General features: G+C 67.6%; 55 protein-coding genes, 1 other RNA gene and 2 pseudogenes (2 of these 58 only partly in view). 20 read left to right on the top strand and 38 right to left on the bottom strand.

Translation table 11 applies throughout. The annotated features are described in order from the left end of the window. The 3 genes in view from LIG30_RS01940 to LIG30_RS01930 are tightly spaced (at most 12 nt apart) and all read right to left on the bottom strand, a layout consistent with a single transcriptional unit that may run on beyond the window. Positions 1-53, bottom strand: partial view of an NAD(P)(+) transhydrogenase (Re/Si-specific) subunit beta gene (locus LIG30_RS01940; protein WP_038709185.1) — the 5' portion only. Its footprint begins 1,402 nt before the window's first position; only the first 53 of its 1,455 coding nucleotides appear in the window; it begins with the start codon at positions 51-53; the stop codon falls past the left edge of the window. Then, the gene (locus tag LIG30_RS01935; RefSeq protein WP_038709184.1) at positions 50-367 is read right to left on the bottom strand and encodes an NAD(P) transhydrogenase subunit alpha; all 318 of its coding nucleotides are present in this window, start codon (positions 365-367) and stop codon (positions 50-52) included. Before LIG30_RS01935 ends, LIG30_RS01940 begins: the two co-directional genes overlap by 4 nt. Before the next feature lie 12 nt (positions 368-379). Further along, positions 380-1,519 carry a Re/Si-specific NAD(P)(+) transhydrogenase subunit alpha gene (locus tag LIG30_RS01930; protein WP_038709210.1) on the bottom strand — a complete coding sequence of 380 codons (1,140 nt, stop codon included), beginning with the start codon at positions 1,517-1,519 and terminating at the stop codon, positions 380-382. Between the two features lie 279 nt (positions 1,520-1,798). Here LIG30_RS01930 and LIG30_RS01925 point away from each other — a divergent pair, with 279 nt between their 5' ends. The 3 genes from LIG30_RS01925 (at position 1,799) to LIG30_RS01915 (ending at position 5,192) form a co-directional block, all read left to right on the top strand. Next, positions 1,799-2,308: an NUDIX hydrolase gene (locus LIG30_RS01925; RefSeq protein ID WP_038709182.1), complete on the top strand. Its 510-nt coding sequence runs from the start codon at positions 1,799-1,801 to the stop codon at positions 2,306-2,308. After that, positions 2,305-3,450, top strand: coding sequence for a tRNA 2-thiouridine(34) synthase MnmA (gene mnmA / locus LIG30_RS01920; protein WP_038709181.1), 1,146 nt, complete (start codon positions 2,305-2,307; stop codon positions 3,448-3,450). Before LIG30_RS01925 ends, mnmA begins: the two co-directional genes overlap by 4 nt. Positions 3,451-3,572: 122 nt before the next feature. Beyond that, positions 3,573-5,192 carry an FMN-binding glutamate synthase family protein gene (locus LIG30_RS01915; protein ID WP_038709179.1) on the top strand — a complete coding sequence of 540 codons (1,620 nt, stop codon included), beginning with the start codon at positions 3,573-3,575 and terminating at the stop codon, positions 5,190-5,192. Between the two features lie 100 nt (positions 5,193-5,292). Here the strand turns inward: LIG30_RS01915 and LIG30_RS01910 are convergent, their stop codons facing one another. Then, on the bottom strand, positions 5,293-5,904 hold the full coding sequence (locus LIG30_RS01910; protein WP_038709177.1) for a glutathione S-transferase family protein: 612 nt from the start codon (positions 5,902-5,904) through the stop codon (positions 5,293-5,295). A 179-nt stretch (positions 5,905-6,083) separates the two neighbouring features. Here LIG30_RS01910 and LIG30_RS01905 point away from each other — a divergent pair, with 179 nt between their 5' ends. From LIG30_RS01905 to LIG30_RS01865, 9 genes are all read left to right on the top strand, one after another. After that, positions 6,084-7,466, top strand: a complete 1,383-nt coding sequence (locus LIG30_RS01905; protein WP_038709175.1) for an aminopeptidase P N-terminal domain-containing protein — start codon at positions 6,084-6,086, stop codon at positions 7,464-7,466. 41 nt (positions 7,467-7,507) lie between these two features. Beyond that, on the top strand, positions 7,508-8,695 hold the full coding sequence (locus LIG30_RS01900) for a UbiH/UbiF/VisC/COQ6 family ubiquinone biosynthesis hydroxylase (protein WP_038709174.1): 1,188 nt from the start codon (positions 7,508-7,510) through the stop codon (positions 8,693-8,695). Positions 8,696-8,853: 158 nt separating this feature from the next. Continuing rightward, positions 8,854-9,918 carry a tRNA dihydrouridine synthase DusB gene (gene dusB / locus LIG30_RS01895; RefSeq protein ID WP_038709208.1) on the top strand — a complete coding sequence of 355 codons (1,065 nt, stop codon included), beginning with the start codon at positions 8,854-8,856 and terminating at the stop codon, positions 9,916-9,918. After that, positions 9,915-10,148: a Fis family transcriptional regulator gene (locus tag LIG30_RS01890; RefSeq protein ID WP_006401675.1), complete on the top strand. Its 234-nt coding sequence runs from the start codon at positions 9,915-9,917 to the stop codon at positions 10,146-10,148. Before dusB ends, LIG30_RS01890 begins: the two co-directional genes overlap by 4 nt. Before the next feature lie 44 nt (positions 10,149-10,192). Further along, a complete protein-coding gene (gene purH, locus LIG30_RS01885) occupies positions 10,193-11,758 on the top strand; it encodes a bifunctional phosphoribosylaminoimidazolecarboxamide formyltransferase/IMP cyclohydrolase (protein ID WP_038709171.1) in 1,566 nt (521 codons plus the stop codon). A 127-nt stretch (positions 11,759-11,885) separates the two neighbouring features. Beyond that, a complete protein-coding gene (ruvC, locus tag LIG30_RS01880; RefSeq protein ID WP_038709170.1) occupies positions 11,886-12,428 on the top strand; it encodes a crossover junction endodeoxyribonuclease RuvC in 543 nt (180 codons plus the stop codon). A 182-nt stretch (positions 12,429-12,610) separates the two neighbouring features. Further along, positions 12,611-13,192 (top strand): Holliday junction branch migration protein RuvA, encoded by a 582-nt coding sequence (gene ruvA / locus LIG30_RS01875; RefSeq protein WP_038709169.1) that lies wholly within the window; start codon positions 12,611-12,613, stop codon positions 13,190-13,192. A gap of 99 nt (positions 13,193-13,291) precedes the next feature. Further along, positions 13,292-14,356, top strand: a complete 1,065-nt coding sequence (ruvB, locus tag LIG30_RS01870; RefSeq protein WP_038709168.1) for a Holliday junction branch migration DNA helicase RuvB — start codon at positions 13,292-13,294, stop codon at positions 14,354-14,356. Positions 14,357-14,383: 27 nt separating this feature from the next. Next, positions 14,384-15,331, top strand: coding sequence for an oxygenase MpaB family protein (locus LIG30_RS01865; RefSeq protein WP_442856835.1), 948 nt, complete (start codon positions 14,384-14,386; stop codon positions 15,329-15,331). Between the two features lie 25 nt (positions 15,332-15,356). Here the strand turns inward: LIG30_RS01865 and LIG30_RS01860 are convergent, their stop codons facing one another. From LIG30_RS01860 to tyrS, 3 genes are read right to left on the bottom strand one after another with little or no spacing between them, the layout of a single operon-like run. Continuing rightward, the gene (locus tag LIG30_RS01860) at positions 15,357-16,019 is read right to left on the bottom strand and encodes a histidine phosphatase family protein (protein ID WP_038709166.1); all 663 of its coding nucleotides are present in this window, start codon (positions 16,017-16,019) and stop codon (positions 15,357-15,359) included. Between the two features lie 25 nt (positions 16,020-16,044). Next, entirely contained in the window at positions 16,045-16,503 is a 459-nt protein-coding gene (gene dtd / locus LIG30_RS01855; RefSeq protein WP_038709163.1) for a D-aminoacyl-tRNA deacylase, read from the bottom strand. After that, entirely contained in the window at positions 16,500-17,741 is a 1,242-nt protein-coding gene (tyrS, locus tag LIG30_RS01850) for a tyrosine--tRNA ligase (RefSeq protein ID WP_038709161.1), read from the bottom strand. The genes dtd and tyrS overlap by 4 nt, the downstream gene beginning before the upstream one ends. Positions 17,742-17,883: 142 nt before the next feature. On the opposite strand from tyrS, the gene LIG30_RS01845 reads away from it, so the two are divergent. Further along, a complete protein-coding gene (locus LIG30_RS01845) occupies positions 17,884-19,035 on the top strand; it encodes an anhydro-N-acetylmuramic acid kinase (RefSeq protein ID WP_038709159.1) in 1,152 nt (383 codons plus the stop codon). A 92-nt stretch (positions 19,036-19,127) separates the two neighbouring features. On the opposite strand, the gene erpA is transcribed toward LIG30_RS01845, so the two are convergent. The 3 genes from erpA to rplM all read right to left on the bottom strand — a co-directional run bounded on the left by erpA (position 19,128) and on the right by rplM (position 20,523). Next, positions 19,128-19,496 carry an iron-sulfur cluster insertion protein ErpA gene (gene erpA, locus LIG30_RS01840; RefSeq protein WP_038709158.1) on the bottom strand — a complete coding sequence of 123 codons (369 nt, stop codon included), beginning with the start codon at positions 19,494-19,496 and terminating at the stop codon, positions 19,128-19,130. A 194-nt stretch (positions 19,497-19,690) separates the two neighbouring features. Further along, positions 19,691-20,083 (bottom strand): 30S ribosomal protein S9, encoded by a 393-nt coding sequence (gene rpsI / locus LIG30_RS01835; RefSeq protein ID WP_038709157.1) that lies wholly within the window; start codon positions 20,081-20,083, stop codon positions 19,691-19,693. A gap of 11 nt (positions 20,084-20,094) precedes the next feature. Then, the gene (rplM, locus tag LIG30_RS01830; protein ID WP_004522094.1) at positions 20,095-20,523 is read right to left on the bottom strand and encodes a 50S ribosomal protein L13; all 429 of its coding nucleotides are present in this window, start codon (positions 20,521-20,523) and stop codon (positions 20,095-20,097) included. Positions 20,524-21,117: 594 nt separating this feature from the next. Between rplM and LIG30_RS01825 the strand changes: the two genes are divergently transcribed. After that, entirely contained in the window at positions 21,118-21,582 is a 465-nt protein-coding gene (locus LIG30_RS01825) for an OsmC family protein (RefSeq protein WP_083493849.1), read from the top strand. A gap of 59 nt (positions 21,583-21,641) precedes the next feature. On the opposite strand, the gene rnpB is transcribed toward LIG30_RS01825, so the two are convergent. The 3 genes and pseudogenes from rnpB to pyrC form a co-directional block, all read right to left on the bottom strand. After that, positions 21,642-22,056, bottom strand: an RNA gene (rnpB, locus tag LIG30_RS01950) — RNase P RNA component class A. 47 nt (positions 22,057-22,103) lie between these two features. Then, positions 22,104-22,214: pseudogene (locus tag LIG30_RS25875) on the bottom strand (DUF3025 domain-containing protein); the annotation flags it as partial. Positions 22,215-22,283: 69 nt separating this feature from the next. Next, positions 22,284-23,348, bottom strand: coding sequence for a dihydroorotase (pyrC, locus tag LIG30_RS01820; protein ID WP_038709154.1), 1,065 nt, complete (start codon positions 23,346-23,348; stop codon positions 22,284-22,286). A gap of 223 nt (positions 23,349-23,571) precedes the next feature. Here pyrC and LIG30_RS01815 point away from each other — a divergent pair, with 223 nt between their 5' ends. After that, the gene (locus LIG30_RS01815; protein ID WP_038709152.1) at positions 23,572-24,474 is read left to right on the top strand and encodes a class II glutamine amidotransferase; all 903 of its coding nucleotides are present in this window, start codon (positions 23,572-23,574) and stop codon (positions 24,472-24,474) included. Positions 24,475-24,567: 93 nt separating this feature from the next. Here LIG30_RS01815 and LIG30_RS01810 read toward each other — a convergent pair whose 3' ends face one another. The 6 genes from LIG30_RS01810 to LIG30_RS01785 all read right to left on the bottom strand — a co-directional run bounded on the left by LIG30_RS01810 (position 24,568) and on the right by LIG30_RS01785 (position 30,359). Then, positions 24,568-25,293, bottom strand: a complete 726-nt coding sequence (locus LIG30_RS01810; RefSeq protein ID WP_038709151.1) for an amino acid ABC transporter ATP-binding protein — start codon at positions 25,291-25,293, stop codon at positions 24,568-24,570. Beyond that, positions 25,290-25,967, bottom strand: coding sequence for a glutamate/aspartate ABC transporter permease GltK (gene gltK / locus LIG30_RS01805; RefSeq protein ID WP_038709150.1), 678 nt, complete (start codon positions 25,965-25,967; stop codon positions 25,290-25,292). The genes LIG30_RS01810 and gltK overlap by 4 nt, the downstream gene beginning before the upstream one ends. Then, complete coding sequence (locus tag LIG30_RS01800; RefSeq protein ID WP_038709148.1) at positions 25,967-26,707, bottom strand: amino acid ABC transporter permease; 741 nt, start codon at positions 26,705-26,707, stop codon at positions 25,967-25,969. The genes gltK and LIG30_RS01800 overlap by 1 nt, the downstream gene beginning before the upstream one ends. Positions 26,708-26,792: 85 nt before the next feature. Further along, positions 26,793-27,686: a glutamate/aspartate ABC transporter substrate-binding protein gene (locus tag LIG30_RS01795; RefSeq protein WP_038709205.1), complete on the bottom strand. Its 894-nt coding sequence runs from the start codon at positions 27,684-27,686 to the stop codon at positions 26,793-26,795. A gap of 215 nt (positions 27,687-27,901) precedes the next feature. After that, a complete protein-coding gene (locus tag LIG30_RS01790) occupies positions 27,902-29,203 on the bottom strand; it encodes a Glu/Leu/Phe/Val family dehydrogenase (RefSeq protein ID WP_038709147.1) in 1,302 nt (433 codons plus the stop codon). Between the two features lie 205 nt (positions 29,204-29,408). Next, positions 29,409-30,359, bottom strand: a complete 951-nt coding sequence (locus LIG30_RS01785) for a LysR family transcriptional regulator (RefSeq protein ID WP_038709145.1) — start codon at positions 30,357-30,359, stop codon at positions 29,409-29,411. Positions 30,360-30,624: 265 nt separating this feature from the next. Between LIG30_RS01785 and purB the strand changes: the two genes are divergently transcribed. After that, a complete protein-coding gene (purB, locus tag LIG30_RS01780) occupies positions 30,625-32,013 on the top strand; it encodes an adenylosuccinate lyase (protein ID WP_038709142.1) in 1,389 nt (462 codons plus the stop codon). Positions 32,014-32,139: 126 nt separating this feature from the next. On the opposite strand, the gene LIG30_RS01775 is transcribed toward purB, so the two are convergent. Further along, complete coding sequence (locus tag LIG30_RS01775; RefSeq protein WP_038709140.1) at positions 32,140-33,552, bottom strand: NAD(P)/FAD-dependent oxidoreductase; 1,413 nt, start codon at positions 33,550-33,552, stop codon at positions 32,140-32,142. A 286-nt stretch (positions 33,553-33,838) separates the two neighbouring features. Here LIG30_RS01775 and LIG30_RS24815 point away from each other — a divergent pair. Further along, a pseudogene (locus LIG30_RS24815) lies at positions 33,839-34,474 on the top strand (TetR/AcrR family transcriptional regulator); the annotation flags it as partial. Between the two features lie 81 nt (positions 34,475-34,555). Here the strand turns inward: LIG30_RS24815 and LIG30_RS01765 are convergent. From LIG30_RS01765 to edd, 4 genes are all read right to left on the bottom strand, one after another. After that, positions 34,556-35,059, bottom strand: a complete 504-nt coding sequence (locus tag LIG30_RS01765) for a gluconokinase (protein WP_038709136.1) — start codon at positions 35,057-35,059, stop codon at positions 34,556-34,558. Between the two features lie 13 nt (positions 35,060-35,072). Beyond that, a complete protein-coding gene (locus LIG30_RS01760; RefSeq protein WP_038709134.1) occupies positions 35,073-36,434 on the bottom strand; it encodes a GntT/GntP/DsdX family permease in 1,362 nt (453 codons plus the stop codon). 220 nt (positions 36,435-36,654) lie between these two features. After that, a complete protein-coding gene (gene eda / locus LIG30_RS01755; RefSeq protein ID WP_038709132.1) occupies positions 36,655-37,281 on the bottom strand; it encodes a bifunctional 4-hydroxy-2-oxoglutarate aldolase/2-dehydro-3-deoxy-phosphogluconate aldolase in 627 nt (208 codons plus the stop codon). 33 nt (positions 37,282-37,314) lie between these two features. After that, on the bottom strand, positions 37,315-39,168 hold the full coding sequence (gene edd, locus LIG30_RS01750; protein ID WP_038709130.1) for a phosphogluconate dehydratase: 1,854 nt from the start codon (positions 39,166-39,168) through the stop codon (positions 37,315-37,317). Positions 39,169-39,464: 296 nt separating this feature from the next. On the opposite strand from edd, the gene LIG30_RS01745 reads away from it, so the two are divergent. After that, positions 39,465-40,322 (top strand): MurR/RpiR family transcriptional regulator, encoded by an 858-nt coding sequence (locus LIG30_RS01745; protein WP_038709128.1) that lies wholly within the window; start codon positions 39,465-39,467, stop codon positions 40,320-40,322. 60 nt (positions 40,323-40,382) lie between these two features. Here LIG30_RS01745 and LIG30_RS01740 read toward each other — a convergent pair whose 3' ends face one another. The 9 genes from LIG30_RS01740 to LIG30_RS01700 form a co-directional block, all read right to left on the bottom strand. Then, the gene (locus LIG30_RS01740; protein WP_083493848.1) at positions 40,383-40,805 is read right to left on the bottom strand and encodes a CopD family protein; all 423 of its coding nucleotides are present in this window, start codon (positions 40,803-40,805) and stop codon (positions 40,383-40,385) included. A gap of 17 nt (positions 40,806-40,822) precedes the next feature. After that, the gene (locus LIG30_RS01735; RefSeq protein WP_038709204.1) at positions 40,823-42,094 is read right to left on the bottom strand and encodes a glutamate-5-semialdehyde dehydrogenase; all 1,272 of its coding nucleotides are present in this window, start codon (positions 42,092-42,094) and stop codon (positions 40,823-40,825) included. Between the two features lie 122 nt (positions 42,095-42,216). Further along, positions 42,217-43,320, bottom strand: a complete 1,104-nt coding sequence (gene holA, locus LIG30_RS01730; RefSeq protein WP_038709124.1) for a DNA polymerase III subunit delta — start codon at positions 43,318-43,320, stop codon at positions 42,217-42,219. 18 nt (positions 43,321-43,338) lie between these two features. After that, a complete protein-coding gene (locus LIG30_RS01725; protein ID WP_038709122.1) occupies positions 43,339-43,890 on the bottom strand; it encodes an LPS-assembly lipoprotein LptE in 552 nt (183 codons plus the stop codon). A gap of 31 nt (positions 43,891-43,921) precedes the next feature. Further along, positions 43,922-46,516 carry a leucine--tRNA ligase gene (leuS, locus tag LIG30_RS01720; protein WP_038709120.1) on the bottom strand — a complete coding sequence of 865 codons (2,595 nt, stop codon included), beginning with the start codon at positions 46,514-46,516 and terminating at the stop codon, positions 43,922-43,924. Between the two features lie 209 nt (positions 46,517-46,725). Next, complete coding sequence (locus tag LIG30_RS01715) at positions 46,726-47,175, bottom strand: ExbD/TolR family protein (RefSeq protein WP_038709119.1); 450 nt, start codon at positions 47,173-47,175, stop codon at positions 46,726-46,728. 24 nt (positions 47,176-47,199) lie between these two features. After that, positions 47,200-47,868, bottom strand: a complete 669-nt coding sequence (locus LIG30_RS01710) for a MotA/TolQ/ExbB proton channel family protein (protein WP_038709116.1) — start codon at positions 47,866-47,868, stop codon at positions 47,200-47,202. A gap of 20 nt (positions 47,869-47,888) precedes the next feature. Continuing rightward, the gene (gene dapB, locus LIG30_RS01705; protein ID WP_038709113.1) at positions 47,889-48,686 is read right to left on the bottom strand and encodes a 4-hydroxy-tetrahydrodipicolinate reductase; all 798 of its coding nucleotides are present in this window, start codon (positions 48,684-48,686) and stop codon (positions 47,889-47,891) included. A 66-nt stretch (positions 48,687-48,752) separates the two neighbouring features. After that, positions 48,753-49,547, bottom strand: coding sequence for an outer membrane protein assembly factor BamE (locus LIG30_RS01700; RefSeq protein WP_038709112.1), 795 nt, complete (start codon positions 49,545-49,547; stop codon positions 48,753-48,755). A gap of 142 nt (positions 49,548-49,689) precedes the next feature. On the opposite strand from LIG30_RS01700, the gene fur reads away from it, so the two are divergent. Continuing rightward, complete coding sequence (gene fur / locus LIG30_RS01695) at positions 49,690-50,118, top strand: ferric iron uptake transcriptional regulator (protein ID WP_038709109.1); 429 nt, start codon at positions 49,690-49,692, stop codon at positions 50,116-50,118. Positions 50,119-50,193: 75 nt separating this feature from the next. Here the strand turns inward: fur and LIG30_RS01690 are convergent, their stop codons facing one another. The 3 genes from LIG30_RS01690 to LIG30_RS01680 form a co-directional block, all read right to left on the bottom strand. Next, a complete protein-coding gene (locus LIG30_RS01690; RefSeq protein ID WP_038709108.1) occupies positions 50,194-50,718 on the bottom strand; it encodes an ureidoglycolate lyase in 525 nt (174 codons plus the stop codon). A 10-nt stretch (positions 50,719-50,728) separates the two neighbouring features. Next, positions 50,729-51,736, bottom strand: a complete 1,008-nt coding sequence (gene alc / locus LIG30_RS01685) for an allantoicase (RefSeq protein WP_038709107.1) — start codon at positions 51,734-51,736, stop codon at positions 50,729-50,731. Positions 51,737-51,803: 67 nt separating this feature from the next. Continuing rightward, a complete protein-coding gene (locus LIG30_RS01680) occupies positions 51,804-53,117 on the bottom strand; it encodes a C4-dicarboxylate transporter DctA (protein WP_038709202.1) in 1,314 nt (437 codons plus the stop codon). Positions 53,118-53,327: 210 nt separating this feature from the next. On the opposite strand from LIG30_RS01680, the gene LIG30_RS01675 reads away from it, so the two are divergent. After that, positions 53,328-54,050, top strand: a complete 723-nt coding sequence (locus LIG30_RS01675) for a FadR/GntR family transcriptional regulator (RefSeq protein ID WP_083493851.1) — start codon at positions 53,328-53,330, stop codon at positions 54,048-54,050. Between the two features lie 93 nt (positions 54,051-54,143). Here the strand turns inward: LIG30_RS01675 and gap are convergent, their stop codons facing one another. Beyond that, positions 54,144-55,154, bottom strand: coding sequence for a type I glyceraldehyde-3-phosphate dehydrogenase (gene gap, locus LIG30_RS01670; protein WP_038709103.1), 1,011 nt, complete (start codon positions 55,152-55,154; stop codon positions 54,144-54,146). Between the two features lie 84 nt (positions 55,155-55,238). Then, positions 55,239-55,396, bottom strand: the final stretch of a protein-coding gene (gene tkt, locus LIG30_RS01665) for a transketolase (protein WP_038709200.1). The gene runs 1,864 nt beyond the window's last position; 158 of the gene's 2,022 nt are visible here — the last part of the coding sequence; its start codon lies beyond the right edge, outside the window; it ends in the stop codon at positions 55,239-55,241.

Below are 55,396 nucleotides of genomic sequence, written 5' to 3'. Positions count from 1 at the left end.
ATGAAGCACACCGACGCGACGAGATACAGCAGCGTGACGACGTTCATGCTCATCGCGCGCCCTCCTTCGCTGCCTTCGGCTCCTTCTTGCGGAACATCTCGAGCATCCGCCTCGTGACGAGGAAGCCGCCGAACACGTTGACCGCCGCGAGCGCGACCGCGAACGTGCCGAAGAACTTGCCGACCCCGCCGACCGTGAGCGCGGCGGCGAGCATCGCGCCGACGATCACGATCGCCGAGATCGCGTTCGTCACCGCCATCAGCGGTGTGTGCAGCGCGGGCGTGACGTTCCAGACGACGTGGTAGCCGACGTACACCGCCAGCACGAAGATGATCACGTTGACGACCGTGTGATTGATGATCTCCAAGGTCTCCTCCCTTTATTTGCGCGTCACTTCGCCGTCACGGCAAAGCAGCGTCGCGGCGACGATGTCGTCGGTCAGGTCGATGTTGAGCGTGCCTTCCTTCGTGACGATCAGCTTCATGAAGTCGAGCAGGTTGCGCGCGTAGAGTGCCGATGCGTCGGCCGGCACCATCGCGGCAAGATTGGTATAGCCGGCGATCGTGACACCGTGATGCACGATCACCTGGTCGGCGACCGTCAGCGGGCAGTTGCCGCCGCACCGTCCGTCGGCCTCGGCGCCGCGTCCCGCCGCGAGGTCGACCACCACCGAGCCCGGCCGCATCGACTGCACGGTCTCGGCGGTGATCAGCGTCGGCGCGGCGCGGCCCGGGATCAGCGCGGTCGTGATCACGATGTCGGCCTGCATCGCGCGCTCGTGCACCAGCGCCGACTGCCGCGCGAGCCACGACGGCGGCATCGGCCGCGCGTAGCCGCCCACGCCTTGCGCCGCTTCGCGCTCCTCATCGGTTTCGTACGGCACGTCGAGAAATTTCGCGCCGAGCGATTCGATCTGCTCCTTCACCGCCGGCCGCACGTCGGATGCCTCGATCACCGCACCCAGGCGCCGCGCGGTCGCGATCGCCTGCAAGCCGGCGACGCCCGCGCCGAGGATCAGCACGCGGGCGGCCTTCACGGTGCCGGCGGCCGTCATCAGCATCGGGATGAAGCGCGGATAGAGCGCCGACGCGACCAGCACCGCCTTGTAGCCGGCGATGTTGGCCTGCGACGACAGCACGTCGAGGCTCTGCGCGCGCGTGGTGCGCGGCGCGGCCTCGAGCGCAAAGCCGGTGACGCCGGCGGCGGCGAGCCGCGCGGCCTGTTCGGCATTGAACGGATCGAGCATGCCGATCACCACGGTGCCGCGCTTGAGCAGCGGGATCTCCGCTTCGGCGGGCGCCTGGACCTTCAGCACGATGTCGGCATCGAACGCGGCCGACGGGTCGGTCAGTTCGGCGCCAGCCGCGGCATACGCGTCGTCGGGATAGCTGGCCGGCACGCCGGCCCCTCTCGCGACGCTCACGCGGTGGCCGGCAGCCGCGTATTTCTTGACGGTTTCCGGCGTCGCGGCCACGCGCGCCTCGTTCGCCCGCGTTTCAGCAGGCACTCCGATATGCATCGTCGTTTCCTCCACAGTTACAGTTATCTTTCTTTCGATTCTTACTGCGACGAAGAGCCGGAACGGCTGGCATACCGGCTCAAGAGCAACGGCTTTCACGCGCCACTTTAACCGAAAGCGTGTGACGCGCCAGAATTCGGTGTTCGATCAAGCAACACCCCCCCGCGTCGCGGCTTGACAGACGCGCGCGCTTCGCACAGCCAACCGGCGGGGTGCTTCCGGAGCCGCCCGTGCCGCGCCCCGGGCAGCCCCCCGGCGCAACCGGTAAAATGCCGGCCTATGAAACCCGAAATCTGGACTCCGCATGTGACCGTGGCAGCCATCGTCGAGCGCGGCGGGCGCTTTCTCCTGATCGAGGAGGAAACGTCGAGCGGCCTGCGCGTCAACCAGCCAGCCGGCCATCTCGAAGCCGGCGAGACGCTCGCCGACGCCGTGATCCGCGAAACGCTGGAGGAAACCGCGCATCCGTTCGAGCCGCAAGCGCTGGTCGGCGTGTACCTCGCGCACTACGAGCGCCCCGGCAATGCCGGCGCGACCTACCTGCGCTTCACGTTCTGCGGCACCGCGGGCGAGCCGGTCGCCGGGCACCGGCTCGACGACGGCATCGTCCGCACGCTGTGGATGACCGCCGACGAGCTGCGCGCGTGCAGCGAGCGTCACCGCTCGCCCGCGGTGATGCGCTGCGTCGACGACTATCTCGCCGGGCGGCGGATTCCGCTCGATTTCGTGCATACGCATTCGGTCGCGCCGCGGCCGGACGCATTCGAACGTCAGGCAGTGGACAAATGAGCAAGCAACGCGTGGTAGTGGGCATGTCGGGCGGCGTCGATTCGTCGGTGACCGCCTGGCTGCTGAAGGAACAGGGTTACGACGTCGTCGGCCTGTTCATGAAGAACTGGGAAGACGACGACGACGGCGAGTATTGCTCGACCCGTCAGGACTGGATCGACGTCGTGTCGGTGGCCGACCTGATCGGCATCGACGTCGAGGCGGTCAACTTCGCCGCCGAATACAAGGACCGCGTGTTCGCCGAATTCCTGCGCGAATACTCGGCCGGCCGCACGCCGAACCCGGACGTGCTGTGCAACGCCGAGATCAAGTTCAAGGCGTTTCTCGACCATGCGATGTCGCTCGGCGCGGAAACGATCGCGACCGGCCACTACGCGCGCGTGCGCGAGCGCGACGGTCGCTTCGAACTCCTGAAGGCATTCGACCACACGAAGGACCAGTCGTACTTCCTGCACCGGCTGAACCAGGCGCAGCTGTCGAAGACGATGTTCCCGATCGGCGAGATCCCGAAGACGAAGGTGCGCGAGATCGCCGAGCAGATCGGCCTGCCGAACGCGAAGAAGAAGGACTCGACCGGCATCTGCTTCATCGGCGAACGGCCGTTCCGCGACTTTCTGAACCGCTACCTGCCGACGAAGCCCGGCCCGATGAAGACGCCCGACGGCAAGACGGTCGGCGAGCACATCGGCCTCGCGTTCTACACGTTCGGCCAGCGCAAGGGCATCGGCCTCGGCGGCAGCAAGGAAGGCAGCGGCGAGCCGTGGTTCGTCGCCGCGAAGGACATCCCGTCGAACACGCTCTACGTCGTGCAGGGCCACGATCATCCGTGGCTGCTGTCGCACCAGCTCGTCGCTGGCAACGTGAGCTGGGTCGCGGGCGAAGCGCCCGCCGACGGCGTGCGCTGCGGCGCGAAGACCCGCTACCGGCAGGCCGACGCCGCGTGCGCGTTCGCGCACGCCGGCGGCGAACGCTTCTCGCTGACCTTCGACGCGGCGCAATGGGCGGTCACGCCCGGCCAGTCGGCGGTGCTGTACGACGGCGAGATCTGCGTCGGCGGCGGCATCATCGAACATGCGGCGACCGACCGGCCGGGACAGACCCCGATCGCCGGCGGCACGGGCACACTCGCCGAAGCACGCTGACCGACAATCGGTTTAGACTTGCGGCACGCCGCGCCCGGCGGGACACGATCCCGCCGCGGCGCGGACGCGCCGCCACGCGCAACGAACGCATGGCGGCTCCCCGACATGCTTACGGAGTCCCCATGTTTTCACGACGCTATCTGGCGATGTGGTGCGCCGTCCTGTTGCTGGCGGCAACGGTCGCGCTCGCGTCGCGCCACGCGCTCTCCTGGCTGTGGATCGCGCTGCCCGCCGCACTCGTCGCGCTCGGCCTGTACGACATCAACCAGGACCGCCATGCGATCCTGCGCAACTACCCGCTCTGGGGCCACCTGCGCTTCCTGTTCGAATTCATCCGGCCGGAGATCCGCCAGTATTTCGTCGAGGACGACACCGACGAGAAGCCGTTCTCGCGCGCGCAGCGCAGCCTTGTCTACCAGCGCGCGAAGAACGTCGCGGACAACCGCCCGTACGGCACCGAACTGAACGTGAAGGCCGTCGCACACCAGTGGATCAGCCATTCGCTCGTGCCGACGAAACTCGCGAACCACGATTTCCGCGTGCGCGTCGGCGCGAGCCGCGCGAAGCCGTACGACCTGTCGATCTTCAACATCTCGGCGATGAGCTTCGGCTCGCTGTCCGCGAACGCGATCCGCTCGCTGAACCTCGGCGCGAAGAAAGGCGGCTTCGCGCATGACACCGGCGAAGGCTCGCTGTCGAAATACCACCGCGAGCACGGCGGCGACATCATCTGGGAAATCGCGTCCGGCTATTTCGGCTGCCGCAACGACGACGGCACGTTCAATGCCGACAAGTTCGCGAAGCAGGCGAGCGACCCGCAGGTGAAGATGATCGAGGTGAAGCTGTCGCAGGGCGCGAAGCCGGGCCACGGCGGCGTGCTGCCGGCCGCGAAGATCACGCCGGAAATCGCCGAGACGCGCGGCGTGCCGATGGGCCAGGACTGCATCTCGCCCGCCACGCACTCGGAATTCTCGACACCGCGCGGCCTGCTCGAATTCGTCGAGCGGCTGCGCAACCTGTCCGGCGGCAAACCGACCGGCTTCAAGCTGTGCGTCGGCCATCCGTGGGAATTCTTCGGCATCGCGAAGGCGATGCTCGAGACGGGCATCGTGCCCGATTTCATCGTCGTCGACGGCGCGGAAGGCGGCACCGGCGCCGCGCCGCTCGAGTTCACCGACCACGTCGGCGTGCCGCTGCAGGAAGGGCTCATGCTCGTGCACAACACGCTCGTCGGCATCGGCGTGCGCGACCGCGTGAAAATCGGCGCGAGCGGCAAGATCATCACTGCGTTCGACGTCGCGCGCACGCTCGCGATCGGCGCGGACTGGGTGAACTCGGCACGCGGCTTCATGTTCGCGGTCGGCTGCATCCAGGCGCAGACCTGCCACACCGGCCGCTGCCCGACCGGCGTCGCGACGCAGGACCCGGTGCGCCAGCGCGCGCTCGTCGTGCCGGACAAGTCCGAACGCGTCTACAACTTCCATCGCAACACGCTGCATGCGTTGCAGGAGCTGGTGCAGGCCGCCGGCCTGTCGCATCCGTCCGAGCTGCGCGCGCATCACATCGTGCAGCGCCTGTCGGCGCACGAGGTCCGGCTGATGTCGCAACTGCTGAAATACCTGAAGCCCGGCGCGCTGCTCGACGGCGGCCATTGCGGCTATTCGCTGTACGACAAGTGGTGGCCGCTCGCGCGCAGCGATTCGTTCACGCTCGGCGACGCCGTCTACGCGTCGATCGAGTGACCGCGTGCCGCTCCGGCCGTGCCGCAAAAACGAAACGCGCCCCGAGGGGCGCGTTTTTCGTCTGCGGAATGCACGGCCGCCGGCGGCGCGCGCCAGCGCGTCACTGCGGCTCGGTGTCGATGAACGACTGGCGCTGCGCCAGCTTCGCGAAATGCTTGTCGAGGTTCGGATGGCGCTCGCGCCAATTCAGCTCGGGCATCCGGAAGTCGAGGTAACCGAGTGCGCAGCCGAGCGCAATGTCGGCGAGCGTGTAATGATTGCCGACGCACCACGGCTTGCCGGCCAGGCCCTGCGACATCGCGACGAGACCGTCGTCGATCTTGCGCTGCTGGCGCGCGATCCAGCTGCCGCTGCGATGCTCGGGCTCGCGCTGCGTGTGCTCCACGCGGATCGCGACCGACGCGTCGAGCACGCCGTCGCCGAGCGCCTCCCAGCAGCGCACCTCGACGCGCTCGCGGCCCGACGGCGGAATCAGCTTGCCGACCGGCGACAGGGTATCGGCGTATTCGCAGATCACGCGGGAATCGAACACCGCGGCGCCGTCCTCCATCACGAGACACGGGACCTTGCCGAGCGGGTTCGCGGCGTGAATGCTCGTATCCGGCGCCCAGACGTTCTCGAGCTCCAGCTTGTAGTCGATTTTCTTTTCAGCCAGCACGATTCGCGCCTTTCGGACGTAGGGGCTGCTGAGCGAACCGATTAATTTCATCATCTGCCTTAGTAAAGGTACCGCCAAGAGTATACGTTGTCGCCGATCATAACCGGGCCGCGCGATACCGTAGAAAATCGCCAATCCGGCCTGTGGATGGTTTGCAACAGCCGTTTAGCCGCCCCCGCGCGTTGCCCCGCCCGCCTCTCACGCGCCGCGCGCGGCGGCGCTACAATCTCACGATGAATTCGCCGAACGACTCCGTCATCGCCGTCGACGTCTACCGCCAGCGCCGCGAGCGCGTGCTTGCCGCGCTGCGTGCGGCGGGCGGCGGCGTCGCGATCGTCCCCACCGCGCCGGAAGTGCTGCGCAACCGCGATACGGGCTACCCGTACCGGCACGACAGCTATTTCTATTACCTGACCGGCTTCGCGGAGCCTGACGCCGTGCTGGTGCTGGACGCGACCGCCGCGCACGATGCGCCGCGGTCGATCCTGTTCTGCCGCGCGAAGAACGCCGACCGCGAAATCTGGGAAGGCTTCCATTACGGCCCGGACGCCGCGCGCGACACGTTTGGCTTCGACGCGGCGTTCGCCGCCGATGCGCTCGACACCGAAATGCCGCGCCTGCTCGCCGATGCGGGCAGCGTCCATTACCGGTTCGGCGCGTCGGCCGACTTCGACCGCCAGCTCGGGCGCTGGCTCGACGCGGTGCGCGCGCAGGCGCGCACGGGCGTCGCCGCACCGGATGCGATGCTCGACCTCACGCCGCTGCTCGACGACATGCGGCTCGTCAAGGACGAGCACGAACTCGCGATCATGATGCGCGCCGCGCACATTTCGGCGCTCGCGCATCGCCGCGCGATGCAGGCCTGCCGGCCCGGCGTGCGCGAATACGAGCTCGAGGCCGAGCTGCTCTACACGTTCCGGCGCTACGGCGCCCAGGCGCCGGCATACGGCTCGATCGTCGCGGCCGGCGCGAACGCGTGCGTGCTGCACTACCCGGCCGGCAATGCCGTCGCACAGGACGGCGACCTGATCCTGATCGACGCCGCGTGCGAGCTGGACGGCTATGCGTCCGACATCACCCGCACGTTCCCGGCCAGCGGGCGCTTCTCGCCCGCGCAGCGCACGCTGTACGACATCGTGCTCGCCGCGCAGCAGGCCGCGATCGACGCGACGCGCGCGGGCGTGCCGTTCGAGGCGCCGCACGACGCGGCGGTGCGCGTGCTCGCCCAGGGCCTGCTCGACACCGGCATCATCCCGAAAGCGCGCTTCGCGAGCGTCGACGACGTGATCGCCGAGCGCGCGTATGCGCGCTTCTACATGCACCGCACCGGCCACTGGCTCGGGATGGACGTCCACGACTGCGGCGACTATCGCGAACGCCTCGCCGCGCGCGACGACAAGGGCGCGCTGCCGTGGCGCACGCTGAAGGCCGGCATGACGCTCACCGTCGAGCCCGGCCTGTACGTGCGGGCCGCCGACGACGTGCCGCCCGAATACTGGAACATCGGCATCCGCATCGAGGACGACGCGATCGTGCGCGAGCACGGCTGCGAGCTGATCACGCGCGACGTGCCCGTCGCGGCGGCCGAGATCGAGGCGCTGATGCGCGCCGCATGACGGCGCCCGCGCAAACCGTTTCATCCGATTCACGACTTCCGATGACGACCGACTCCTCCCCGGCCACCCCGGACTACGATCTCGCCATCGTCGGCGCCGGCCCGGTCGGGCTCGCGCTCGCCGGCTGGCTCGCACGGCGCAGCGCGACGCAAGGCCTGTCGATCGCGCTCATCGACGCGCGCGACCCGTCGGCGAGCGCGAACGACCCGCGCGCGATCGCGCTGTCGCACGGCAGCCACGTGCTGCTCGACGCGCTCGCCTGGCCCGACGACGCCACGCCGATCGAACACATCCACGTGTCGCAGCGCGGCCATTTCGGCCGCACGGTGATCGACCGCGACGAACACGACCTGGCCGCGCTCGGCTACGTGGTGCGCTACGGCTCGCTCGTGCAGGCGCTCGCGCGCGTGGTGCAGCGTACCCGCGTGCAGTGGATCACGTCGACCTCCGCGCATTCGCCGCAGCAGGACGCGAGCGGCGTCACGCTGCTGCTCGAGGGTCCGCAAGGCGCGCGCACGCTGCGCGCGCGGATCGTCGTCAACGCCGAGGGCGGGCTGTTCAACGCGCAGCAGGACACCGACGGCAAGCACCGCCGCGACTACGGGCAAACCGCGCTGATCGGCACCGTGACCGTGTCCGCGCCGCGCCCGAACGTCGCGTGGGAGCGCTTCACGCGCGAAGGCCCGCTCGCGCTGCTGCCGCTCGGCGGCCCGCGGCAGGCGGATTACGCGCTCGTGTGGTGCTGCGCGCCCGACGAGGCCGCGCGGCGCGCGGCGCTGCCGGACGATGCGTTCCTGCGCGAGCTCGGCCACGCGTTCGGCGAGCGGATGGGCCGCTTCACGGCGATCGCCGGGCGCGCGGCGTTCCCGCTCGGGCTCAGCGCCGCGCCCACGCTGGTCGACCGGCGCACGGCGATCGTCGGCAACGCCGCGCAGGCGCTCCACCCGGTCGCGGGCCAGGGCCTCAACCTCGGGCTGCGCGACGCGCACACGCTCGTCGATGCGCTGTCCCAGCATGGCGCCGAGCCTGCCGCGCTCGCCGCGTTCAACACGCGCCGCGCGCTCGACCGGCGGCTCACGATCGGCGCGACCGACACGCTCGCGCGGCTGTTTACGATCGACGCCGGCCCGCTCGCCGCGCTGCGCGCCGCGGCGCTCACCGCGCTCGAATTCATCCCGCCGCTCAAGACTGCGCTCGCACGCCAGATGATGTTCGGCCAGCGCCGGTGACGCGCCGGCGCCGCACGCGCGGCGCCTGTGTGCGATGTGCGCCACGCGGCGGGGCCGCGCAAACCGTGCCAAATCGGCAAGCCGGGCGAATACGGTAAAATGCGCGTTTTCCCTCCGCCCTTTCCATGCCCGCGCCTGCCGCGGGCGGCGTCATTGCAATGCCCGTCATCGGCTCTCACGTCTTGCGCAACAACCTGTTCGTCGCCCCCATGGCGGGCGTCACGGACCGGCCGTTCCGGCAGCTGTGCAAACGGCTGGGAGCGGGCTATGCCGTGTCCGAAATGGTCGCCTCCAACGCGCAGCTGTGGAAAAGCGCGAAGACGATGCGCCGCGCGAATCACGCCGGCGAGGTCGAGCCGATCGCGGTGCAGATCGCCGGGGCCGACCCGGCGATGATGGCCGAAGCGGCCCGCTACAACGTCGACAACGGCGCGCAGATCATCGACATCAACATGGGCTGCCCGGCCAAGAAGGTCTGCAACGTCGCGGCAGGCTCCGCGCTGTTGCAGAACGAGCCGCTCGTCAGGCAGATCGTCGAGGCCGTCGTCGCCGCGGTCGGCACCGGGCCCGACGCGGTGCCGGTCACGCTGAAGATCCGCACCGGCTGGGACCGCGAGCACAGGAACGCGGTCGCCGTCGCCCGGCTCGCCGAGGCGGCGGGCATCTCGATGCTGACCGTGCACGGCCGCACCCGCGCGGACCTGTACCGCGGCGACGCCGAATACGAAACCATCGCGGCCGTGAAGGCGGCGGTGCGGATTCCGGTCGTCGCGAACGGCGACATCGCGTCGCCGGCGAAAGCGAAGGCGGTGCTCGACGCGACCGGCGCCGATGCGCTGATGATCGGTCGCGCCGCGCAAGGACGGCCGTGGCTGTTCCGCGAAATCGACCATTTCCTGCAAACCGGCACGCTGTTGCCGCCGCCGCGGATCGATGAGATCCAGCAGGTGATGAACGAGCATCTGGAAGATCACTACGCGTTTTACGGAGAGTTCACCGGGGTCCGTACTGCGCGCAAGCACATCGGCTGGTACACTCGCGGCCTTTCCGGCGCCAACGGGTTCCGGCACCGGATGAACACGCTCGATTCCACGCGCGAACAGCTCGCCGCCGTCAACGCATTTTTCGAAGCGCAAAAGGCGCTGTCCGATCACCTCGTTTACGTCGACGAGGACGAACACGGCCAGGGCGAGCCGGACGACCATAACCAGTTAGCAGCATGAGCAAGCACAACATCGAACAATGTGTCCGCGAGAGCCTGGACGTATATTTCCGGGATCTGGACGGCTCCAATCCGCACGACGTCTATGAAATGGTGATGTCCTGCGTCGAAAAACCGATGCTCGAAGTGGTGCTCGAACAGGCGGGCGGCAACCAGTCGCTCGCCGCGGAGTACCTCGGCATCAACCGCAACACGCTGCGCAAGAAGCTGCAGCAGCACGGCCTGCTGTAACCGGCCGCCCCGTCCCCGTTTCCCTGGCTATTGGTGGTTCCATCATGATCAAGCAAGCGCTCATTTCCGTTTCCGACAAAACCGGCATCGTCGACTTCGCGAAGTCCCTGTCCGACCTCGGCGTCAAGCTGCTGTCGACGGGCGGCACCGCGAAACTGCTCGCCGACGCGGGCCTGCCCGTGACCGAAGTGGCCGATTACACCGGCTTTCCGGAAATGCTCGATGGGCGCGTGAAGACGCTGCACCCGAAGGTGCACGGCGGCATCCTCGCGCGCCGCGACCTGCCGGAGCACATGCAGGCGCTCGAAGCACACGACATCCCGACGATCGACCTGCTCGTCGTGAACCTGTACCCGTTCGTCGCGACGATCGCGAAGGACGACTGCACGCTCGCCGACGCGATCGAGAACATCGACATCGGCGGCCCGACGATGCTGCGCTCGGCCGCGAAGAACCACCGCGACGTGACCGTGATCGTCGATCCGGCCGACTACGCGGTCGTGCTCGATGAAATGAAGGCGAACGGCAACACGGTCGGCTACACGACCAACTTCCGCCTCGCGACCAAGGTGTTCGCGCACACCGCGCAATACGACGGCGCGATCACGAACTACCTGACGAGCCTGACCGACGCGCTGCAGCACGCATCGCGCAACGCCTACCCGGCCACGCTGAACATGGCGTTCGACAAGGTGCAGGACCTGCGCTACGGCGAGAACCCGCACCAGAGCGCGGCGTTCTACCGCGACATCGCGACGCCGGCCGGCGCGCTCGCGAACTACCGCCAGCTGCAGGGCAAGGAACTGTCGTACAACAACATCGCCGACTCCGACGCGGCGTGGGAATGCGTGAAGACGTTCGACGCGCCGGCGTGCGTGATCATCAAGCACGCGAACCCGTGCGGCGTCGCGGTGGGCAAGGATTCGGGCGACGCGTACGCGAAGGCGTTCCAGACCGACCCGACCTCGGCGTTCGGCGGCATCATCGCGTTCAACCGCGAAGTCGACGAAGCGGCCGCGCAGGCTGTCGCGAAGCAGTTCGTCGAAGTGCTGATCGCGCCGTCGTTCAGTGACGCCGCGAAGCAGGTGTTCGCCGCGAAGCAGAACGTGCGCCTGCTGGAGATCGCGCTCGGCGACGGCCATAACGCGTTCGACCTGAAGCGCGTCGGCGGCGGCCTGCTGGTGCAGTCGCTCGATGCGAAGAACGTGCAGCCGCACGAACTGCGTGTCGTCACGAAGCGCCACCCGACGCCGAAGGAAATGGACGACCTGCTGTTCGCATGGCGCGTCGCGAAGTTCGTGAAGTCGAACGCGATCGTGTTCTGCGGCAACGGCATGACGCTCGGCGTCGGCGCCGGCCAGATGAGCCGCGTCGATTCCGCGCGCATCGCGAGCATCAAGGCGCAGAACGCCGGCCTCACGCTCGCCGGCTCGGCGGTCGCGTCGGACGCGTTCTTCCCGTTCCGCGACGGCCTCGACGTCGTCGTGGCGGCAGGCGCGACCTGCGTGATCCAGCCGGGCGGCTCGGTGCGCGACGATGAAGTCATCGCCGCCGCCGACGAGCACAACATCGCGATGATCCTGACGGGCGTGCGCCACTTCCGTCACTGATCGCGCACGGCACCCGTTGCCGATGCACCACGGCCCGGCGGCGTCGCACCCGCCGGGTTTTTTATTGTGCGGCGGCGGCGCAAGCCATTCGTTGTAGCATCGCTGCATCACGCAACTCCGTCCTTCCATGCGAATTCTCGGCATCGACCCCGGCCTGCGCGTCACCGGCTTTGGCGTCATCGACGTCAGCGGCCACCGGCTCGCGTACGTCACGAGCGGCGTCATCCGCACGCCGACGGCCGATCTGGCCACCCGGCTCGGCACGATCTTCGAGGGCGTCTCGACGCTCGTCCGCGAACACGCGCCCGATCAGTCCGCGATCGAAAAGGTGTTCGTCAACGTCAACCCGCAATCGACGCTGCTGCTCGGCCAGGCGCGCGGCGCCGCGATCTGCGGCCTCGTGTCGGGCGGCCTGCCGGTCGCCGAATACACCGCGCTGCAGCTCAAGCAGGCCGTGGTCGGCTACGGCCGCGCGACCAAGGCGCAGATGCAGGAGATGGTCACGCGGCTGCTCAACCTGTCCGGCCAGCCCGGCAGCGACGCTGCCGACGCGCTCGGCATGGCGATCTGCCACGCGCACGGCGGCAACACGCTCAGCACGCTCGGCGGCCTCGCGCCGGCGCTCGCGAAGAAAGGGCTGCGCGTGCGGCGCGGGCGGCTCATCGGCTGACGCCGCACGGCCGCCACAGCCTGCGCCCGTCGCAAGCCGCGCGATCGCCGCGATCGCGCGCACGACGCGGCGTGCCGAACGATTCGACGGGCAGCCCGGAAGGCGGTGCCGCGCGACGCGCCCGCCCGCGTTGCGCCGCGCGTGCGCTACACTCGCGCTTTCGTCATCGCTACTCTCGCCCCATGATCGGTCGCATCGCCGGCATCCTGCTCGAAAAGAATCCGCCCCACCTGCTCGTCGACTGCAACGGCGTCGGCTACGAGATCGACGTGCCGATGAGCACGTTCTACAACCTGCCGCAGGCGGGCGAGCGGGTCGTGCTGCTCACGCAGCTGATCGTCCGCGAGGACGCCCACCTGCTGTACGGCTTCCTGACCCAGCAGGAGCGCGCGACCTTCCGCGAGCTGCTCAAGATCAGCGGCATCGGCGCGCGCATGGCGCTCGCGGTGCTGTCCGGCATGAGCGTGCAGGAGCTCGCGCAGGCCGTGACGATGCAGGACGCCGCACGCCTGACCCGGCTGCCCGGCATCGGCAAGAAGACCGCCGAGCGCCTGCTGCTCGAGCTGAAGGGCAAGCTCGGCGCCGATCTCGGCGCGCTCGCCGGCGCCGCGTCGCCGTCGGATCACGCGACCGACATCCTCAACGCACTCCTCGCGCTCGGCTACTCCGAAAAGGAAGGGCTCGCCGCGATCAAGAACGTGCCGGCCGGCACGGGCGTCTCGGACGGGATCAAGCTCGCGCTCAAGGCGCTGTCGAAGGCGTAACGCACACCTGTTGCCGGCAGTGTCGCGCCGCCCCGCGCGGCGCGCCAGCCGGCCATTCGGACAGCTTTGCCGGGTAGCGGCGCGCGGTACAATGGCCGCATGATCGAAACCGACAAACTCGCCAGCGAGCGGATCATCACCGCCACGCCCGCCTCTTCGCACGAGGAGGCATTCGAACGCGCGCTGCGGCCGCGCCAGCTCGACGAATACGTCGGCCAGGAGAAGGTACGCGGCCAGCTCGAGATCTTCATCGAAGCGGCGAAGCGCCGCGCCGAAGCGCTCGACCACGTGCTGCTGTTCGGCCCGCCCGGCCTCGGCAAGACCACGCTCGCGCACATCATCGCGCGCGAGATGGGCGTCAACCTGCGCCAGACCTCCGGCCCGGTGCTCGAGCGCGCGGGCGACCTCGCCGCGCTGCTGACGAACCTCGAGGCGAACGACGTGCTGTTCATCGACGAGATCCACCGGCTTTCGCCGGTCGTCGAGGAAATCCTGTATCCGGCGCTCGAGGATTACCAGATCGACATCATGATCGGCGAAGGCCCGGCCGCGCGCAGCGTGAAGCTCGACCTGCAGCCGTTTACGCTCGTCGGCGCGACCACCCGCGCCGGGATGCTGACCAACCCGCTGCGCGACCGTTTCGGGATCGTCGCGCGGCTCGAGTTCTACGACGCCGACCAGCTGTCGCGCATCGTGCGCCGCTCCGCGTCGCTGCTCGACGCGCAGATCGACCCGATGGGCGCGCTGGAAATCGCGAAGCGCTCGCGCGGCACGCCGCGTATCGCGAACCGGCTGCTGCGCCGCGTGCGCGATTACGCGGAAGTGAAGGCGGACGGCAACATCACCGCCGAAGTCGCCGACAAGGCGCTCGCGATGCTCGACGTCGATCCGGTCGGCTTCGACCTGATGGACCGCAAGCTGCTCGAAGCGATCCTGTACAAGTTCGACGGCGGGCCGGTCGGCATCGACAATCTCGCCGCGGCGATCGGCGAGGAGCGCGACACGATCGAGGACGTGCTGGAGCCGTATCTGATCCAGCAGGGCTTCCTGCAGCGCACGCCGCGCGGCCGCGTGGCCACGCTGCTCACCTACCGGCATTTCGGCCTCTCCGCGCCCGATGCGGCCGGCCCTGTGCGCGGCACGCCGGACGCTGCCGGACGCTAGCCGCCCGACACCGAACACACCATGACGATGCCGCCGAGTCCGCCTCCCGCCCAGGCCGCCCCGGCCCCGCGCTGGATCGAGCAGATCCGCAAGCGGCTCGCGACAGGCGTCACGCACCTGACGACGGGCAGCGGCCCGTCGCTCGACTATTCGTCGCCGCCCGGCGATCCCGGCCTGTTCGGCCCCGACGCAGTCTGCTGGCGCGTCCATGCGGACTTCACGTCGATGATGGTGGGCGGCGTGTCCGCGCTGCTGCTGCAGGCGCTGCATCCGCTTGCGCTCGCGGGGGTATGGGATCACTCGACGTTCCGCACCGACATCCTCGGGCGGCTGCGGCGCACCGCGACGTTCATCTCGGGCACGACGTTCGGCAGCCGCGCGGACGCGCTGCGCCTGATCGAGCGCGTGAAGACGATTCACGAAGGGGTGAGCGGCACGTTGCCAGACGGGCGGCCGTATCGCGCAAGCGACCCGGCGCTCCTGACCTGGGTGCACGTCGCCGAAGTGTCGAGCTTCCTCGCCGCGCATCTTCGCTACGTGAACCCGCTGCTGCCGGGCGCGCTGCAGGATCAGTACTACGCGGAAACGTCACGGATCGCGAAGCTGCTCGGCGCGACCGACGTACCGGCGTCGCGGGCCGGGATCGCCGCCTATCTCGACGCGATGCGCGGCGAGCTGGTCGCGAGCGAGCGCACGCGGGAGGTGATCCGCGTGCTGCTGAACGCGCCGGTGCCGAAGCCGGCGATGCGTCCCGCGGCGACGCTGGTATTCAATGCGGGCATCGATCTGCTGCCGCCGTGGGCGCAGCAGATGCTCGGACTGTCGACCCTCGCGCCGGTGCGCCGCGCGCTGGCGCGGCCCGGCGTGAAGCTCGTCGCGCCCGTGCTGCGCTGGGCGCTCGTCAACGGCGTGTCAAAACGCGCGCGCCGCCGCGCCACCGGCACGCCGCCGCCGCCCGCGCACACGCCGACCTGAACCCGCGTCACGCACGCGCCGGCTCTTACAACACTTTCGCGTAGCCGTCGTCGTCGCTGGCTTCGCTCAGGTGGTCGATATCGGCCCAGCGCACGATCGACGCGCGGCCCGCGTCGAAATCGACCGTATTGATGCTGGTGTTGAGCAGCGCGTAATTGCGCGGCGCGTCGAGCGCGAGACCGTTCGCGAAGCGGTACACGCAATCGAGCACGCCACCGTGCGCGACACAGGCGATCCGGCCACCCGGATGCGCGGCGACGATCGGCTCGATCGCATGCAGCACCCGGTGGTAGAACGCGCGCTGCGACTCGCCGCCCTCCGGTTCGAAGCCGGGGTCGCGCGTCTGCCACGCGGCGTACGCATCCGGAAACCGCGCCTCGACCTCCGCGCTGTCGTGCCCCTGGAACACGCCGTACGCGCGCTCACGCAGGCCTTCGCGCAGCGCGAGCGGCAGGCCCAGCGCGTCGGCGACGGGCTGCGCGGTCTGCCGCGCGCGCAGCAGGTCGCTCGAGTAGATCGCGTCGAGCCGCGCGCCGTCGCGCACCTCGCGCGCGACGCGTTCGGCAAGCCGCTGCGCCTGCTCAAGCCCGGTGTCCGCGAGCGGAATGTCGATGTGCCCCTGGATACGCTTGATGCGGTTCCACGGCGTCTCGCCGTGGCGGATGAAGAGGATCTGCGTCGTGGCCATCGTGGCGGCGTGCTCCGGGAAAAGATCAGGGCCGCACTTGCAGCCAGAACGTCACGGGACCGTCGTTGACGAGCGACACCTGCATGTCGGCGCCGAATTCGCCCGTCTCGACGATCGGATGACGCGCGCGCGCCGCGTCGACGAAATAGCCGAACAGGCGCTCGCCCTCGTCGGGCGGCGCCGCGGGCGTGAAGCTCGGGCGCAGGCCACTGTTGGTGTCGGCAGCCAGCGTGAACTGCGACACGAGCAGGAGCCCGCCCGCGCGCCCGGCGCCGTCGAGATTCGAGACCGGCAGGTTCATCTTGCCGGCCGCGTCGCTGAACACGCGGTAGCCGAGCAGCTTCGCGAGCAGCTTGTCGGCCGCCGCCTCGGTGTCGCCGCGCTCGGCGCAGACCAGCGCGAGCAGCCCCGCGCCGATCTCGCCCGTGACGCGCTCGCCGACGCGCACGTCGGCGCGCCGCACGCGCTGGATCAGCGCGATCATGCGGTGAGCGAGACGCGCGCGAAGCGGCGCTTGCCGACCTGCACCACGTACTCGCCCGCCTCGACCTTGAGGCCCTTGTCCGACACCGTCGTGCCGTCGATCTTCACGCCGCCCTGCTCGATGTTGCGCAGCGCTTCGCTCGTCGACGGCGCGAGGCCCGCCTGCTTGAGCAGCTGGCCGATCGCGAGCGGCGCACCGGCGAGCGTCACCGACGGGATGTCGTCCGGCACACCGCCCTTCGCGCGATGGTTGAAGTCCTCGAGCGCGCGCTCGGCGTCGGCCTGCGAATGGAAGCGCGCGACGATCTCCTGCGCGAGCAGCACCTTGAAGTCGCGCGGATTGCGCCCGGCCTCGGCCTCGCGCATGAAACCGGCGATCTCGTCGATGCTGCGGAACGACAGCAGTTCGAAGTAACGCCACATCAGCGTGTCGGAGATGCTCATCAGCTTGCCGAACATGTCGTTCGGCTTCTCGCTGATGCCGACGTAGTTGCCCTTCGACTTCGACATCTTCTCGACGCCGTCGAGGCCTTCGAGCAGCGGCATCGTCAGGATGCACTGCTGCTCCTGGCCGTACTGCTTCTGCAGTTCGCGGCCGACGAGCAGGTTGAACTTCTGGTCCGTGCCGCCGAGCTCCAGGTCGGAATTGAGCGCGACCGAGTCGTAGCCCTGCATCAGCGGGTAGAGGAATTCGTGGATCGAGATCGGCACGCCGCTCTGGAAGCGCTTCGTGAAATCCTCGCGCTCGAGGATGCGCGCGACCGTGTAGCGCGACGCGAGCTTGATCAACCCGTCCGCGCCGAGCGGCATCGACCATTCGCTGTTGTAGCGGATCTCGGTCTTCGCGCGGTCGAGCACGAGCGACGCCTGCTCGAAGTAGGTCTTCGCGTTCGATTCGATCTGCTCGCGGGTCAGCGGCGGGCGCGTCGCGTTGCGGCCGGACGGATCGCCGATCAGCGACGTGAAGTCGCCGATCAGGAAGATCACCGTGTGGCCCAGGTCCTGCAGCTGGCGCATCTTGTTCAGCACGACGGTGTGGCCGATGTGGATGTCCGGCGCGGTCGGATCGAGGCCGAGCTTGATGCGGAGCGGCTTGCCCGTGGCCGCGCTGCGCGCGAGCTTCTGCGCAAACTCTTCCTCGACCAGCAGTTCGTCGACGCCGCGCTTCGTGACGGCGAGCGCATGCCGGACTTCGTCGGTGATCGGGAAGGTGGGCTTGGAACTGGAATCGGTGCTCATCGGTGCAGGAAGGAATGTCGCAAAAACGGGCATTTTCCCATATCTTGCGAGGGCACCGCTTAACGGCGGGCACGGTTGCGCGGATAATCGAACGCAACGCGCGCGGCATCGGCCCGCGCCGCACGATTCAGGGAGTCATCACGTGCCGCATCAACGTCCGCCCTCGGGCCATTCCGCCGACGGCGTCTATTTCGGACTCATGTCGGGCACGAGCATGGACGGCGTCGACGGCATCGCCGTGCGCTTCGAGACCGGCCACGCGCCGCGCGTGCTCGCCGAGGCGTTCGTCGGGTTCGCGCAGCCGCTGCGCGACGCGCTGTTCGGCCTGCAGCACGCGGGCAGCGACGAAATCGAGCGCGAGGCGCTCGCCGCCAACGCGCTCGCGGCGCGCTATGCGGCATGCTGCCACGAGCTGCAGCGCGCGGCGGGCCTCGCGCCCGAGCAGGTGCGCGCGATCGGCGTGCACGGGCAAACGGTGCGCCATCAGCCCGAGCGCGGCTATACGCGGCAGATCAACAACCCGGCGCTGCTCGCCGAACTGACGCAGATCGACGTGATCGCCGATTTCCGCAGCCGCGACGTCGCCGCGGGCGGCCAGGGCGCGCCGCTCGTGCCGGCGTTCCACGCGACCGTGTTCGGCGCGCCGGACGAAACGCGCGTCGTCTGCAATCTCGGCGGCATCAGCAACATCACGATCCTGCCCCGCACCGGCGGCGACGGCGTGCGCGGCTTCGACTGCGGGCCGGCGAACGCGCTGATCGACGCGTGGGCGAGCCGTCACCTCGGCACCGCCTATGACGACGGCGGCCGGTTCGCGGCGCGCGGGAGCGTCCATGCGCCGCTGCTCGACACGCTGCTCGACGAGTCGTACTTCGCCGCGCCGCCGCCGAAAAGCACCGGGCGCGACCTGTTCAACCCGGCATGGCTCGACGCGAAGCTGGCTGCGTTCGCGCAGCTGGCCCCGGAGGACGTGCAGGCGACACTGACCGCGCTCACCGCGGTGTCGATCGCCCGGGAAATCGCGCTGCATGCGCCGGACTGCACGGCGGTGTACGCATGCGGCGGCGGCGCCCGCAACCCGGTGCTGCTCGATGCGCTCGCGAACGCGCTGCGGGATCGCGGCGTGCGCGCGCCGGTGGCCACCACGGCCGCGCTCGGCGTGCCGCCGCACCAGGTCGAGGCGCTGGCGTTCGCGTGGCTCGCGTACCGCTTCGCGGCGCGCGAGCCGGGCAACCTGTCGGCCGTTACCGGCGCGGCGGGCGGCCGTGTGCTCGGCGCGCTCTACCCGCGCTGAAACGCACATCGCAACGCGCCGCGCGGGCATAAAAAAACGGGGCAAGAAGCCCCGTTTCTCTTCGATCGGCCGAATGCGGCCGGTCTGACCGCTTAAACCGAGAACGACGAACCGCACCCGCAGGTGGTCGTGGCGTTCGGGTTCTTGATCACGAACTGCGCGCCATTCAGATCGTCCTTGTAGTCGATCTCGGCGCCGATCAGGTACTGATAGCTCATCGAGTCGATCAGCAGCTGGACGCCGTTCTTGTTCATCACGGTGTCGTCCTCGTTGACTTCCTCGTCGAACGTGAAGCCATACTGGAAGCCCGAGCAGCCGCCGCCCTGCACGAACACGCGCAGCTTCAGGTCGGGGTTGCCTTCTTCGTCGATCAGTTGCTTGACCTTGTCGGCTGCCGCGTCGGTGAAGACGAACGGTGCCGGCATCTCGGTCGTTGCTGCGGTTTCGGTAACAGCGTTCATGCGAACTCTCCAATAAGCCATTAGCCGCTATTGTAGGGCCGATCTCAAGATCGTGCCGAAGTCCATGAAATCAACAGGTTTTTGTCGATTGCATCAAACGGGGGCCCGGCCGGGCAAAAAAAAACCGCCAGCGCGAAAGCTGGCGGTTTTTTCCGGTGGGCACCACGCGGACGCGGCGCACGACCGTGAAGCGATTAACGCTTCGAGAACTGCTTGGCGCGGCGTGCCTTGCGCAGACCGACCTTCTTACGCTCGACTTCACGGGCATCGCGCGTGACGAAGCCTGCGCTCGACAGCGTCGGCTTCAGCGCCGCGTCGTAGTCGATCAGCGCGCGGGTGATGCCGTGGCGCACTGCGCCGGCCTGACCCGTTTCGCCGCCGCCCGACACGTTCACCTTGATGTCGAACGTCTGCGCGTGGTTCGTGAGTTCCAGCGGCTGACGCACGATCATCAGCGACGTTTCGCGCGAGAAGTAGTCCGAGATGGGCTTGCCGTTGACGATGATGTCGCCCTTGCCCGCCTTGATGAAGACACGAGCGACTGCGCTCTTGCGGCGGCCCGTACCGTAATTCCAGTTACCGATCATGTGGGCTCCCCTTAGATCTCGAGCGCCTTCGGCTGTTGAGCCGAATGCGGATGCGTCGCTTCTGCGTAGACCTTCAGCTTCTTGATCATCGCGTAGCCGAGCGGACCCTTCGGCAGCATGCCCTTGACCGCCTTCTCGAGCGCGCGGCCCGGGAAGCGTTCCTGCATCTTGCCGAACGTCGTTTCATAGATGCCGCCCGGGTAGCCCGAGTGACGGTAGTACTTCTTGTCCAGCGTCTTGTTGCCCGTGACCTTCAACTTGCTCGCGTTGATGACGATGATGAAATCACCGGTGTCGACGTGCGGGGTGAACTCAGGCTTGTGCTTGCCGCGCAGACGGCGTGCCACTTCGCTGGCGACACGGCCGAGAACCTTATCCGTCGCGTCAATCACGTACCATTCGCGCGTCACCTCATGGGCTTTTGCGGAAAACGTCTTCATGATCGATCCAAAAAAATTGCTGTGCCCGATGTTCTTTCCTGCTTGGATATGTGCGCTTCAAGGCGCGGTGCAGGCTCTCCCTGTTCTTTTTCCGTGGGCATGAATGCGGAAAACCCTGAATTATAGAGGAAATGGCACGCGCGGGTCAAAGAGATTGAGATACCGGCGCGCAGCGCGCGTCCGGCGGCCGCGCGACACGCGCGGATATTTGCATCAGACGAAAAAAAGCCCGAACGCAACGTTCGGGCTTAATCCACCATAGGAGGAGGTGGAGGAGACATTCGGGAGGTGCCGCAGCGCGGCAACCAATGGACTGCATTATACGAACGCGGTACGGGCAACACAAGAAAATCTACATTACGAAATTTCACATCATAATGCGAAATCAAGAGAGGCGTGCCCGCCGGATGAATTTCACGATGTAAATCAATTGCTTAGCAACAAACGCGTCATTTCGCCACCGCGCCCGTCTAGAGCAAAACCCCTAAAAAATGAAAGGACATCGCCGGTTTTCGGCCGGCGGCGGCGCGCGTCATGGCGCCCGGCGTTCACGGTCCTGCATCGCAGCAGCCGGCTGTTACGCCACGGGCTACAATGCCGTTTGACAATCGAATCAGGCAACGCTGGAGCGCAAGCATGGAATGCAAAGTAAGCTGGTTGGGCCATGACGGCATGGCGTTTTCCGCCCAGACCGGGAGCGGCCACCTCGTCGCGATGGACGGCGCACCGGAAGGCGGCGGCCATAATCTCGCGCCCCGGCCGATGGAGATGGTGCTGGTCGGCACCGGCGGCTGCACCGCGTACGACGTCGTGCTGATCCTGAAGAAGAGCCGCCAGGAAGTCACCGGCTGCTCGGTCACGCTGAAGGCCGAGCGCGCAAGCGAAGATCCGAAGGTCTTCACGAAGGTCCACTTCCACTTCACGGTCACGGGCCACAACCTGAACCCGGCCACCGTGGAGCGCGCGATCAACCTGTCGCATGACAAGTACTGCTCGGCGTCGATCATGATCGCGAAGACGGCCGAACTCACCCACTCGTTCGACATCGTCGCAGTCTGACGCGCACAAAAAAACAGGGCCGGCATCCCTGGCGGGATGCCGGCCCTGTCGCATTCGAACGGCAAAGCAGGCCGATAAGCCGGATTCTGTGCGCGCCGCGCGTCCGAAGACGCGTGGCGCGTGGCAGCCATTCCTCTAGGCGCGCCATTGCTGACGCGCTCAAGCTTCCTACCCGCAGACGAGACGGGGGCCCCGTCCTGCATCCGAAGATGCGCGCCTGCCTACTTGGAATTGCTCCGGGTGGAGGTTACCGTGCCGGCGAACGTCGCCGTCGCCGCGGTGCGCTCTTACCGCACCGTTTCACCCTTGCCTGATCCCGGCTTGCGCCGGGCCATCGGCGGTTTGCTTTCTGTTGCCCTGTTCCGCGTGTCGCCACGGATGGCCGTTAGCCATCACCCTGCCCTGTGGAGTCCGGACTTTCCTCGCCCCCGCCCGCCCGAAGGCCGGCAGGGCCGCGACTGCCTGGCCTGCTTTGCGGTGCGAATTCTAACACTGCGCGCGGTCCCTGACAGCCGCGACGTGCGACGCCCGCGCCGGAACACCGCGGGATCGTCGTAAAACGCCGGATCGGCATTGTCCGCGCACCAGCCCGGCACGCCCAGCACCGGCAGCGGCGCGAAGTCGCGGCGCGCGCCAGTCGATCCGCACCAACGCCGCCGCGGCATCGGCCGGATGCCCGGCCGTGCGCGACGGCGCGACACTCACGCGAGCTTCCAGCCGATCGGCTCGCCTGCACGCAGCGGCACGACCGGCGTGTCGCCCGCGAGGATCTCGAGCGGCAGCTCCCACGACTCGCGGCGCAGCGTCACCGTCTCGGTGCTGCGCGGCAGGCCGTAGAAGTCCGCGCCGTAGAAGCTCGCGAACCCTTCGAGCTTGTCGAGCGCGTCAGCCTTGTCGAACGCCTCCGCATACAGCTCGAGCGCGTGCAGCGCCGTGTAGCAGCCCGCGCAGCCGCATGCCGCTTCCTTCGCGTTGCGCGCGTGCGGCGCGCTGTCGGTGCCGAGGAAGAAGCGCGGATTGCCCGACGTCGCCGCTTCGACGAGCGCGACGCGATGCGTCTCGCGCTTGAGCACCGGCAGGCAGTAGTAATGCGGGCGGATGCCGCCGACGAAGATCGCGTTGCGGTTGTACAGCAGGTGATGCGCGGTGATCGTCGCTCCGATCAGGCCCGGCGCTGCATCGGCGTCGCGCACGTAGTCGGCCGCGTCCTTCGTCGTGATGTGCTCGAACACCACCTTGAGGCCCGGGAAATCGCGGCGCAGCGGCGTCATCACGCGGTCGATGAAGACCTTCTCGCGGTCGAACAGGTCGATCGACGGATCGGTCGCCTCGCCGTGCACGAGCAGCGGCATGCCGGTTTCCTGCATCGTCTCGAGCGTCTTCGCGCATTTCGCGAGATCGGTGACGCCGGCGTCCGAATTGGTCGTCGCGCCCGCCGGGTACAGCTTCACGCCATGCACGAAGCCGCTTTCGCGCGCGCGGCGGATCTCGTCGGGCGGCGTGTTGTCGGTCAGGTAGAGCGTCATCAGCGGCTCGAACGTCATGCCGGCGGGCACCGCGGCGAGAATCCGCTCGCGGTAGGCCTGCGCCTGCGCGGTGGTCGTCACGGGCGGCTTCAGGTTCGGCATGATGATCGCGCGGCCGAACTGGCGCGCGGTATGCGGCAGCACGCCGGCCAGCATCGCGCCGTCGCGCACGTGCAGGTGCCAGTCGTCGGGGCGGGCGAGCGTCAGCGTCGTCAGGGGGGAAGCGTTCGAGGCAGTCATAGGAGGCGTCGTGAGGAGCGCGGGGCAAAGCGAAGCGCCGGATGGCGCGGGCGATGAGCCGGGAAGCGCCGGCGCGGCGCCGACTGACGGCAAACCGCAACACGGGGCCGCCGGCCGGCGGATTCCGCTTTTTGCCGCTCTGGGCTCGGTGATATGCTAGAAGCGCTCATTGTACCGGGTTCGCCCGATTCGTTACCCCGCCTCAGCCAGCCGCCCCAGCAAAATGTGCCAACTCTTCGGAATGAACTGCGCCACGCCGACGGACGTCACGTTCTCGTTCACCGGCTTCGCGGCCCGGGGCGGGATCACCGATCACCATGCCGACGGCTGGGGCATCGCGTTCTTCGAGGACAAGGCCTGCCGCCTGTTCATCGATCACCAGGCATCCGCCACGTCGCCGATCGCCGAGATGGTCAAGCGCTACCCGATCAAGTCGAAGAACACGATCGCGCACATCCGCAAGGCGACACAGGGCCACATCCTGCTCGAGAACAGCCACCCGTTCATGCGGGAGCTGTGGGGGCGGCACTGGATCTTCGCGCATAACGGCGACCTGCAGGATTACGCGCCGGACATGGAAGAGAGCGTCTACCAGCCGGTCGGCACGACCGACAGCGAACAGGCGTTCTGCGTGCTGATGCAGGGGCTGCGCGAGGCGTTCCCCGGCGCACAGCCGCCGCTGCCCGAGCTGTTCGAGCGCGTCGGCGAGCTGACCCGCGGCATCACCGAGCATGGCGTGTTCAATTTCCTGATGTCGAACGGCCAGGCGCTGTTCGCGCACTGCTCGACCCGCCTGCACTATCTCGTGCGCCGCTGGCCGTTTTCCACCGCGCACCTGATCGACGAAGACCTGTCGATCGATTTCGCGAAGTACACGACGCCGGAGGATCGCGTCGCCGTGATCGCGACGCAGCCGCTCACCGACAACGAGGTGTGGACCGCGTTCGAGCCGGGCGAGCTGATCATGTTCCAGTGCGGCGACGTCGCCGCGCGCATGCAGATTCCGGTACCGCCCGCGGTGCTCGAGAAGCTGCGCAACCCGGCGCTCGACGCATCCGCGTCCGCGCCGGCGCGGCCCTTGCCGGCCGTCGAGGCGGACGTCAGCGAGGACGCGTTCGACTTCTGAGCGGGCGGCTCCGCCCCTGTCGAGCCGGGCAGCCGAAGGCCCTGCGGCGCGGCTCGCGCCGACGCGCGGCAGCGCCGCGCGCTTGCGGCCGGTTCAGTGCAGGATCTTCGCGAGGAAATCCTTCGCGCGCTCCGACTTCGGGTTCGCGAAGAAGTCCTCCTTGGGGTCGTCCTCGACGATCGCGCCCTTGTCCATGAAGATCACGCGATGGGCGACCTTCTTCGCGAAGCCCATCTCGTGCGTCACGCACATCATCGTCATCCCTTCCTGCGCGAGCTCGACCATCACGTCGAGCACCTCGTTGATCATCTCGGGGTCGAGCGCCGAGGTCGGCTCGTCGAACAGCATCGCGATCGGGTCCATCGACAGCGCCCGCGCAATCGCGACACGCTGCTGCTGGCCGCCCGACAGCTGGCCCGGATACTTGTGCGCGTGCGCCTTGAGGCCCACGCGATCGAGCAGCTTCATCCCTTTCTCGGTCGCCTCGTCCTTGCTGCGGCCGAGCACCTTGATCTGTGCGAGCGTCAGGTTCTCGGTGATCGACAGGTGCGGGAACAGCTCGAAGTGCTGGAACACCATCCCGACCTTCGAGCGCAGCTTCGACAGATTGGTCTTCCGGTCGCCGACCGACTGGCCGTTGACGAGGATCTCGCCCTGCTGGAACGGCTCGAGGCCGTTGACCGTCTTGATCAGCGTCGACTTGCCCGAGCCCGACGGGCCGCACACGACGACCACCTCGCCCTTCTTCACTTCGGTCGTGCAGTCGGCGAGAACCTGAAACTGGCCGTACCACTTCGAAACGTTCTTGATGGAAATCATCTTGTGACCTTTTTCTGGAGACCTTTGACGAGGCTCGATGCGATCGTGCAAATCGCGAAATAACACGCGCCCGCGAACAGGATCATCTCGACGCTCGTGCCGTCGCGGTCGCCGATGTTGGCGGCCGTGCGGAAGAAATCCGCGAGGCTGATCACGTAGACGAGCGATGTATCCTGGAACAGCACGATCGCCTGCGTGAGCAGCAACGGCACCATCGCACGAAACGCCTGCGGCAGGATCACGAGGCGCATCGCCTGCGCGTAGTTCATGCCGAGCGCGAACGCGGCGTTCACCTGTCCGCGCGACACCGCCTGGATGCCGGCGCGGATGATCTCCGAATAATACGCGGCTTCGAACAGCGAGAACGCGACCATCGCCGACGCGAGCCGGATGTCGATCGACGGCGACAGCCCGAGCACGCCCTGCAGCACTTGCGGCACGATCAGGAAGAACCACAGCAGCACCATCACGAGCGGGATCGAGCGGAACACCGTCACGTAGACCAGCGCGAACCATTGCAGCGGCTTGACGCCGGACAGCCGCATCAGCGCGAGCAGCGTGCCCCAGACGATCCCGACGACGATCGCGAGCGCCGTGATCTGCAGCGTGATGATCGCGCCGGTCCAGAGCGCCGGCAGCGCGCCGGGGATACTACTCCAGTCGAACTGATGCATCACTTGCCTCCGATGTAGCCGGGCAGCCGGGACCTGCTTTCGACCCAGCGCATGAACGCCATCACGACGAGGTTGATGATCACGTACGCGAGCGTGACGGCGATGAACGACTCGTACGTCTGCGCGGTGTAGTCGACGAGCTGGCGCGCCTGCGCGGACAGGTCGAGCAGGCCGATCGTCGACGCGACCGCCGAGTTCTTGAAGATGTTGAGGAATTCCGACGTCAGCGGCGGCACGATGATCCGGTACGCGACCGGCAGCAGCACGTAGCGATACGTCTGCCACTGCGTGAAACCCATCGCGAGGCCCGCGGCGCGCTGGCCCTTCGGCAACGCGTTGATGCCCGAGCGCACCTGCTCGCACACGCGCGCGCCGGTGAACAGGCCGAGACAGACGATCGACGCGGTGAAGAACTGCGTGCCCGGCGGCAGCTGCTTGATCCAGGTGCCGATCGACGGCGGCAGCAACTCCGGCACGACCAGATACCAGACGAAGAACTGCACGATCAGCGGGATGTTCCGGAACACCGACACGTAGATCGTGCCGATCGCCGAAAGCCATCGGTTCGGCACGGTGCGCAGCACGCCGAACAGCGAACCGACGATCAGCGCGATCACCCAGGCGACGAGCGACACCTCGATCGTCACCCGGAAGCCGGACATCAGCCAGCCGAGATAGGTGGTCGGCTCGCCGGTCGACACGGGGCTCAGCAGGATGCCCCAGTTCCAGTGGTATGACATGGACAAGACTCCAGCAAAAAGAAACGGAAGAAGCGAGGCCTCTTCCGTTCTGTTAGCGTCATCGCTGCATCAACGGACGCCCGGGTCAGTCGAGCGCCTTGTCGTTCGGGTTCGCGTAGAGCTTCTTCATCTCGTCGGACAGCGGGAAAGCCAGGTTCAGGCCCTTCGGCGGAATCGGGTTCTCGAACCACTTCGCGTAGATCTTCGCGGCCTCGCCGGACTTCTCGACCTGCGCGATCGCATCGTCCACGAGCTTCTTGAACGCCGGATCGTCCTTGCGCATCATGCAGCCGTACGCTTCCTCCGACTGCGGCTTGCCGACGATCACCCATTCGCCCGGCTGCTTCGCTTTCGCGCGCTCGCCCGCGAGCAGCGCATCGTCCATCATGAACGCGACCGCACGACCCGTCTCCAGCGTCTGGAACGCTTCGCCGTGGTCCTTCGCGCTGATGACGGTCATGCCCATCTGCTTCTCGTTGTTCATCGCGCGCAGCAGGCGCTCGGACGTCGTGCCCGCCGTCGTCACGACGGTCTTGCCCTTCAGGTCCGCGAAATCCTTGATGCCGGAATCCTTCTTCGTCATCAGGCGCGTGCCGATCACGAAGATCGTGTTCGAGAATGCCGCCTGCTTCTGGCGGTCGAGATTGTTGGTCGTCGAGCCGCACTCGATGTCGACCGTGCCGTTCTGCACGAGCGGGATGCGGTTCTGCGAGGTGATGGGGATGTTACGCACCTGAAGATTCGGCAGGTTGAGCTTCTTCTTCACCGCGTCGACGACTTTCATCTGAAAATCGCGGGAATAGCCGACGACCTGCTGCTTTTCGTCATAGTAGGAAAACGGGATCGACGATTCGCGGTGGCCCAGCGAGATCATCCCGGCGTCCTTGATTTTCTTCAGCGTGCCGGTTTCCTGCGCGTGCACGCCGCCTGCGAATGCGCACAGCGCCGCTGCCGTCAGGACTGCTTGGTGGAATTTCATGTTGTTCGTCTCCTTGGCGAAACCCACACCAGTGTAGGAGGCGATATTTCTGAAAGAAATAGTTGTTTACCGCATCACGGGCCGCCGCATGCGGAGCCGTCCTCCCGGCTTCGCACGCCCGAATGCGCGCGCGGGCGGCACCGTTTCCGGCGCCGCCCGCGAGGCTCATGCACGCAACCGGATGGATTGCGTCATGGTTCGATCATGGCGCCCGATCAGGGATACAGACCGCGCATTTCGCGCGCCATCAGGATGCGCTTGCACGCAACGATGAACGCGGCGGTACGCACCGACACCTTGTGCTCTTCCGCGACCGCCCACACGCCGGAGAACGCTTCGCGCATCACGCGCTCGAGACGGTGGTTGATCTCGTCTTCCGTCCAGAAGAAGCTCGAGAAGTCCTGCACCCACTCGAAGTACGACACGGTCACGCCGCCCGCGTTCGCGATCACGTCCGGGATCACGAGCACGCCGTTCTCGCTCAGGATGTCGTCCGCCGCGGTCGTCGTCGGGCCGTTCGCGCCTTCGACGATGATCTTCGTACGAATCTTCGACGCGTTCTTCTCGGTGATCTGGTTTTCCAGCGCGGCCGGAATCAGGATGTCGGTCTCGACCGTCCAGAATTCGTCGTTCGGCATCGGCTCGCTGCCCGCGAAGCCGGCCACGCCGCCCGTCTGCGCGACGTGGTCGAGCAGCTTCGACGCGTCGAAGCCTGACGGCTTGTAGATCGTGCCGGTGTGATCCTGCACCGCGATCACCTTCGCGCCCGCCTCCTGGAACAGCTTCGCCGCGATGCCGCCGACGTTGCCGAAGCCCTGCACCGCGATGCGCGCGCCCTGGATCTCCAGGCCCTTCTTCTTCGCCGCCTCGCAGCCGACGACGAACACGCCGCGGCCCGTCGCTTCCTTGCGGCCCAGCGAACCGCCGAGCGCGATCGGCTTGCCGGTCACGACGCCGGTCGACGTCTGGCCCTGGTTCATCGAGTACGTGTCCATCATCCACGCCATCACCTGTTCGTTGGTGTTGACGTCCGGCGCCGGAATGTCGGTGTTCGGCCCGATGATGATGCCGATTTCGCTGGTGTAGCGGCGCGTCATGCGCTCGAGCTCACCACGCGACAGCTTGCGCGGGTCGACACGGATACCGCCCTTCGCGCCGCCGTACGGCACGTTCACCGCCGCGTTCTTCACCGACATCCACGCGGACAGCGCCATCACTTCCGACAGCGTGACGTCCTGGTGGTAGCGCACGCCGCCCTTGCCCGGGCCGCGCGACACGTTGTGCTGCACGCGATAGCCTTCGAAGTGCGCGACGGTGCCGTTGTCGAGTTCGATCGGCACATCGACGATCAGGATGCGCTTCGGACGCTTCAGCGTTTCGAGCCAGCGCGACAGCGAGCCGAGGTACGGCGCGACGCGATCGACTTGCTGAAGGTAGTTGCCCCAAGGGCCGAGATCGTCAGCGTGCAGGTACGAAGGGATCGACTGGACGGACGGGGACTGCATTTGCGAAGACATGAATTCTCCAACGGTCAACGAATGCGCACATTGTCGAAAAAGCCGTTTTTTAAATCCAATGCCGTTTGCTTATTCGATTATGCGTTTCGTGCATGATCGGGCTTCTGCACGAAAAACCGTGGAATCCGCTCGGCAACGACCGCAATCGGCCGGGCATTGTGCGCCGGAAAATCGCGCGGGCGCCGGTTTGCTCCGATCGCAGCCGCTAGCCCGCGTCGCGCAGCTCGTCGCGCACCGCGTCCCACAGCGTGCGCACCAGCTGTTGTCGCGGCTCCTTGCCCTGCAACGCGACCTTGTCGCAGTACAGCCGGATGTCCATCGTCAGCGTGAACGGATGCACGCCGCCGCGTGCCACGCGGTCGAGCCGGATCAGGCGGCCGCCCGCGACCGCGTCCTCGGCCGCGCTGTGCGGCAGGAACGCGATGCCGTGCCCCGCCAGCGCCATCGCCTTCAGGCCTTCGGCCATGTCGGTCTCGTACACCTTGTCGAGGAACAGCGGCATCGGCGCATTCGCGATGATCACCTCGGTCATGCGGCCGAGATACGCGTTCGGCGTATACGACAGGTACGGGACGCGGGCGTCGGCCGTGCCCGGCAGCGTGTAGCGCGGCCGTCCCGCGCGCGCGGGAACGGAGAACGGGCTGATCGGCTCGGTGCCGAGCGTCAGCATGTCGTAACGGGCCGGATCGAGCGCGACCGGGTGGCTCGGATGGTGATAGCCCATCACGAGGTCGCAGCCGCCCTCGACGAGCGACAGCACCGCGTCGTGCACGTTCAGCGCGCGCAGCCGCGTATGCACCCGCCCCATCTTGGCCTCGATCCGCTGCAGCCAGCGGGGGAAATAGGTGAGCGACAGCGTGTGCGGCACCGCGAACTCGATGGTCGGCACCGGCGCGCCGACATGGCCCCGCAGCAGCGTGCGCGCCTCGTGCGCCTGCGACAGCATCGCGAGCGCCTGCTCGTAGAAGATCTGCCCCGCCTGGGTGAGCCGGGTCGGATACACGGAACGATCGATCAGTTCGGTCGCGAGCCACGCCTCGAGCGCCTGGATGCGCCGCGAGAACGCCGGCTGCGACACGTGCCGCAATTCGGCGGACCGGCTAAAGCTGCGCGTCTCCGCGAGCGAGACGAAGTCTTCGAGCCATTTCAGTTCCATGCGGGCATGGCGCGGCGAGCGCCGGTCGGGTAGAAGCCCGCATTTTACCGGCGCGCACGCGCCGCGCGTTGCGCCGCACGGCCGTGCATAGGTCGTGCATAGGCCGCACGCAGGCCGCGCTTCGGCGCCGCGCGCCGTGCCGGCGGCATCCGCCCGGCGCTCGCCCGCTCCCGAAACGCGCGTGCCGGGGGGCCGCCGCGCGCCGATGGTAAAATCCCGGGTTCTCCCCTTTCACGCTCGACCCGGCCCCAAGGCCCGCCCGATCATGTCCGACACTCGTCCCGATACGCTTTTCGCCCTCACCGCGCTCTCGCCGCTCGACGGCCGCTACGCCAGCAAGACCGAGGCCCTGCGCGACTGGCTCTCCGAAGCCGCCTTCATGCGCCACCGCGTCACCGTCGAGGTGCACTGGCTGATCGCGCTGTCGCGCGCCGGCTTCGCCGAAGTGCCGCGCTTCTCCGACGCCGCCGAGCAGTTCCTGCTGCAGCTCGTCGAGCGCTTCACCGCGCATGACGCCGCGCGCATCAAGGAAATCGAACGCGTCACGAACCACGACGTGAAGGCCGTCGAATACTGGCTGAAGGAGTCGGTGAAGGGCCAGGCCGAGCTCGAGAAGGCAAGCGAGTTCATCCACTTCGCGTGCACGTCGGAAGACATCAACAACACGTCGCACGGCATGATGCTCGCCGGCGCGCGCGAGCACGTGGTCCTGCCCGCGCTGCGCACCGTTCACCAGCGCCTCGTCTCGCTGTCGCACGCGCTCGCCGAGCAGCCGATGCTGTCGCGCACGCATGGCCAGCCGGCCAGCCCGACGACGCTCGGCAAGGAACTCGCGAACGTCGCCGCCCGCCTCGCCCGCGCGATCGCGCGCATCGAGAAGGTCGAGATCCTCGGCAAGATGAACGGCGCGGTCGGCAACTTCAACGCGCACCTGTCCGCGTATCCGGAATTCGACTGGGAAGCGTTCTCGCGCGACGTGATCGAGAACCGCCTGAAGCTCACCTTCAACCCGTACACGATCCAGATCGAGCCGCACGACTACATGGCCGAGCTGTTCGACGCGGTCGCGCGCGCGAACACGATCCTGCTCGACCTCGACCGCGACGTCTGGGGCTACATCTCGGTCGGCTACTTCAAGCAGCGGACGAAGGCCGGCGAAATCGGCTCGTCGACGATGCCGCACAAGGTCAACCCGATCGACTTCGAAAACTCGGAAGGCAACCTCGGCCTCGCGAACGCGACGCTGCGCCACCTCGCCGACAAGCTGCCGGTGTCGCGCTGGCAGCGCGACCTCACCGACTCGACGGTGCTGCGCAACATGGGCGTCGCGCTCGGCTATTCGCTGCTTGCGTACGACGCGCTGATCCGCGGCCTCGACAAGCTCGAAGTGAATCCGCAGCGCCTGCACGACGATCTCGACAACTGCTGGGAAGTGCTCGCCGAGCCGGTCCAGACGGTGATGCGCCGCTACGGCATCGAGAACCCGTACGAACAGCTGAAGGAACTGACGCGCGGCAAGGGCATCACGCGCGACGCGCTGCAGCAGTTCATCGGCACGCTCGCGATCCCGCAGGACGCGAAGGACCGCCTGCTCGCGATGACGCCGGCGTCGTACATCGGCAAGGCCGTCGAACTGGCGAAGCGGATCGCGTAACGCGGCCCGCGGCGCCTCGCGCGGCGGCCGGCCGAATGCCGGTCTGCCGCGCAATGCAGAACGCCCGATGCGGACCTCCGCATCGGGCGTTGTCGTTTGGGCCGGCGCTCTCGCACCGGTCGATCGTCAGAACGAGATCATCTTGCCCGGATTGATCGCGCTCATCACGCTCATCGCCGCCTTCGCGGCCGGAATCGCGATCGGCGACAGCTGGCGGCCGAGCGGAATCTCGCGATGGTCGATGCCGGTCAGCATCGAGAAATCGTCGTTGCGCCCGATGAAATCGTCGCAGATCGCCTTGCCGATCCGCACCGTCTGCGCAACGCCGTGGCCGCTCCAGCCCTGCACCATGTACACCGGCACGTTGCCCTCGGTCTTGCGGCTGTCGGTCGCGCCGTTCAGCGTGAAGTCGCTGACGCCGCTCCAGCAGTAATCCAGCGCGAACTGGCCGTACTTCGGGAACACCGTGTTCAGGCGGTCGAGCAGATACGCGTTGACGTCGGGCCGCGCCCAGCAGGTGCCGGTGCCCTGCCCGCCGAACAGCAGGCGGTTGCCGCGCACCGGACGGTAGTAGTCGATCTGGAACTGCGTGTCGTAGACCGGCATGCCGGCCGGCATCAGCGTCGCGACGTCCTCCGTCAGCGGCGCGGTCACGCTCACGTAGGTGAAGAACGGCACGGTCGTCGCGCCGCCGTCGTCGAGCAGCCTGAAGGTCGCGTTGTGCAGCGCGAGCACGACACCCTTGCGGGCCGTGATCGTGCCGCCCGGCGTCGTCGCGACCACGCCATGCGGCGTTTCCTCGATCTCGAGCACTTCGGTGCCCTCGTACAGTTCGCCGCCGTTCATCCGGAAGCCATGGACGAGGCCGCGCACCAGCGCGAGCGGATGGATCTGGCCGCCCATCGCATCGATCGCGGCGCCGTGATACAGGCCCGATCGTACGTATTCCTGCAGTTGATGCTTGCCGACGAGCGTCACGCTCGGGTCGCCGAGGCTGCGGCGCGCATCCGCGCCATCGAGCAGCGCGCTCGTATGGCCGGGGTGAACCGTCGCGGTGATGTGGCCGCGCTTGCGGTCGAGATCCAGCGCATAGCGCGCGCCGATCGCGTCGATCAGGTCCATCGACTCGGCCGACGCGAAACGCCACAGACGCTTCGCGTCGTCGTGCGACAGGTGCTCGATCATGTCCGCCGCTTCCCAGCGCGCGAGGCCCGGCGTGAGCTGGCCGCCGTTGCGGCCCGACGCCGCGGAGCCGATGTGGTGCTTGTCGACGAGGATCGTGTCGACGCCCGCCTCCGCGAGATGCAGCGCCGCCGATGCGCCGAGCAGGCCGCCGCCGATCACGAGCACGTCGCATGCCGCGTCGCGGGCGAGCGGCGCGCTGTTCTGCCACGGCGTCAGCGATGCCTCGTAGTAGTTCGCCGGACGCTCGCCGTCATAGCGGGACGGATCGCACCAATTCCAGTTGTCTTTCTCGATGTTCAGTTGCGTTTGTTCGAAGCGGGACGCGTCCTGAATCCGGGGTTGGGTCAAAGTCATGTTTGCACTCGCATGGTCTTGGGCCGCCTGTCGATTTGCCGACACGGCATCGCGGGTGGGGCAGCCGGTTCCACTTGGGTGTTCAACGAGAGAGGGGCGCGATGGCCCGTGTTGTCGGCGGACGCGTTCGGCCCGCCTGGTTCCCGGCATGTGCTGACGCACGAAGACAAATGGCCGGGACACCCAATTTCTACACCGCAGAAATAATTCTACAGTGTAGAATACGCTTTCGTCAAGCTTACATACCCGGGCGCCGCCAGGCGGTGCGCCCGACCGAGTGCCATACATGAAGGAAAAACCGGCCCAGGGCCCGCGCGGCCTCGCGAAAGACACCATCGTTGCGGCGGCGCTCGCGCTGCTCGAAGAGGTCGGCGAAACCGCGTTCAGCGTGCGCAAGCTCGCGCAGACGATCGGCTGCGATCCGATGAGCGTCCTCTACCACTTCAAGTCGAAGGAAGGCTTGAGCCGCGCGATGGCGAACGCGCTGTCGCGTTCGCTGACGCGGGTCGACGAAACCCTGCCGTGGCCCACGCGCCTGCGCGAACTGGCGCGCCAGTACCGCATGCTCGCGCTCGCGCATCCGAATGCGTTCGGCCTGCTGCAACGCTACGTCAGCACCGGGCCGGCCGATCTCGAGCACGTCGAGACCGTGCATCGCGCGCTGCTCGACGCCGGCATCGCGCGCACCATGCTGCCGTGCGTGTGCGTCGGCTGGTACGCGAGCGTGATCGGCCTCGCGGCCGCGGAAGTCGGCGGGCTGACACGGCCGGCGAACGAGGTCGAGCTGGCCGAGATGGAGGCGCTGTCCGAGGCCGGGCATCCGCTCGTGCGAGCCGCGGCGCCGCTCTACGGGCAGCTCGATCCGGCGGCCGTCCACGACACGATGCTGGACATCCTGCTCGACGGCATCGCGCACCAGGCCGCGCAGCCCGCCCGCCGGCGCAACAATGAACAAGGGCGCCCGATCGGGCGCCCCTGGCCGGTCGATGGCGGCAAGCCGCGCTCAGCGCCGCGGCGCGGCGCCGATCGTCTGCACCACCCGATCGACGATCTGCTCCGGCGTCAATTCGATGCTGACTTCGATCGCCTCGTCCGGGCCCGGCGCCTCGAGCGTGTCGAGCTGGCTCTGCAGCAGCGACGGATCGAAGAAATGGCCGGTGCGGGTCTTCAGGCGTTCGTGCAGCACCTCGAACGAACCCTTCAGGTACACGAATCGCACGTCGGTGTCGTTGCCGCGCAGGACGTCGCGGTACGCGCGCTTGAGCGACGAGCACGTAAACACCGCCGTCTCGCCCGCGCGCCGCTTCTCCTCGATGGCCGCGCGGATCGCATTCAGCCACGGCCAGCGATCTTCGTCGGTCAGCGGAATGCCGCGATGCATCTTGTCCTTGTTGGCGGCGCTGTGAAACGCATCGCCGTCGGTATAGGTGCACGACAGGCGCTCCGCCAGCATCTCGCCGATCCGCGACTTGCCCGCGCCCGACACGCCCATTGCGATCAGAATCATTGACTACCCCTTGTTACAGAACCACGCTCAGCAGCAACGTAAACGTCAGGCCGAGCAGCGAGATGATCGTTTCGAGCAACGTCCACGTCTTGAACGTCTGACCGACCGTCATCCCGAAATATTCCTTGATCAGCCAGAAGCCGCCGTCGTTGACGTGCGAGAAGATCAGCGAACCCGACCCCGTCGCGAGCACCAGCAGCTCCGGCTTGACCGCCGCGCCCGACGCCGCCGCGATCGGTGCGACGATGCCGCATGCCGTCGTCATCGCGACCGTCGCCGAGCCCGTCGCGAGGCGGATCAGCGCCGCGACGAACCAGCCGAGCAGCAGCGGGGACAGATGCGCATGCGTGGCCGTATGCACGATCTGCTGCGAGATGCCGCTGTCACGCAGGATACCGCCGAAGCCGCCGCCCGCGCCGACGATCAGCGTAATCCCCGCGATCGGCGCCAGGCATTCGCCGCAGAACTTCTGGATCTGGTCGCGATTGAAGCCTTGCAGCTTGCCGAACGTGAAGAAGCTCACCAGCACGGCGATCAGCAGCGCGACGTCCGAGTTGCCTGCGAAACGCAGCAGGTTGTTCGCCAGCGTCTTCGGCGCGAAGATCAGGTCGGCCCAGCTGCCGACCAGCATCAGCGCCACCGGCAGCAGGATCGTGAACAGCGTGATGCCGAAGCCCGGCAGCGCACGCTTCGCGCCTTCCGTGTGCGACTCGACGAATTGCGCGGCGAGCGGGTTGTTTTCCGGCAGCTTCACGTAGCGGGAGATCACGAGCGCGAACAGCGGGCCCGCGATGATCGCGGTCGGCACGCCGACGATCAGGCCGAACGCGATCGTCTTGCCGATGTCGGCGCCATACTGCTGCACCGCGAGCAGCGCGGCCGGGTGCGGCGGGATCAGGCCGTGCACGACCGACAGGCCCGCCACCATCGGCAGGCCGACGACGAGGAGCGACTTGCCGGTGCGCTTCGCGACGTTGAACGCGATCGGGATCAGCAGCACGAAGCCGACTTCGAAGAACACCGGCAGGCCGACGATGATCGCGACGAACATCATCGCCCAGTGAATGTTCTTCTCGCCGAACCAGTCGATCAGCGTCGTCGCGATGCGCTCCGCGCCGCCCGACTCGGCCATCATCTTGCCGAGCATCGTGCCGAGGCCGACGACGATCGCGATATGGCCGAGCGTGTTGCCGTTACCCGTCTCGAACGACTTGACGATCTTGTCCATCGGCATGCCGACCACGAGGCCGAGACCGAGCGACACGATGATCAGGACCAGAAACGGATAAATCTTGAAGCGCGCGATCATCACGATCAGCGCGACGATCGCGATCACGGTATAGATGAGCAGCATGCTGCCCTGGACGGCCTCCATGTGGCACTCCTCCTTGGGATTATTCGAGACGGGCGGATTGACGACAGCATGCCCGAGTGTGCAGGTCTCCGAAACAGCGGCATGCCGCCGCTGCGAGAACGCTAAATTCTACTTATCTTTACCGCCAAGCGATAGAACCGGTTCCATAAGCAAAAACCCTTAGGAAACAAGTACTAAGCGTATGCAAAAAGGGGCGCGCCGGCATGGCGCGCCGCCATGTTCAGCGCGGCAGTTGGCTCGCCGCTTGCGCGAGGCGCGTGACTTCGGCCCAGTCCCCGGCGGCGAGCACGGCCTTCGGCGTCAGCCAGGAGCCGCCGACGCACACGACGTTCGGCAGCTTCAGGAAATTCGGCGCGGTCTCGGCCGTGATGCCGCCCGTCGGGCAGAAGCGCAGGTTCGGGAACGGGCCGTGGAATGCCTGCAGCATCGGCACGCCGCCCGCCTGCTGGGCCGGGAAGAACTTGACGATCTCGTAGCCGAACTCAAGCGCCTGGATGATGTCGCTCGGCGTCATCACGCCGGGCAGCAGCGGCAGGCCCGCGTCCTGCGCGGCAAGGTGCAGGTCTTTGGTCAGGCCGGGCGACACGCCGAATTGCGCGCCCGCCTTCTTCGCCTGCGCGCAGTGCTCGGGCTTCGTGATCGTGCCGACGCCGACGACGATGTCGTCCGCGAGCCCGCTCGCGCGTTCGATCGCCGCGAGGCCCGCGCCGGTGCGCAACGTGATTTCGAGCACTTTCACGCCGCCCGCGTGCAGCGCGCGCGACACGTGCTCGCCCTGCTCGGCCGAGTCGAATGCGAGCACCGGAATCACCGGGCCGAGCTTCACGATTTCGCCAATCGTCTTCATCGATAAGACTCCTTACTCCTTACTGCTTACTGGTTATACGGTTGCACGAGCGGCTTCGCCGGCCAGCGCGCCGAAAACGGATGCGCCCTGCTCCGCCGGTGCCGCCGCCGCACGGAACACGCCGAACAGCTCGCGGCCGAAACCCGCTTCGTTGTCGGCCTGATGGAGCGGCAGCGCGACCTCGCGCGCCTGCCACTGCGCGTCGTCGATCTCGACGTCGAGCACGCCCGCCTGCGCGTCGATCACGATCGTGTCGCCGGTGCGGATCTTGCCGAGCGGCCCGCTCAGCAGCGCCTCCGGCGACACGTGGATCACGGCCGGCACCTTGCCCGACGCACCCGACATGCGGCCGTCCGTCACCAGCGCAACGTGAAAGCCCTGATCCTGCAGCACGCCGAGCAGCGGCGTCAGGCGATGCAGCTCGGGCATGCCGTTCGCGCGCGCGCCCTGGAAGCGCACCACCGCGACGAAGTCGCGCTTCAGCTCGCCGCGGTCGAACGCTTCCTGCACCGCTTCCTGCGAATCGAACACGATCGCACCCGCCTTCACCGTGCGATGCTCGGGCGCAACCGCCGAAATCTTGATCACGCCGCGGCCGAGCCGGCCCTGCATCAGGCGCAGGCCGCCGTCCGGCTGGAATGGCTCGCGGATGCCGCGCAGCACGTTCGCGTCGTGGCTTTCGGCGGCGCCGTCGACCCACGTCAGCTTGCCGTCGATCAGCTTCGGCTCCTTCGTGTAGTGCGACAGGCCGCGACCGGCGACGGTCGTCACGTCCTCGTGCAGCAGCCCGCCCTCGAGCAGGTTGCGTACCAGGAACGCGATGCCGCCCGCCGCATGGAAATGGTTCACGTCCGCCTTGCCGTTCGGATAGATCTTCGCGAGCAACGGCACCGCGGCGGACAGTTCGTCGAAATCGTCCCAGTCGATCAGGATGCCGGCCGCGCGCGCGATCGCGACGAGGTGCAGCGTGTGGTTCGTCGAGCCGCCCGTCGCGAGCAGCGCGACGATGCCGTTGACGATCGCCTTCTCGTCGATCACATGGCCGATCGGCGTGTAGTTGCCGCGCTCGACGGTGAGGTCGAGCACGCGCCGCGCGGCCTCGGCCGTCAGCGCGTCGCGCAGCGGCGTGTGCGGATGGACGAACGCCGAGCCGGGCAGGTGCAGGCCCATCAGCTCCATCAGCATCTGGTTGCTGTTCGCGGTGCCGTAGAACGTGCAGGTGCCGTGGCCGTGATACGCGGCCGACTCGGCCTCGAGCAGCGCGTCGCGGCCGACCTGGCCGGTCGCGAACTGCTGGCGGATCTTCGCCTTGTCGTCGTTCGACAGGCCGCTCGTCATCGGGCCGGCCGGCACGAAGATCGTCGGCAGGTGGCCGAACTGCAGCGCGCCGATCAGCAGGCCGGGGACGATCTTGTCGCAGATGCCGAGACAGAGCGCCGCGTCGAACATGTTGTGCGTGAGCGCGACCGCGGTGCTCATCGCGATCACCTCGCGCGAGAACAGCGACAGCTCCATCCCCGCGTTGCCCTGCGTGATGCCGTCGCACATCGCCGGCACGCCGCCCGCGAACTGCGCGACGCCGCCGTGCCCGCGCGCGGCGGCCTTGATGATGTCCGGGAAATCCTTGTACGGCGCGTGCGCGGACAGCATCTCGTTGTATGCGGACACGATGCCGATGTTCGGCTGGCGGATCGCCTTGATCGCGAGCTTGTCGTTGCCTTCGAGGCCCGCGAAGCCGTGTGCGAGATTCGCGCACGACAGCGCGCCGCGCGCCGGGAAGCGGCCCTGCGCGTGGTCGATGCGCTGGAGGTACGCGGAACGGGTCGACTGGCTGCGCGCGATCACGCGAGCGGTGACTTTCGCCAGGGTGGGATGCAGCGAGGACATGCTGGGCGCTCCTGATTGGCCGTGCGACATCGGCACGTTGGAATCGTGGATTCAGCCGCGGGGGTCGACCGAACGGCGCCAGTCTAGTAGAAAAACTACACGCACGCAACGCACGAAGATGCGCGCCTGCAGCATTTTTTACGGCACTTTCTAGATAGTACTGGTATTAACCCTAGGTCAAATCCCGGCACGCCGCGCAACGACACCCAATCAAAGCAAGAAAAATCATGTAGATTTTCTACAATTCGATTGCGATACACTCACGCGTCCGAACCCGATTCCCGTTTGCCGCCGCCATGCTGCCCCGCATCGAAGCGATCCGCCCCGAGTTGCGCCCGTCCGAGCGCAAGCTCGCCGACTACATCCTCGCCGCGCCACGCGAAGTCCTCGACCTCGCGATGACCGAGCTGTCGACGCGCGCCGGCGTCAGCCAGCCGACGATCGCGCGCTTTTGCCAGGCGCTCGGCTGCAGCGGCTTTCGCGAGTTCAAGATCCGGCTCGCGCAAAGCGTCGCACCCGGCGTGTCGTCGGTCTACCGCGACGTCGAGCCCGACGAACCCGCGTCCGGCATCATCGGCAAGGTGTTCGACCGCACCATCGGCGCGCTGATCGAGGTCCGCAACAGTCTGTCGGCGGGCAGCGTCGCCGACGCGATCGGGCTGCTGTCGCAGGCGTCGCGGATCGAGTTCTACGGCGCGGGCGGCTCGGGCATCGCCGCGCAGGACATCCAGCACAAGTTCTTCCGGCTCGGCGTGCCGAGCGTCGCGTACGCCGATCCGCACACGTTCTCGATGTCGGCCGCGCTGCTCGGCCCGCGCGACGTCGTCGTCGCGATCTCCAACACCGGCCGCACCCGCGACATCGTCGACGCGGCACGCGCCGCGCTCGCGTGCGGCGCGAAGGTCGTCGCGATCACGCACAGCCATTCGCCGCTCGCGAAGCTCGCGACGGTGAGCCTCGCGTCGAACGTCGCCGAGGAAACCGACGTGTTCTCGCCGATGACTTCGCGGATGTCGCACCTCGCGATCGGCGACATTCTCGCGGTCGGCGTCGCGCTGTCGCGCGGCCCGGCGCTGATGGAGCGAGTCGGTCGCGCGAAGGAGGCGATCACGCGCCGCCGGATCGACGCGAACGCGAAAGAAGTGAAGGCGTAAACGACGAACGGCGCCCGCGCGGGGCGCCGTTGCGGCGTGGGGACGAGGCGCGCTTACTCCTCAGAACGGCTTGATCACCGCGAGCGCGACCGCTGCGAGCATGCCGAGCACCGGCAGCTCGTTGAACACGCGATACCACTTGTCGGAGCGGCGGTTCTCGCCACGCTCGAACACCTTGAGCAGGTGGCCGCAATACGCGTGATAGACGATCAGCAGCAGCACGACGCTCACTTTCGCATGCACCCAGCCCTGCCCCTGGCCGACGCCGACCGCGAGCCACAGCCACATGCCGCACGCGAGCGCCGGCACGGCGATGATCGTCATGAAGCGAAACAGCTTGCGCGCCATCACGAGCAGCCGGCGCACCGCCGCCGGCTCGGTTTCCATCGCGAGGTTCACGTAGATGCGGGGCAGGTAGAACAGCCCGGCGAACCACGACGCGATCAGCACGATGTGGAAAGTCTTGACCCAGAGCATTACCATCGGTTGCGCGCCTCGCGTTACTGACGCCCTTCGCCGTGCCCGAGCACGACGTACTTCAGCGACGTCAATCCTTCGAGGCCCACCGGGCCGCGCGCGTGGAGCTTGTCGTTCGAGATGCCGATCTCCGCGCCGAGGCCGTATTCGAAACCGTCGGCAAAGCGCGTCGACGCATTGACCATCACGCTCGCCGAATCGACTTCGCGCAGGAAGCGCATCGCGCGGTCGTGATCTTCGGTGACGATCGCGTCGGTGTGATGCGAGCCGTAATGGTTGATGTGCTCGATCGCCGCGTCGATGCCGTCGACGATCTTGATCGCCAGCACCGGTGCGAGGTATTCGGTGCGCCAGTCTTCTTCCGTCGCGTCGACGAGCGGGCCGACGCCGGCGTCGGCCAGCACCGCGCGCGCGGCGGCGTCGACGCGCAACTCGACGCCCTTGTCGCGATACAGCCGGCCGAGCGGCGGCAGCACCGCATTCGCGATGCCGCCCGCGACGAGCAGCGTCTCCATCGTGTTGCAGGTGCCGTAACGATGCGTCTTCGCGTTGTCGCAGACGGTGAGCGCCTTTGCGAGATCCGCGCGATCGTCGACGTACACGTGGCAGATGCCGTCCAGGTGCTTGATCATCGGCACGCGCGCCTCGGCGATCAGGCGCTCGATCAGGCTCTTGCCGCCGCGCGGCACGATCACGTCGACGTAATCGGTCATCGTGATCAGCTTGCCGACCGCGGCGCGGTCGGCGGTCTCGACGACCTGCACCGCGTCCTGCGGCAGGCCCGCCGCGGCAAGCCCTTCGCCGATCAGCTTCGCGAGCGCGGTGTTCGATTCGAGCGCCTCGGAGCCGCCGCGCAGGATCGTCGCGTTGCCGGACTTCAGGCACAGCGCCGCCGCGTCGATCGTCACGTTCGGACGGGATTCGTAGATGATGCCGATCACGCCGAGCGGCACGCGCATCTGGCCGACCTGGATACCGCTCGGGCGGTACTTGAGATTGCCGATCTCGCCGATCGGATCGGCCAGCGACGCAACCTGGCGCAGCCCTTCGATCATCGTCTTCAGCGCCTTGTCGGACAGCGTGAGGCGATCGATGAATGCCGCGTCCATGCCCTTGTCGCGCGCACGCTCGACGTCGCGCGCGTTCGCGGCCTTCAGCACCTGCGCGTCGCGCTCGATCGCGCGGGCGACCGCGTCGAGCGCCGCGTTCTTCGCCGCGGTGCTGGCACGCGCCATCGCGCGGGATGCATGCCGGGCACGGCGGCCCAGGTCCGTCATGTACTGATCGATATCCATCGTGTGACTCGAAAAGCAAGCCGCTTGAGGCGGCGTGAAATCGTTGGGAAACGCGTGATGCGGCGGCAGGCGCGGCCGCATCACGCTATCGAAGCATTGTAAGCGGGAAGCGAACGGCGCGCTCAGGCCTGGCGCGGCGGGCGTCCCGCGGCCGGCGGTCGCACGCCCGGCGCGCCCGCGACGGTCATCGCGAGCTGGAACAGGCCGTCCCACGGATCGGGCGGCGGCTCGTCCTGCGCACGCCGCACCGGCGTCGCGACGGCCGACAGCCCCTTGACCTGCCGGTCGAGGCGCGCGGCAAACGCCAGCGCCTTCTCGAGCAGCGGCTCGGACACCCGCGACAGCGCCGGCCCGATCAGCCGCTCGCGCGGCCCCCAGACGCGATTCTCGCGCAGCAATGCCGCGAGCGGCTTGCCCGCCGCCACGCCGCGCTTGATCCGCAGCAGCGTGCGCAATTCCTCGACGACCGCCCACAGCACGAGCACGATCGCCTCGCCCTCGCCTTTCAGGCCGTCGATCATCCGCGACAGACGGGCCGCATCGCCGGCGAGCATCGCCTCGTTGAGCTTGAAGACGTCGTAGCGCGCGACGTTCAGCACCGCGTCATGCACCTGCTCGAACAACAGCGGCCCCTGCGGGTACAGCAGCCCGAGCTTCTGGATTTCCTGATGCGCGGCCAGCAGGTTGCCTTCGACGCGCTCGGCGATGAACTGCAGCGCGCGCCGCCCATCGTCGCCGGGCGCGACGCGCTGCCCCTGCATTGCGAGCCGCTGGCCGATCCAGTTCGGCAGCTGCACGCGGTCGACCGGATCGATCTTGAGCGCGACGCCGCCATTCGCAAGCGCGGTAAACCATGCGGATTTCTGCGTTGCCGCGTCGAGACGCGGCAGCGTGACGAGCATCAGCGCGTCGGGATTGGCAGCGCCCGCGAGCGTCTTCAGCGCGTCGGCGCCGTCCTTGCCGGGCTTGCCCGACGGGATCCGCAGCTCGATCAGCTGACGCTCGCCGAACAGCGACATCGCCTGGCTCGCGCCGAGCAGCACGCTCCAGTCGAAGCCGCGCTCGACCGTATGCACCGAGCGCTCGGTGAAGCCGGCCGCGCGCGCGGCCGCGCGAATGCGGTCGCATGCCTCCTGCGCGAGCAGCGGCTCGTCGCCGTACACGGTATACAGCCCGGCGAGCCCCTTCGCGAGGTGCGCCTCCAGCGCGTCAAGTCGCAATTGCATCGTGTCGTGCGCCGGCGATCACAGCGGCGGCGGCGGCAGCGGCGCGCGCGGCGACACGCCCGGCACCACGTCCTGCGGCGCCGGATTCAGCGAATGCACGATCGCGAGACGCCGCATCAGCTGGTCGACCGCGTCGCTCCGCATGTCCGCATACAGAATCTCGGATTCCTGCGACTTCGCGTTCGTGTACTGGTCGCTGTAGGTCATCGCGCGGTTCAGCGCGATCACGCTCGGCGGGATCAGGACCGTGCCGTCCTGAGCCCTCAGCGTGTAGCTCACCGAATAGTTGAGCGCATATTCCTGCACGGTGCCGTACTGGTTGAGCGTCAGCGTAGTCTGGCCGAGCGTTTCCGATACGCTCAAAACCGCGTCCGCGTCGTCAGCCCGCTTGACGATCTTCGTGTCGCTGCCGCCTTCGATCATCCGTGCGAGGCGTGCCTGCACGGGCGCCGCCGCGCCCACGATCAGCAGGTGCTTGAACGCGTAATTCTGCTGGCCCCGCAACTGGAAACCGCATGCCGACAGCGCGACCGCGCTGCCGAGCATCATCAAGAACGATCTGCGGATCACCTTTGCTCCTTGAGTATCGGCCGCGCGGCCGTCAGACGACGATGTTCACGAGGCGGCCCGGCACGACGACGATCTTCTTCGCCGGCCGGCCTTCGCCGAACTTCGCGAACATCTCGTCGGCCACGGCTGCGGCCTCGATTGCGTCGCGGCTCGCGTCCTTCGCCACCTTCAGCGCGCCGCGCACCTTGCCGTTGATCTGCAGCACGAGCTCGATCTCGGCCTGCTCGAGCGCCGCTTCGTCGACCTTCGGCCACGGCGCGTCGAGCAGCGGGCCGAATGCGTCCACGTAGCCGAGCGCCTTCCACAGCTCGAACGTGATGTGCGGCACGACCGGGTACAGCACGCGCAGCAGCACGCCGTACGCTTCGCGCAGCACGGCGGGCGTCGCGCCCTTCGCGCCGTCGATCGCGTTGAGCATCTTCATCGTGGCCGACACGACCGTGTTGTACTGCAGGCGCTGGTAGTCGAAATCGGCCTGCTTCAGCACGCTGTAGATCTCGCGGCGCAGCGCCTTGTCGGCGTCGCCGAGCCTGGCCGCGTCGAACGCCGCGCGCTCCGCGAGCGCTTCGCGGTTCGCGGCGCCGAAGCTCCACACGCGGCGCAGGAAGCGGCTCGCGCCCTCGACGCCCGCGCCCGACCATTCGAGCTGCTGCTCCGGCGGCGCGGCGAACATCGTGAACAGGCGCGCGGTGTCCGCGCCGTACTGGTCGATCAGCACCTGCGGATCGACGCCGTTGTTCTTCGACTTCGACATCTTCTCGATGCCGCCGAGCACGACCGGCTGGCCGTCGGCATTCAGCGTCGCGCCGACCGGGCGGCCCTTTTCGTCGAACGCGACGGTCACGTCCGCCGGGTTGTACCAGGTCTTCTTGCCGGACGCCTCCTCACGGTAGAAGGTCTCGTTCAGCACCATGCCCTGCGTCAGCAGGTTCTTCGCCGGCTCGCCGAACTTCACGAGGCCGAGGTCGCGCATCACCTTGGTCCAGAAGCGCGAATACAGCAGGTGCAGGATCGCGTGTTCGATGCCGCCGATGTACTGGTCCATCGGCATCCAGTAGTCGGTGCGCGCGTCGACCATCGTGTCCGCATCGGGCGCCGTGTAGCGCGAGAAGTACCACGATGAATCCACGAAGGTGTCCATCGTGTCGGTTTCGCGCTTCGCGGCGGCGCCGCACTTCGGGCACGTGCAGTTCATGAACGCGTCGGACTTCGCGAGCGGGTTGCCCGAGCCGTCCGGCACGAGGTCTTCCGGCAGCACGACCGGCAGGTCCTGCTCCGGCACCGGCACGTCGCCGCACGACGGGCAGTGGATGATCGGGATCGGCGTGCCCCAGTAGCGCTGGCGCGAAACGCCCCAGTCGCGCAGGCGCCACGTCACCTGCTTGTCGCCGAAGCCGCCCGCCTTGAGGTCGGCCGCGATCGCGTCGACCGCCTCGCCGTAGCGCAGGCCGTCGTACTTGCCGCTGTTCACGCACGCGGCGGCGTCCTTGTCGCCGTACCACTCCTGCCATGCGTCGGTCGAATACGTCTCGCCTTCGGCCGCGATCACCTGCTTGATCGGCAGGTCGTATTTCTTCGCGAACGCGAAGTCGCGTTCGTCATGCGCGGGAACGCCCATCACCGCGCCTTCGCCGTAGCTCATCAGCACGTAGTTGCCGATCCACACCTCGACCGGCTCGTTCGTCAGCGGATGCGTGACCGTGAAACCGGTCGGCACGCCCTTCTTCTCCATCGTCGCCATGTCGGCCTCGGCGACGCCGCCGCGCTTGCATTCGTCGATGAACGCCAGCAGCTCGGGCTTGTCCTTCGCGAGACGGGTCGCGAGCGGGTGCTCGGCCGCGATCGCGCAGAACGTGACGCCCATGATCGTGTCGGCACGCGTGGTGAACACGCGCAGCAGCGTCTGCTCGCCGTCGAGTTCATACGGGAAGCCGAAATTCACGCCGAAGCTCTTGCCGATCCAGTTCTGCTGCATGATCTTCACGCGCTCCGGCCAGCCGAGGCCGTCCAGATCGTTCAGCAGCTCGTCGGCGTACTGCGTGATGCGCAGGTAGTACATCGGAATCTCGCGCTTCTCGACGAGCGCGCCCGAGCGCCAGCCACGACCGTCGATCACCTGCTCGTTCGCGAGCACGGTCTGGTCGATCGGGTCCCAGTTCACGGTGCCGGTCTTCTTGTACGCGATGCCCTTTTCCAGCATCTTCAGGAACAGCCACTGGTTCCACTTGTAGTAGTCCGGCTTGCAGGTCGCGATCTCGCGCGACCAGTCGATCGCGAGGCCCATCGACTGCATCTGGCCCTTCATGTAGTCGATGTTGTCGTAGGTCCACTTCGCGGGCGGCACGCCATTGGCCATCGCCGCGTTCTCCGCCGGCATCCCGAACGCATCCCAGCCCATCGGCATCAGCGTGTTGTAGCCGTTCATCCGCAGATAGCGGTACATCACGTCGTTGATCGTGTAGTTGCGTACGTGCCCCATATGCAGCTTGCCGGACGGGTACGGCAGCATCGACACGCAGTAGAACTTCGGCTTTTGCGTGTCTTCCTTCGTCTTGTAAGCATCGGCTGCGCGCCAGTCGCGCTGGGCGGCGGCTTCGACGTCGGCGGGTACGTATCTTTCGTGCATGGTGTGGTTCGGACTAGGCTTTAGGCGGCGCGCCGCGACGGCTCGCACGCACACGGGAGTGGATCGAAAGTCACGCTTGTCCGGCGGCCGGGGATGCCAGGCTGCCGGAAACCGGCCGGTGACGAGGCGCATCGCCCGGCCACCGGGAAAAACGACGATTATACCGTCCGCGCCGGCCCGGTCGGCCCGCGTCGCGGGCACGGCCGCGCTCAGCGGCGCGACGGCGCGGCGGCAGCGCCGGCCTGCGACGGCAGCTCGGTCACGAAGCCGATGCGCGACAGGCCCGCGGCCTGCGCCGCGCCCATCACCTGCGCGATCACGTCGTAGCGGGTTGCGCGCGACGCGCGCAGACGCAGCTCGGGCGGCTCGCCTGCCGCGGCGGCCGCGCGAAAGCGCGCGGGCAGCGCGTCGAGCGCGACCGGCGCGGCGTCCCAATAGATCCTGCCGGCGTCGTCGATCGACAGCGTGATCGCCTGCGGCGTCGCGCGCGCGGCCCCGGCCGCGACTTTCGGCAGGTCGAGCCGGATCGCGTGCGTCATCAGCGGCGCGGTGACGATGAAAATGACGAGCAGGACGAGCATCACGTCGATCAGCGGCGTCATGTTGATGTCCGCCATCGGCGCGGACGTCTTGTGATGGTCGAGTCCGCCGAATGCCATGTGCCGCTCCTCCGGACGAATGCGTCAGGCGGCGTCCGCGCACACGAACACGTGCAGGTCGCGCGCGAAGCCGTCGAGATCCTCGACGAGCTGGCGCACCAGGCGCCCGAGGATGTTGTATGCGAGCACGGCCGGAATCGCGACCACGAGCCCGAATGCCGTCATGATGAGCGCCTCGCCGACCGGGCCGGCGACGCTCTCGATCTGCGCCTGGCCGCTCGCGGCGATGCTGCCGAGCGCGTGGTAGATGCCCCAGACCGTGCCGAGCAGCCCGACGAACGGCGCGGTGCTGCCGATCGACGCGAGCAGCACCTGGCCGAATTCGAGGCGGCGCTGCGACCGCTGCATTGCGTGACGCAGCGCGCGCAACACCCGCTCGCTGCGCTCGACGCGCGCCGCCAGCGCGGCGGGATCGTGCGCCTGTGCCGCGTCGCGCGCCGCTTCGGCGAGCGGCAGGAACACCTGTTCGCGATCGGCCGCCGCGAGCGCCCCGATGCCGGCCTCGAGCGTCGGCGCGCGCCAGAACGCGGCGAGCGCGCCCGGCCCCTGCCGCTTCGCGCGGATCAGCACCCAGGCCTTGACGACGAGGAAGCACCAGCTCGCGATCGACATCGCCAGCAGCACGTAGGCGACGGCGTGCGTGACCGCATCGCCGCTTTCGAGATAGTGGAGAACGCCGGTGGGGGCTGCCATCGGGGTTTCCGGGCCGCGCGTCAGCGCAGGCCGAGCACGTCCTGCATGTCGAACAGGCCCGCGCCGCGCTCCGACAGGAAGCGCACCGCGCGCAGCGCGCCTTGTGCGTACGACACGCGGCTCGCGGACTTGTGGGTAATCTCGACGCGCTCGCCGGTGCCGGCGAACAGCACGGTGTGATCGCCGACGATGTCGCCGCCGCGGATCGCCGAGAAGCCGATCGTCGACGGATCGCGCTCGCCCGTCACGCCGTGGCGGCCGTACACCGCGCAGTCGTCGAGCGAGCGGCCGAGCGCGCCCGCCACCACCTCGCCCATCATCAGCGCGGTGCCCGACGGCGCATCGACCTTGTGGCGGTGGTGCGCCTCGATGATCTCGATGTCGTAGCCTTGCGAGAAGTGCTTCGCGGCGAATTCGAGCAGCTTGAGCGTGACGTTGACCCCGACGCTCATGTTCGCGGAGAACACGATGCCGAGCTTGCCGGCCGCCGCGTTCAGCGTCGCCTTTTGCGCGTCGGTGAAGCCGGTCGTGCCGATCACGAGCTTCACGTCGTGGCGCAGCGCGGCCTCGACGTGCGCGATCGTCCCTTCCGGACGCGTGAAGTCGATCAGGTAATCGGCCTGCGCGAACACCGCGTCGAGATCGTCGCTCAGCTTGACGCCGGTTTCCTTGCCGAGGAACGCGCCCGCGTCCTGGCCGAGCTGCGGCGAGCCGGCGCGGTCGAGCGCGCCGACGAGCTGCGCGTCGGAATCATTGAGAACGGCTTCGATCAGCATCCGGCCCATACGGCCCGACGCACCGGCAATCGCAATCTTCATGGCTTTCTGCACGACAGGTAAAAGAATGGGCGGCGCACGCCGCCCCGTTTCCGTGAAACCGCCCGCTTACTGGGACGCGCCCGGCGCGGTGAGCGGCTGGTTTGGCAACGCATCCGAACCGTGCGGGCCGACGGGCGGCGACGCCTCGTTCGACACCGTCGGTTGCGGCGGACGATGGAACTGGAACTGCGGCTGGATCGTCGGGTTCGTGCCCGGCGGCTGGCCGCCCGGCACCGGCGCGCCGGCCGACGCCTGCGCGGACGGCGTGAAGCGCCGCGCGTTCGCGCCCTGGCCGGACACCTGGCTCGTCGCGCGGTTGGCCGCGCGGGCGGCCTTCGCGTTCGCGTCGCCGGAGACAACTTCCTCCGGCATGTCGGCCGGCGCGCTCGCCGCCTGCACGGCGCTGGCTTCGCTCGCGGCCGCGGTGCTCGCGGCGGCCGGCTGCTTCGGCTTCGGCTGCTTCTTGCCGCGCCGGTCGCCGTCGATGTCGGCCAGCAGGTCGAGCTCCGACGGCAGGTTGTCGGCGCCCGTCCAGCTTTCGAGGCGGTCGCCCGAGAACGTCAGCACGAGATCGCGCTGCTGGACGACGGCCGTCGAGCCGCGCTTGAAGTAAAAGATGTAATCCCAGCGGTCCGCGTGGAACATGTCGGCCAGGAGCGGGGTGCCGAGCAGCGCCCGGACCTGGTCGCGGGTCATGCCGGCCTGCAGCTGCGCGACCTTTTCCTGCGACACGAAATTGCCCTGCACGACCGTGATCCGGTACGGGGTAATGCTCTGCGCGATGCGCTGCGTCACGTTGTCATAGGACGAACAACCGGCCAGCGCGGCGACGGCCGCGACAGCGATGATGGCACTCCGCATGCGGCTCCTCTTAATGTGCGAAAGAGATTCTCGAATCATTTCCCTCACCGTGCTGGCCCGTCCCGCAGGCCGCGCGAGTTTCTGGAACGGCGAAAAGCCGGTAACATTGAAGCCCTGCATTGTACTCTAGGGACGCCGAGCCATGACCAATCCGACGGATCTCAAAAATATCGGGCTGAAGGCCACCCTACCGCGCCTCAAGATTCTCGAGATTTTCCAGCAAAGCCAGGTGCGTCACCTGACCGCTGAAGACGTCTACCGCAACCTGCTTCACGAACAGCTCGACATCGGGCTGGCAACGGTCTACCGCGTGCTGACGCAGTTCGAGCAGGCCGGCCTGCTGACGCGCAGCAACTTCGAATCCGGCAAGGCCGTGTTCGAGCTGAACGAGGGCTCGCACCACGATCACCTCGTCTGCCTCGACTGCGGCCGGGTCGAGGAATTCTTCGACCCCGAGATCGAGCGCCGCCAGCATGCGATCGCGCAGGAACGCGGTTTCAAGCTCCAGGAGCACTCGCTCGCGCTGTACGGTTCCTGCACGACGGAAAACTGCCCGCACCGCAAGCACTGAGCGGCGCGCGAGCGCCGCGCCCGACACGGCCCGGCCGGCGCATGCCGCCCGGGCCGTCCGTCTTTGGGGCGGGCATCAGGCCGCGCTCGCGCGATCCTCGCCGAATGCGAGCTGCCAGACGCGGTCGAGCGCGATTTCATCGCAATTCGGCTGCGTGCCGCCGCGATCGACGACGACGAAGTCGCTGACCGCGTCGAGCGCCAGCAACGGATGGTGCCAGACGCCCTTCGCGTAATTCACGCCCTGCCAGCCCTCGGCGACGAACGCGCGCATGCGCTCCGGCCGGAATTCGCCCGCCGGCGCGACCACGATCGCGTAGCGGGACACCGCCGCGAGCGGAATGAACGCCTGGCTGCCGAGCGGATGGCGCTCCATCATCGCGATCCCGATCGGCAGCGTGCGCGGCTGCGCGCGGAACACACTGACGAGCGGTCGCCCGCCCGCCTCGCACACGTCGATCGACGCGAGATCGTGAAAGCGCTCGGTCGTGCCGCCGTTGATCGGGAAATGCCGCGCGCCTTCGAGCGCGATCACGTCGCCGAACGGCGCGAACGCGTCGCGGGTCAGGCGCTCGACGCGCAATGTCGGACGCGTGGCCATCGTCGCCTCCTCAGGCCGGCTCGCCCCACAGACGCAGGCGCGACACGCCGCCGTCCGGGAAGATGTTGAAGCGCACGTGCGTGACCGGGCCGAGCGCGGCGAGCGGGTCGAACGTGTGGACGCTGTCCATCGACAGTTTCTGCTCGCCGAGCAGTTCGGGCCAGAACATCGCCTGCGTGACCAGCGACTCGTCGGTACCGCCCGTGACGTGCGCGGCCTGCAGCGAGCAGCGGTCCGGGAAATTGCCCTTGAAGTGCGCGGTATCGACCTCGACGCGGCGAATGATGCCCGGCCGCGCGAGCGCGACGATCGCCCAGTCGTTGCCCGGCTCGCGGCGCCGCCGCGTCTCCCAGCCGTCGCCCATGTTGACGCCGCGCCCCGGCATCAGCATCTGCGACGCCGCGCCGAAGTGCTGGTTGTTCGCGGCCACCAGGTAGCCGCCGTTCTCGATCGCGGCGAGATCGACCGGCTCGCCCTGCGGCACGCGGCTCCAGTCGCGCTGCGGTTGCCCGTACACGCGCAGCCGCGCGAGCCCGCCATCCGGGTACAGGTTCACGCGCAGGTGCGTATACGCGTGCGGATCGGCGACGGGCACGTAGTGGTGCTGATTGCCCTGCAGCGTCGTCGCGGGGACCACCGTGCGCCATTCGGCGTGGTCGGGCGGCGCGTCGCCGTCGGCGATGCAGCCCTCGATCGACGCGGCGGGCGGGAAGTTGCCGGTGAAATGGCTGGTGTCGAGGTCCACGCCGTGGATCACGCCGGGCCGCGCGAGGCGGATCACGCAGAAATCGTGGCCGGCGGTGCGCTTGCGGCGCGTCTCCCAGCCGTCCATCCACTTGCCGTGATCGTCGTACTTGCCGGGGATGAAGACGGCCGGCTCCGGGTTCAGCATGCGCTCCTTCGGCGCAAAGAACTCGTCGCTCGCGAACAGCGCCTTCGCACCGACGCGCGGATCGGCAAGGTTCATGTAGCGGCGCGTGAAGGCAGGCGCGTTCGGGTCGGAAATCGGGGCGGCCATGTCGTCTCCTGGGGACGTTTGACTGAACAGCCGGCGCACGGCGCCGGCACCAATATAGCGGGAATGATCAGACTGCGTGGGCCTCGTCGCCCGCGAGCGGCGCGGGCTCGCCCGCCGGCACGTAGCGCAGCTCCTGGTCCAGCACGCGCTTCGCGCGCGCCCGGTCGATGTCGTTTTCCCACACGGCGACCACGACCGTCGCAACGCAGTTGCCGAGCAGATTGGTCAGCGCGCGCGCGATGCCGACGAACCAGTCGACCGGCAGGATCAGCACGAGGCCGAGCACGGGAATCGCCGGAATCGCCGACAGCGTCGCCGCGAGGATCACGATCGCCGAGCCGGGGATGCCGTGCGCGCCCTTCGACGTGACGAGCGACACCAGCAGCACGACGATCAGGTCGTGCGTCGACAGCGGCGTGTTGGTCGCCTGCGCGATGAACAGCACGGCGAGCGTCAGGTAGATCGAGAAGCCGTCGAGATTGAACGAATAGCCGGTCGGAATCACGAGGCCGACGGTCGAATCCTTCACGCCCATGTATTCGAGCTTGCGCATCACCTGCGGCAGCACCGCGTCGGACGACGCCGTGCCGAGCACGATCGACAGCTCCTCGCGCAGGTAGCGGATCAGCTTGAACACCGAAAAGCCCGCGAGCCGCATCACGATGCCGAGCACCCCGGCGACGAACACGAAACAGCTCAGGTAGAACACGATCACGAGGAAGCCGAGCTGCTTGAGCGACGCGACGCCGTACTTGCCGGTCGTGAACGCGATCGCGCCGAGCACGCCGAGTGGCGCGAGCTTGATGATGAAGCCCATCACGCGGAAGAACACCTGCGACAGCTCGTCGATCAGGCCGTTGACGCGGCGGGCCTTGTCGCCGAGCAGCGACAGCGCGGAGCCGAACAGCACCGAGAACACGAGGATCTGCAGGATGTCGCCCTTCGCGAACGCGTCGATCGCCGTCTCGGGGATGATCTTCAGCAGGTAGCCGGCCGTGTCCTTCAGGCCCTCGGCGTTCTTCGCGTACGACGCGAGCGACGCCGCGTCGAGCGAACGCAGGTCGACGTTCATCCCGACGCCCGGCCGCGTGAGCCACGCGAGCACGAGGCCGATCGCGAGCGCGAGCGTGGTCATCACCTCGAAGTAGACGACCGCCTTCAGGCCGACCCGGCCAACCTTCTTCAGGTCGCCCGCATTGGCCATCCCGCTCACGACCACGCAGAACACGATCGGGCCGATGACCATCTTGATGAGTTTCAGAAAGCCGTCGCCGAGCGGCCGCAGCGACTCGGCGAACTGCGGGAAGCACGCGCCGAGCGCGACCCCGATGACCAATGCGATGACGACCCGACCAAACAGCGAATTGAAGAATTTCGACACGACGCTCTCCCGGTCCAACGGTTTCAGTTTCGTCTGTTCATACTGGTATGACCAGTCAGGTCATGCTGGATGGTAGGAAGCCGATATCGGCGCGTCAAGCGAGAACAAAACAGGGATTACCCGCACTTTCGCCGCCGCTGGCGGGCTGCGGGAACCGGGCGGATCATGACTTTCCCGATGCGCGGCCGCACGCCGCGCGCGCGGATTACAATGCCGGTCAGACCAGCCTTCCACGACATCATGAAGAACGTTCCGCACACCGTGACCGACGCCGCGATCGCGACGATCCGCGACCGGATCGAGGCCGGCGTCTACCCGGTCGGCAGCCTGCTGCCGGCCCAGCGCCAGCTGTCCGGGGAACTGGAGATCAGCCGCGCGTCGCTGCGCGAGGCGCTGTCGACACTCGAGGCGCTCGGCATGCTGCGCATCCGCGCGGGCAAGGGGGTCTACGTCGAAAGCGCGCAGGCGTCGGCCGGCCACGCGTGGCGCTTCGCCGGGCAGTCGTCACTGCCCGACACCTACCAGATGCGCTATGCGCTCGAAGGCTTCGCGGCGCGGATGGCCGCACGCGTTGTCACCGACGGCGACATCGCCTGGTTCGAGGACAACCTCGCGGCGCTGCAGGCGGCGCTGACCGGCAATGCGCTCGATGACGCATCGCAGCTCGACTTCGATTTCCACATGCGGATCGTCAGCCTCGCCGGCAACGCGGCGATCGAGTCGATCCTGCGCGGCAGCGCGGACATCATGAAGGAAAGCCAGCGCATGCCGTTCTACCGGCGCGATCTGGTGCTGAGCACCTATCACGAGCACCGCGCGATCCTCGACGCGCTGATCGCCCGCGACCCGGCCGCAGCCGGCCTCGCGATCGAGGCCCACATCTCGAATGCCGCGCAGCGCGCGGGCGTCCACTTCCCGACGCCGGGCCGCTGAGCGCGCGCGCAAAAAAGAAGCCCGGCCGGCTGACGCCGGACCGGGCTCGGTCGCGCTGGCGGCCGCCTCGCGGCGGCCGGCCGTCGCGCGGGATTACTTCGCGTTCGCGAGTGCGATCGCCGTATCCAGCATGCGGTTCGAGAAGCCCCACTCGTTGTCGTACCAGCTCGACACCTTGACGAGACGGCCCGACACCTTGGTCAGCGTCGCGTCGAACGTCGACGAAGCCGGGTTGTGGTTGAAGTCGATCGACACCAGCGGTGCTTCGTTGTAGCCGAGGATGCCCTTCAGCGCGCCTTCCGACGCTTCCTTCATGATCGCGTTGACTTCCTCGACCGTCGTGTCGCGCTTCGCGATGAACGACAGGTCGACGACCGACACGTTGATGGTCGGGACGCGGATCGCGTAGCCGTCCAGCTTGCCATTCAGTTCCGGCAGCACGAGGCCGACCGCTGCGGCCGCACCCGTCTTGGTCGGGATCTGGCTTTGCGTCGCCGAGCGCGCGCGGCGCAGGTCTTCGTGGTACACGTCGGTCAGGACCTGGTCGTTCGTGTACGCGTGGATCGTCGTCATCAGGCCGGTTTCGAGGCCGATCTTGTCGTTCAGCGGCTTGACGAGCGGCGCGAGGCAGTTCGTCGTGCACGATGCGTTCGAGATGACCGTGTGCTCGGCCTTCAGCACGTTGTGGTTCACGCCGTAGACGACCGTCGCGTCGACGTCCTTGCCGCCCGGTGCCGAGATGATCACCTTCTTCGCGCCGCCCTTCAGGTGCGCGCTCGCCTTTTCCTTCGTCGTGAAGAAGCCCGTGCACTCCAGCACGACGTCGACGCCCAGCTCGCCCCACGGCAGCTCGGCCGGGTTGCGGTTCGCCAGCACGCGGATGCGGTCGCCGTTGACGACGAGGTAGTCGCCGTCCACCGACACTTCGCCCGGGAACTTGCCGTGCGCGGTGTCGTACTGGGTCAGGTGCGCGTTGGTCTTCGCGTCGCCCAGGTCGTTGATCGCGACGATCTCGAGATCGTGCTTCTTGCCGTTTTCATAGAACGCACGCAGCGTGTTGCGGCCGATACGGCCGTATCCGTTGATTGCAACGCGGATCGTCATGTCTATCTCCTGATGGCTGAAAAAATTCGTTTCATGCAGCGGCGCGACGCGGCGCGCGCCTGACGCGTGCCGCGCCGGGGCTGCTTATGCCAGAACGGCCTTCGCCGTCTCGACCACCTTGTCGACGGTGAAGCCGAAGTGCTTGAACAGCACGCCTGCCGGCGCCGACTCGCCGAACGTGTCGATCCCGACCACGCCGCCCTCGAGGCCGACGTACTTGTGCCAGAAGCTCGTCACGCCCG

Source organism: Burkholderia sp. lig30, assembly GCF_000687455.2.
Classification (GTDB): domain Bacteria; phylum Pseudomonadota; class Gammaproteobacteria; order Burkholderiales; family Burkholderiaceae; genus Burkholderia.
The sequence above is the reverse complement of the archived record's forward strand: the minus strand, read 5'-3'. Positions and strand labels throughout refer to the sequence as shown.

Excerpts from the sequence above, each read along its gene's own strand:
- LIG30_RS01700 (WP_038709112.1), bottom strand. The coding sequence starts at position 49,547 with ATGCGGAGTGCCATCATCGCTGTCGCGGCCGTCGCCGCGCTGGCCGGT.
- LIG30_RS01900 (WP_038709174.1), top strand. The coding sequence starts at position 7,508 with ATGACGACCGACTCCTCCCCGGCCACCCCGGACTACGATCTCGCCATC.
- LIG30_RS01675 (WP_083493851.1), top strand. The coding sequence starts at position 53,328 with ATGCCGGTCAGACCAGCCTTCCACGACATCATGAAGAACGTTCCGCAC.
- LIG30_RS01785 (WP_038709145.1), bottom strand. The coding sequence starts at position 30,359 with ATGGAACTGAAATGGCTCGAAGACTTCGTCTCGCTCGCGGAGACGCGC.
- LIG30_RS01905 (WP_038709175.1), top strand. The coding sequence starts at position 6,084 with ATGAATTCGCCGAACGACTCCGTCATCGCCGTCGACGTCTACCGCCAG.
- LIG30_RS01710 (WP_038709116.1), bottom strand. The coding sequence starts at position 47,868 with ATGGCAGCCCCCACCGGCGTTCTCCACTATCTCGAAAGCGGCGATGCG.
- rplM (WP_004522094.1), bottom strand. The coding sequence starts at position 20,523 with ATGAAGACGTTTTCCGCAAAAGCCCATGAGGTGACGCGCGAATGGTAC.
- rpsI (WP_038709157.1), bottom strand. The coding sequence starts at position 20,083 with ATGATCGGTAACTGGAATTACGGTACGGGCCGCCGCAAGAGCGCAGTC.
- purH (WP_038709171.1), top strand. The coding sequence starts at position 10,193 with ATGATCAAGCAAGCGCTCATTTCCGTTTCCGACAAAACCGGCATCGTC.
- ruvA (WP_038709169.1), top strand. The coding sequence starts at position 12,611 with ATGATCGGTCGCATCGCCGGCATCCTGCTCGAAAAGAATCCGCCCCAC.
- LIG30_RS01930 (WP_038709210.1), bottom strand. The coding sequence starts at position 1,519 with ATGCATATCGGAGTGCCTGCTGAAACGCGGGCGAACGAGGCGCGCGTG.
- leuS (WP_038709120.1), bottom strand. The coding sequence starts at position 46,516 with ATGCACGAAAGATACGTACCCGCCGACGTCGAAGCCGCCGCCCAGCGC.
- ruvB (WP_038709168.1), top strand. The coding sequence starts at position 13,292 with ATGATCGAAACCGACAAACTCGCCAGCGAGCGGATCATCACCGCCACG.
- gltK (WP_038709150.1), bottom strand. The coding sequence starts at position 25,967 with ATGCATCAGTTCGACTGGAGTAGTATCCCCGGCGCGCTGCCGGCGCTC.
- erpA (WP_038709158.1), bottom strand. The coding sequence starts at position 19,496 with ATGAACGCTGTTACCGAAACCGCAGCAACGACCGAGATGCCGGCACCG.
- LIG30_RS01690 (WP_038709108.1), bottom strand. The coding sequence starts at position 50,718 with ATGGCCACGCGTCCGACATTGCGCGTCGAGCGCCTGACCCGCGACGCG.
- gap (WP_038709103.1), bottom strand. The coding sequence starts at position 55,154 with ATGACGATCCGCGTTGCAATCAACGGATACGGCCGTATCGGCCGCAAC.
- pyrC (WP_038709154.1), bottom strand. The coding sequence starts at position 23,348 with ATGACTGCCTCGAACGCTTCCCCCCTGACGACGCTGACGCTCGCCCGC.
- LIG30_RS01915 (WP_038709179.1), top strand. The coding sequence starts at position 3,573 with ATGTTTTCACGACGCTATCTGGCGATGTGGTGCGCCGTCCTGTTGCTG.
- LIG30_RS01865 (WP_442856835.1), top strand. The coding sequence starts at position 14,384 with ATGCCGCCGAGTCCGCCTCCCGCCCAGGCCGCCCCGGCCCCGCGCTGG.
- LIG30_RS01740 (WP_083493848.1), bottom strand. The coding sequence starts at position 40,805 with ATGGTAATGCTCTGGGTCAAGACTTTCCACATCGTGCTGATCGCGTCG.
- LIG30_RS01815 (WP_038709152.1), top strand. The coding sequence starts at position 23,572 with ATGTGCCAACTCTTCGGAATGAACTGCGCCACGCCGACGGACGTCACG.
- dtd (WP_038709163.1), bottom strand. The coding sequence starts at position 16,503 with ATGATCGCGCTGATCCAGCGCGTGCGGCGCGCCGACGTGCGCGTCGGC.
- edd (WP_038709130.1), bottom strand. The coding sequence starts at position 39,168 with ATGTCCTCGCTGCATCCCACCCTGGCGAAAGTCACCGCTCGCGTGATC.
- holA (WP_038709124.1), bottom strand. The coding sequence starts at position 43,320 with ATGCAATTGCGACTTGACGCGCTGGAGGCGCACCTCGCGAAGGGGCTC.
- eda (WP_038709132.1), bottom strand. The coding sequence starts at position 37,281 with ATGAAGACGATTGGCGAAATCGTGAAGCTCGGCCCGGTGATTCCGGTG.
- tyrS (WP_038709161.1), bottom strand. The coding sequence starts at position 17,741 with ATGAGCACCGATTCCAGTTCCAAGCCCACCTTCCCGATCACCGACGAA.
- dusB (WP_038709208.1), top strand. The coding sequence starts at position 8,854 with ATGCCCGTCATCGGCTCTCACGTCTTGCGCAACAACCTGTTCGTCGCC.
- LIG30_RS01790 (WP_038709147.1), bottom strand. The coding sequence starts at position 29,203 with ATGTCTTCGCAAATGCAGTCCCCGTCCGTCCAGTCGATCCCTTCGTAC.
- LIG30_RS01825 (WP_083493849.1), top strand. The coding sequence starts at position 21,118 with ATGCCGTTTGACAATCGAATCAGGCAACGCTGGAGCGCAAGCATGGAA.
- LIG30_RS01925 (WP_038709182.1), top strand. The coding sequence starts at position 1,799 with ATGAAACCCGAAATCTGGACTCCGCATGTGACCGTGGCAGCCATCGTC.
- LIG30_RS01890 (WP_006401675.1), top strand. The coding sequence starts at position 9,915 with ATGAGCAAGCACAACATCGAACAATGTGTCCGCGAGAGCCTGGACGTA.
- LIG30_RS01800 (WP_038709148.1), bottom strand. The coding sequence starts at position 26,707 with ATGTCATACCACTGGAACTGGGGCATCCTGCTGAGCCCCGTGTCGACC.
- LIG30_RS01860 (WP_038709166.1), bottom strand. The coding sequence starts at position 16,019 with ATGGCCACGACGCAGATCCTCTTCATCCGCCACGGCGAGACGCCGTGG.
- ruvC (WP_038709170.1), top strand. The coding sequence starts at position 11,886 with ATGCGAATTCTCGGCATCGACCCCGGCCTGCGCGTCACCGGCTTTGGC.
- mnmA (WP_038709181.1), top strand. The coding sequence starts at position 2,305 with ATGAGCAAGCAACGCGTGGTAGTGGGCATGTCGGGCGGCGTCGATTCG.
- LIG30_RS01760 (WP_038709134.1), bottom strand. The coding sequence starts at position 36,434 with ATGGAGGCCGTCCAGGGCAGCATGCTGCTCATCTATACCGTGATCGCG.
- fur (WP_038709109.1), top strand. The coding sequence starts at position 49,690 with ATGACCAATCCGACGGATCTCAAAAATATCGGGCTGAAGGCCACCCTA.
- LIG30_RS01775 (WP_038709140.1), bottom strand. The coding sequence starts at position 33,552 with ATGACTTTGACCCAACCCCGGATTCAGGACGCGTCCCGCTTCGAACAA.
- LIG30_RS01810 (WP_038709151.1), bottom strand. The coding sequence starts at position 25,293 with ATGATTTCCATCAAGAACGTTTCGAAGTGGTACGGCCAGTTTCAGGTT.
- LIG30_RS01795 (WP_038709205.1), bottom strand. The coding sequence starts at position 27,686 with ATGAAATTCCACCAAGCAGTCCTGACGGCAGCGGCGCTGTGCGCATTC.
- purB (WP_038709142.1), top strand. The coding sequence starts at position 30,625 with ATGTCCGACACTCGTCCCGATACGCTTTTCGCCCTCACCGCGCTCTCG.
- dapB (WP_038709113.1), bottom strand. The coding sequence starts at position 48,686 with ATGAAGATTGCGATTGCCGGTGCGTCGGGCCGTATGGGCCGGATGCTG.
- LIG30_RS01910 (WP_038709177.1), bottom strand. The coding sequence starts at position 5,904 with ATGATGAAATTAATCGGTTCGCTCAGCAGCCCCTACGTCCGAAAGGCG.
- LIG30_RS01735 (WP_038709204.1), bottom strand. The coding sequence starts at position 42,094 with ATGGATATCGATCAGTACATGACGGACCTGGGCCGCCGTGCCCGGCAT.
- alc (WP_038709107.1), bottom strand. The coding sequence starts at position 51,736 with ATGGCCGCCCCGATTTCCGACCCGAACGCGCCTGCCTTCACGCGCCGC.
- LIG30_RS01715 (WP_038709119.1), bottom strand. The coding sequence starts at position 47,175 with ATGGCATTCGGCGGACTCGACCATCACAAGACGTCCGCGCCGATGGCG.
- LIG30_RS01765 (WP_038709136.1), bottom strand. The coding sequence starts at position 35,059 with ATGATTCTGATCGCAATGGGCGTGTCGGGCGCGGGCAAGTCGCGGATC.
- LIG30_RS01745 (WP_038709128.1), top strand. The coding sequence starts at position 39,465 with ATGCTGCCCCGCATCGAAGCGATCCGCCCCGAGTTGCGCCCGTCCGAG.